47 protein-coding genes are annotated in these 48742 nt (G+C 51.3%); 28 read left to right on the top strand and 19 right to left on the bottom strand.

The genetic code is table 11. From position 1 onward, the window contains the following. The 12 genes from G9Q73_RS05335 to G9Q73_RS20360 all read right to left on the bottom strand — a co-directional run. Positions 1–316 (bottom strand): ATP-grasp domain-containing protein (locus G9Q73_RS05335; RefSeq protein ID WP_177418875.1); only part of this gene is annotated, 316 nt, incomplete at its 3' end. A gap of 344 nt (positions 317–660) precedes the next feature. Continuing rightward, positions 661–906 carry a type II toxin-antitoxin system Phd/YefM family antitoxin gene (locus G9Q73_RS05340; RefSeq protein ID WP_177418876.1) on the bottom strand — a complete coding sequence of 82 codons (246 nt, stop codon included), beginning with the start codon at positions 904–906 and terminating at the stop codon, positions 661–663. A gap of 126 nt (positions 907–1032) precedes the next feature. Continuing rightward, positions 1033–2454, bottom strand: coding sequence for a phosphomannomutase (locus G9Q73_RS05345; protein WP_177418877.1), 1422 nt, complete (start codon positions 2452–2454; stop codon positions 1033–1035). 5 nt (positions 2455–2459) lie between these two features. Further along, entirely contained in the window at positions 2460–3551 is a 1092-nt protein-coding gene (locus G9Q73_RS05350) for a hypothetical protein (RefSeq protein ID WP_177418878.1), read from the bottom strand. After that, entirely contained in the window at positions 3545–4054 is a 510-nt protein-coding gene (locus G9Q73_RS05355; RefSeq protein ID WP_177418879.1) for a GDP-mannose mannosyl hydrolase, read from the bottom strand. The genes G9Q73_RS05350 and G9Q73_RS05355 overlap by 7 nt, the downstream gene beginning before the upstream one ends. Positions 4055–4056: 2 nt before the next feature. Further along, the gene (gene fcl, locus G9Q73_RS05360) at positions 4057–5031 is read right to left on the bottom strand and encodes a GDP-L-fucose synthase (RefSeq protein WP_177418880.1); all 975 of its coding nucleotides are present in this window, start codon (positions 5029–5031) and stop codon (positions 4057–4059) included. A 2-nt stretch (positions 5032–5033) separates the two neighbouring features. After that, entirely contained in the window at positions 5034–6152 is a 1119-nt protein-coding gene (gmd, locus tag G9Q73_RS05365) for a GDP-mannose 4,6-dehydratase (RefSeq protein WP_177418881.1), read from the bottom strand. Between the two features lie 18 nt (positions 6153–6170). Further along, positions 6171–6872: a transposase gene (locus G9Q73_RS05370; RefSeq protein ID WP_177418882.1), complete on the bottom strand. Its 702-nt coding sequence runs from the start codon at positions 6870–6872 to the stop codon at positions 6171–6173. 14 nt (positions 6873–6886) lie between these two features. Beyond that, positions 6887–7315 carry a type II toxin-antitoxin system VapC family toxin gene (locus G9Q73_RS05375; protein WP_177418883.1) on the bottom strand — a complete coding sequence of 143 codons (429 nt, stop codon included), beginning with the start codon at positions 7313–7315 and terminating at the stop codon, positions 6887–6889. After that, positions 7312–7548 (bottom strand): DUF6364 family protein, encoded by a 237-nt coding sequence (locus G9Q73_RS05380; protein WP_177418884.1) that lies wholly within the window; start codon positions 7546–7548, stop codon positions 7312–7314. The genes G9Q73_RS05375 and G9Q73_RS05380 overlap by 4 nt, the downstream gene beginning before the upstream one ends. 94 nt (positions 7549–7642) lie before the next feature. After that, positions 7643–8044 carry a PIN domain-containing protein gene (locus G9Q73_RS05385; protein WP_177418885.1) on the bottom strand — a complete coding sequence of 134 codons (402 nt, stop codon included), beginning with the start codon at positions 8042–8044 and terminating at the stop codon, positions 7643–7645. Next, complete coding sequence (locus G9Q73_RS20360) at positions 8041–8265, bottom strand: AbrB/MazE/SpoVT family DNA-binding domain-containing protein (RefSeq protein ID WP_177418886.1); 225 nt, start codon at positions 8263–8265, stop codon at positions 8041–8043. Before G9Q73_RS20360 ends, G9Q73_RS05385 begins: the two co-directional genes overlap by 4 nt. A gap of 275 nt (positions 8266–8540) precedes the next feature. Between G9Q73_RS20360 and G9Q73_RS05395 the strand changes: the two genes are divergently transcribed. Continuing rightward, positions 8541–9146 (top strand): alpha/beta fold hydrolase, encoded by a 606-nt coding sequence (locus G9Q73_RS05395; RefSeq protein WP_177418887.1) that lies wholly within the window; start codon positions 8541–8543, stop codon positions 9144–9146. Between the two features lie 299 nt (positions 9147–9445). Beyond that, positions 9446–9757: a hypothetical protein gene (locus G9Q73_RS05400; RefSeq protein ID WP_177418888.1), complete on the top strand. Its 312-nt coding sequence runs from the start codon at positions 9446–9448 to the stop codon at positions 9755–9757. Between the two features lie 388 nt (positions 9758–10145). On the opposite strand, the gene G9Q73_RS05405 is transcribed toward G9Q73_RS05400, so the two are convergent. Further along, complete coding sequence (locus tag G9Q73_RS05405; protein ID WP_177418889.1) at positions 10146–11210, bottom strand: radical SAM/SPASM domain-containing protein; 1065 nt, start codon at positions 11208–11210, stop codon at positions 10146–10148. Between the two features lie 161 nt (positions 11211–11371). On the opposite strand from G9Q73_RS05405, the gene G9Q73_RS05410 reads away from it, so the two are divergent. The 4 genes from G9Q73_RS05410 (at position 11372) to G9Q73_RS05425 (ending at position 12765) form a co-directional block, all read left to right on the top strand. Further along, positions 11372–11617 carry a type II toxin-antitoxin system Phd/YefM family antitoxin gene (locus tag G9Q73_RS05410; RefSeq protein WP_177418890.1) on the top strand — a complete coding sequence of 82 codons (246 nt, stop codon included), beginning with the start codon at positions 11372–11374 and terminating at the stop codon, positions 11615–11617. Then, positions 11614–12000: a type II toxin-antitoxin system VapC family toxin gene (locus tag G9Q73_RS05415; protein ID WP_177418891.1), complete on the top strand. Its 387-nt coding sequence runs from the start codon at positions 11614–11616 to the stop codon at positions 11998–12000. The genes G9Q73_RS05410 and G9Q73_RS05415 overlap by 4 nt, the downstream gene beginning before the upstream one ends. 154 nt (positions 12001–12154) lie before the next feature. After that, positions 12155–12379, top strand: a complete 225-nt coding sequence (locus G9Q73_RS05420; RefSeq protein ID WP_177418892.1) for a type II toxin-antitoxin system Phd/YefM family antitoxin — start codon at positions 12155–12157, stop codon at positions 12377–12379. Positions 12380–12390: 11 nt separating this feature from the next. Continuing rightward, positions 12391–12765 (top strand): type II toxin-antitoxin system VapC family toxin, encoded by a 375-nt coding sequence (locus G9Q73_RS05425; protein ID WP_177418893.1) that lies wholly within the window; start codon positions 12391–12393, stop codon positions 12763–12765. A 50-nt stretch (positions 12766–12815) separates the two neighbouring features. Here the strand turns inward: G9Q73_RS05425 and G9Q73_RS05430 are convergent, their stop codons facing one another. From G9Q73_RS05430 to G9Q73_RS05455, 6 genes are all read right to left on the bottom strand, one after another. After that, positions 12816–13109, bottom strand: coding sequence for a type II toxin-antitoxin system RelE/ParE family toxin (locus G9Q73_RS05430; RefSeq protein WP_177418894.1), 294 nt, complete (start codon positions 13107–13109; stop codon positions 12816–12818). Then, entirely contained in the window at positions 13106–13330 is a 225-nt protein-coding gene (locus G9Q73_RS05435) for a ParD-like family protein (RefSeq protein ID WP_177421275.1), read from the bottom strand. Before G9Q73_RS05435 ends, G9Q73_RS05430 begins: the two co-directional genes overlap by 4 nt. Before the next feature lie 105 nt (positions 13331–13435). Continuing rightward, on the bottom strand, positions 13436–14761 hold the full coding sequence (locus tag G9Q73_RS05440) for a capsule polysaccharide biogenesis protein (protein ID WP_177418895.1): 1326 nt from the start codon (positions 14759–14761) through the stop codon (positions 13436–13438). Further along, positions 14751–16877 carry a capsule polysaccharide biogenesis protein gene (locus tag G9Q73_RS05445; RefSeq protein WP_177418896.1) on the bottom strand — a complete coding sequence of 709 codons (2127 nt, stop codon included), beginning with the start codon at positions 16875–16877 and terminating at the stop codon, positions 14751–14753. Before G9Q73_RS05445 ends, G9Q73_RS05440 begins: the two co-directional genes overlap by 11 nt. Positions 16878–16894: 17 nt before the next feature. After that, on the bottom strand, positions 16895–17533 hold the full coding sequence (cysC, locus tag G9Q73_RS05450) for an adenylyl-sulfate kinase (protein WP_177418897.1): 639 nt from the start codon (positions 17531–17533) through the stop codon (positions 16895–16897). A gap of 138 nt (positions 17534–17671) precedes the next feature. Then, on the bottom strand, positions 17672–18328 hold the full coding sequence (locus G9Q73_RS05455) for a response regulator (RefSeq protein ID WP_177418898.1): 657 nt from the start codon (positions 18326–18328) through the stop codon (positions 17672–17674). Positions 18329–18843: 515 nt separating this feature from the next. On the opposite strand from G9Q73_RS05455, the gene G9Q73_RS05460 reads away from it, so the two are divergent. The 22 genes from G9Q73_RS05460 to G9Q73_RS05565 all read left to right on the top strand — a co-directional run bounded on the left by G9Q73_RS05460 (position 18844) and on the right by G9Q73_RS05565 (position 48723). After that, a complete protein-coding gene (locus tag G9Q73_RS05460; RefSeq protein WP_177418899.1) occupies positions 18844–20208 on the top strand; it encodes a sensor histidine kinase in 1365 nt (454 codons plus the stop codon). 869 nt (positions 20209–21077) lie between these two features. Then, positions 21078–23213 (top strand): type II secretion system secretin GspD, encoded by a 2136-nt coding sequence (gene gspD / locus G9Q73_RS05465; RefSeq protein ID WP_246345042.1) that lies wholly within the window; start codon positions 21078–21080, stop codon positions 23211–23213. A 62-nt stretch (positions 23214–23275) separates the two neighbouring features. Further along, entirely contained in the window at positions 23276–25036 is a 1761-nt protein-coding gene (locus G9Q73_RS05470; protein WP_177418901.1) for a GspE/PulE family protein, read from the top strand. 1 nt (position 25037) lies between these two features. After that, positions 25038–26258, top strand: coding sequence for a type II secretion system F family protein (locus G9Q73_RS05475; protein WP_177418902.1), 1221 nt, complete (start codon positions 25038–25040; stop codon positions 26256–26258). Positions 26259–26270: 12 nt separating this feature from the next. Then, positions 26271–26708, top strand: a complete 438-nt coding sequence (gene gspG / locus G9Q73_RS05480) for a type II secretion system major pseudopilin GspG (RefSeq protein ID WP_246345044.1) — start codon at positions 26271–26273, stop codon at positions 26706–26708. Between the two features lie 7 nt (positions 26709–26715). Continuing rightward, positions 26716–27177: a prepilin-type N-terminal cleavage/methylation domain-containing protein gene (locus tag G9Q73_RS05485; protein WP_177418903.1), complete on the top strand. Its 462-nt coding sequence runs from the start codon at positions 26716–26718 to the stop codon at positions 27175–27177. Then, positions 27161–27574 carry a type IV pilus modification PilV family protein gene (locus tag G9Q73_RS05490; RefSeq protein ID WP_177418904.1) on the top strand — a complete coding sequence of 138 codons (414 nt, stop codon included), beginning with the start codon at positions 27161–27163 and terminating at the stop codon, positions 27572–27574. Before G9Q73_RS05485 ends, G9Q73_RS05490 begins: the two co-directional genes overlap by 17 nt. Positions 27575–27623: 49 nt before the next feature. Continuing rightward, positions 27624–28274: a PulJ/GspJ family protein gene (locus G9Q73_RS05495; protein WP_281397556.1), complete on the top strand. Its 651-nt coding sequence runs from the start codon at positions 27624–27626 to the stop codon at positions 28272–28274. 48 nt (positions 28275–28322) lie between these two features. Continuing rightward, positions 28323–29207, top strand: a complete 885-nt coding sequence (locus G9Q73_RS05500) for a type II secretion system minor pseudopilin (RefSeq protein WP_177418906.1) — start codon at positions 28323–28325, stop codon at positions 29205–29207. Then, positions 29200–30291 (top strand): PilN domain-containing protein, encoded by a 1092-nt coding sequence (locus G9Q73_RS05505; RefSeq protein ID WP_246345046.1) that lies wholly within the window; start codon positions 29200–29202, stop codon positions 30289–30291. The genes G9Q73_RS05500 and G9Q73_RS05505 overlap by 8 nt, the downstream gene beginning before the upstream one ends. Next, on the top strand, positions 30288–30884 hold the full coding sequence (gene gspM / locus G9Q73_RS05510; RefSeq protein WP_177418907.1) for a type II secretion system protein GspM: 597 nt from the start codon (positions 30288–30290) through the stop codon (positions 30882–30884). The genes G9Q73_RS05505 and gspM overlap by 4 nt, the downstream gene beginning before the upstream one ends. Next, complete coding sequence (locus G9Q73_RS05515) at positions 30881–31456, top strand: hypothetical protein (protein WP_177418908.1); 576 nt, start codon at positions 30881–30883, stop codon at positions 31454–31456. Before gspM ends, G9Q73_RS05515 begins: the two co-directional genes overlap by 4 nt. Positions 31457–31509: 53 nt before the next feature. Beyond that, positions 31510–33273, top strand: coding sequence for an ExeA family protein (locus G9Q73_RS05520; RefSeq protein ID WP_177418909.1), 1764 nt, complete (start codon positions 31510–31512; stop codon positions 33271–33273). 31 nt (positions 33274–33304) lie between these two features. Further along, positions 33305–34222 (top strand): general secretion pathway protein GspB, encoded by a 918-nt coding sequence (locus tag G9Q73_RS05525; RefSeq protein ID WP_177418910.1) that lies wholly within the window; start codon positions 33305–33307, stop codon positions 34220–34222. 468 nt (positions 34223–34690) lie between these two features. Further along, the gene (locus tag G9Q73_RS05530; protein WP_177418911.1) at positions 34691–35350 is read left to right on the top strand and encodes a response regulator transcription factor; all 660 of its coding nucleotides are present in this window, start codon (positions 34691–34693) and stop codon (positions 35348–35350) included. Next, positions 35347–36693: an ATP-binding protein gene (locus tag G9Q73_RS05535; protein ID WP_177418912.1), complete on the top strand. Its 1347-nt coding sequence runs from the start codon at positions 35347–35349 to the stop codon at positions 36691–36693. Before G9Q73_RS05530 ends, G9Q73_RS05535 begins: the two co-directional genes overlap by 4 nt. 186 nt (positions 36694–36879) lie before the next feature. Beyond that, entirely contained in the window at positions 36880–39420 is a 2541-nt protein-coding gene (locus tag G9Q73_RS05540; RefSeq protein ID WP_246345047.1) for a cytochrome C, read from the top strand. A 455-nt stretch (positions 39421–39875) separates the two neighbouring features. Beyond that, on the top strand, positions 39876–43004 hold the full coding sequence (locus G9Q73_RS05545; RefSeq protein ID WP_177418913.1) for a hypothetical protein: 3129 nt from the start codon (positions 39876–39878) through the stop codon (positions 43002–43004). Between the two features lie 15 nt (positions 43005–43019). After that, positions 43020–43286: a hypothetical protein gene (locus G9Q73_RS05550; RefSeq protein WP_177418914.1), complete on the top strand. Its 267-nt coding sequence runs from the start codon at positions 43020–43022 to the stop codon at positions 43284–43286. A gap of 253 nt (positions 43287–43539) precedes the next feature. Further along, positions 43540–46836, top strand: a complete 3297-nt coding sequence (locus G9Q73_RS05555; RefSeq protein ID WP_177418915.1) for a hypothetical protein — start codon at positions 43540–43542, stop codon at positions 46834–46836. A 96-nt stretch (positions 46837–46932) separates the two neighbouring features. Further along, entirely contained in the window at positions 46933–48246 is a 1314-nt protein-coding gene (locus G9Q73_RS05560) for a multicopper oxidase domain-containing protein (RefSeq protein ID WP_177418916.1), read from the top strand. 36 nt (positions 48247–48282) lie between these two features. After that, complete coding sequence (locus tag G9Q73_RS05565; RefSeq protein ID WP_177418917.1) at positions 48283–48723, top strand: multicopper oxidase domain-containing protein; 441 nt, start codon at positions 48283–48285, stop codon at positions 48721–48723. The last annotated feature ends 19 nt before the right edge of the window (positions 48724–48742 follow it).

The raw sequence follows: 48742 nt of genomic DNA on the forward strand, positions 1-48742 counted from the left end.
TTGTTGTACTTTGTTCGGTTACGTATTGCTCTTCGTCAAAGACCAGATCATCGAAATCGGCAATCACCACAACACCACGGAGACGTAACTGCCGGAGCAGGTACCACAACCGAACGGAGGCAATAGGTCGATGGAAAATAGCCGTTTGATGTCCTTCCTTCCATTTGAGTTTCGTCAAATGGGTAAAATGGACATCGTGGCCTTGTTTCGAGAGGGCTAATCCGAGGTTTTCGCAACGGTAGACGAACGCGGGATCGTTGCGATAGAGATCCGCATTACGGTTACTGGCGACGAATACAATGTTCTGAATTACCATGTAGCCAGCACACACCCTGATATGCAAAATGCAATGTATCTATTCAGCTCACCCTTGATTGGCCCCATAACGGTCAAAATGCAGAACGTAGGATGCTGGTGAGCTTGCGAACCGCATCATTCGCGATCGATGCGGTTCGTTCCTCACCAGCATCCTACACATTATCGGCGTATCCACCATGCGCTGATTAGTTACAATGCAATTTAAGATTAAAATTGCATCACTGCTATCCCGTTAACCCCTTAAGAAGCGCACACGCCCTCCGACAAGCGCAGCAGCATCAGCAAGCACTTTATCAGCAGTATAGCGGCAACAACGCACTGGTATCAAAATAGAGACGAGGATCAGCCACGCTCTTCTCTGAGCTCTCGAATCAGCTCTGTTGATGTAGTCTCGGAGGGGGGCAAGGTATCACGTAATTTCGCCCGAACAGATGCACGCGTCACCCTTGAACTATCTGTACTTGGCTCTGGTGGAGTAAGCCGCGCCACTACCCGACCCCGCCGTGTTATCTCCACCTGCTCTCCATGCTCGACGGCTTTCAACAATCGGCTGAGTTGTTCTCTCGTTTCGCGGACACTGACTTGCATAGCCTATCTCTCTATTTTAGTCACATCTAAGCGTACACAGAACCACGAGATTATCCAAGTCACATAACGACTCCTCTTATCCATGTATTTAAACAAGTCTGTCATGAATGAAAATGTAACCTGAAGTCACTGATGTCTCACAAATTCCAGCACCTCAGCAACCAGCTCCGCAGCCCGCACAGCATTATCGGCCTCGGCGTAACAACGTAGCTCCGGCGCATTGCCCGATGGACGCAGGTGGACGATGTCACCACTCGCAAAGGTAAGCCGCAGCCCATCAGTCACATCCAGTGCCACAACCGGGCCATAGAGTTGGGTAAGTGGCGCTGAATCACCTTCCAGACTTTCCAGCAATCCCCGACTATGTTCTTTAGTAATGTTCTGAAGCCGGTCACTCGCAGTAAAACGCTTAGGTAGTTCCCTTGTCAGTGCTGACAGGGGTGCCCTCTTTTCATGAGCAAGCGCCAACAGTGCCAGGATTGGCAACACGGCATCACGAGTGGGCAATGGCAACAGGGTTTTCCCATTGCGCTCAATTTTACTCCCAAGGAGAAATCCACCGTTCGCCTCAAAACCGACCACAGGCGCCCTTCCTGCTGCCAGAAGCGCCTCCATGCCCTCGATGACATACGGCGAGCCGATACGGGTCCGGGTGATATGTCTAAACCATCCACTTTTTTCAATTGAAGTCGTGCAACTGACTGGTGTGGCAAGCGCTTCAGCTTTCAGGAATCGTGCGCACAACAATCCGACGACATCTCCCCGAAACCAAATGCCCTGTTCGTCACCAAGCAGAGGCCGATCAGCATCTCCGTCGGTCGAGACCAGTGCATCCAGCTGGTGCTCCAAGACCCACGCTTTTGCACGTTCAGCATCCTCTTCTGAAACCGCTTCTGTATCGATCGGGACAAATTTATCGGTACGCCCCAGCGCTATTACCTCCGCACCCAACCGGGCAAGCAGGGTCGTCAACAGATCGCGCGCGACACTGGAGTGTTGATAAAAACCCACTCGCAACCCTGCCAGCATATCCACGGGAAAGAACTGAAGATACCGTTCCATATAACGCTGTTGCGCCCCCTCATCCACCGCAGGCAAGTCCGGTAACGCCAAAGGCTCAGGCAATATAACTTCAGCACCCATAATGGCAGCCTCATCTGCTTTGGTAATCTCACCCTCTGGCCGGTAGAACTTTATTCCGTTTCGATCGAACGGGATATGACTGCCGGTTACCATGATAGCCGGAATCCTTTTCTGCATTGCATGCAATGCCAGTGCAGGCGTAGGTACTACCCCGCAGAACTCAGCAACAAGACCTGCCGATTCAATCGCAAAAATACAGGCACGCGCAATCTCCGGACTACTGGGTCGCAGGTCGATGCCAACGACAACTTGTTGATCCGGTACACTCCCAAACAAATTGAGGAAAGCTGCTGTATAGCCGATACAAACCTCTGGCGTCATCTGTTCGACCAGACCGCGGGCACCACTGGTTCCAAAAACCACACCGCTATCGGTTGCCAATTGTTGAATAGTGACTTTTTTCATGTTTTCTAAATCTTCATCTTCCATATACGCAAGGCGAGTTCGACCGCATCCTCGTAACGTGGCTCAAGCTGCTCGACTGACTCCGGATAGTCAGAAAAATCTTCATCAAACAGCGGCTCTGAACGACCCTGAAATGCCTTCTCCTTTATTCGTGCATTGCACTCCAGGTAGCGATGATAAAACTTCATCGCCGCTTCACGGCTGGCAGGATAATTTTTGCCGTGGCACAGTTTTGAGATGAGCTGGGTCACCGCATCGCGCTCTTTGTTCCTCTGACCTCCTACCATACACGGCATTTTCCGGTTGACCTCGAGCAGAAAATCCGCCCCCATTTGATTGAGCGACTCATTTTCCACAACAGGCATGCGCTTGCCTTCCGGACGCAGCCCGCAAACAGCGCAGAAATCATGCACTAGGTCACCCTGTTCCCACTCATGCGGTAAAAAGAGACGAACTTTTAGCGCCTCTTCACCAAACACACCACACCAGTTATCGTAGATTTTGTCGTAATTGAAATAGTAAGGCACAGGCCCTTTGGGTGCGCCAGGAAAAAGTATCGGTGTTGGATTGCCAGACTTGATTTTGGTCGAATAGAGACTCACTGCCACGCGATCCTGCCGGCGCAGGTAGAGAACAATCTCGAACTGTTCCACCCAGGGTTCTAAAAAAGCCTTCAGACGGGAAATTGCATCTTGACTGACCAACCGGCTGTGCAGATGTTCTGATGAAATAACCAGTACGTTAGCCTTGGGCGCAGCCAAAAACTCCCGGGACAATTTTTTTCGTAGCGTATCCCTGTATGACTCCTGATCTTCAGCAGAGTGGATACCTAACGCTACACCAACATCCATTTCCCAGGGCTTGTTTTGCGCGCAGGCTGCAAAGCCCCACTGAGTCCCACCGTTATTACCCGTGGCCGATGGATAGATCACACCATCACCAACCAGTTCCTTGCGATTTACCGTTAAAAAACGTTGTATGGTAGATGTACCGGTTTTCTCGGTTCCAATATGCAGCACACAACGCTTAAAACGCTTTTTTGAACCATTTGATTTAGCAACCTGCCCGAGGACCGAGCGCAACTTTTTGATTACCATTTCGCTCCCTTCTGCTGCTCCCTGGCATTGGCATGACGCGTAATCTCTTTCAGCGCCGAAAGGTAGGCACGACTGTTAGAATGTACCCGATCGCTGGCAGCCATTTCTGCCTGTGGCCACCATCGATAGTCGCGGTGTTGTGATGACGGCAGACGGCTCAGATCAAGATCCTGCCGAAGATGGTAGGCCAGCACCACATAATGGGTATCCGGTGTCTCGCCAAAGACACTATCATTGTAGAAATGCTCATACACGTCCAGGAAACAGGCGGATGTGCGACTCGCCTCGACGTCCAGTTCATCCCTTACCAACCGCATGAAGGCGGCATCAAGGCTTTCGCACTTTAGAATCCGTCCACCTGGCACAAACCAACACCCCTGCGCCGGACGGTTATTGCGCAAGCCTAGGAGAATCTCCCCGCAGTCATTCTCCACTACCAGATCGATCGATACCAGTGGCGTAGACGCCACCACGGTCTGAAAAACATCAGACGGAAGATGCACCTTCAGCCCCTGAACCGTTCCTGATTCTCCAGAAACCAACGATAGGCATCCCGCAGCCCCTCTTCAAGGGTAATCGACGCCTCCCAGCCCAACGCCTTCAAACGGGAAACATCCATCAACTTGCGCGGCGTACCATCTGGCTTACTGCTGTCGAAGCTCAACCTGCCCGAAAACCCTGCAACACGGGCAATCGTCTCTGCCAACTCTCGAATCGTACAATCCAAGCCTGTACCCACGTTGATATGAGACAGCATCGGCTCTGTATTTACCTGATAAGTATCACTATCCAATTCCATCACATGCACACTCGCCGCCGCCATGTCGTCCACATGCAGGAACTCGCGCATCGGTTTGCCACTACCCCAGATCACTACCTCTTCTGCATTGGATTGAACCGCTTCATGAAAGCGGCGCAGCAACGCAGGAATCACGTGGCTGTTCTCAGGATGAAAGTTGTCATTCGGCCCATAGAGGTTGGTCGGCATCACACTACGGTAATCACGACTGTGCTGACGATTATAACTCTCACACAGCTTGATACCGGCAATCTTGGCAATTGCGTATGGCTCGTTCGTAGACTCCAGTGTCCCGGTGAGCAGCGCCGTCTCCTTCATTGGCTGAACGGCCGACTTGGGATAGATGCAGGAAGAGCCGAGGAAAAGCAACTTCTGCACACCCGCCAAATGCGAGGCATGTACAATATTGGCCTCGATCATCAGATTTTCATAAATAAAATCAGCCGGGTAAGTATTGTTGGCATGGATACCACCCACCTTCGCCGCCGCAAGGTAAACTTGATCCAAACCTTCGCTATTGAAAAAAGCGTGTACAGCCTTCTGATCCAACAGATTCAGCTCATCGCGTCCACGGGTAATGACGTTGGTATAGCCCAACGCCTGGAGGCGGCGGATGATGGCCGAACCAACCATTCCCCGATGGCCGGCCACAAAGATTTTCTGTGACAGATTACGGGGCATAATCAATGTTCCACCTGCATCGGCAACTCATACCCATGCTCCTTCAATAGCGCATGCCGCCGTGCCTCGTGCAAGTCGGTAGCCACCATCTCTGCGCACATCTCCTGGAGTGTAATTTCCGGCACCCAACCCAGCCGCTCTTTCGCTTTTGTAGGATCACCCAGCAGGGTTTCCACTTCAGCAGGGCGGAAATATCGAGGGTCAACCGCAACAATTACGTCACCCACTTTCAACCCAGGCGCCTTATCACCCTCTATGCGCTCAACGATACCTTTCTCATCCAGCCCCTCCCCCTCGAAACGCAGGGTCAGGCCTAACTCTGCGGCTGACATACTGACAAAATCACGCACAGAGTGCTGAACGCCGGTAGCGATGGCAAAATCTTCAGGCTGGTCCTGCTGCAGCATCATCCACTGCATACGAACAAAATCCTTCGCGTGACCCCAGTCACGAAGCGCGTCCATATTGCCCAGATAGAGGCACTTTTCCAACCCTTGTGCAATGTTGGCCAAACCGCGAGTAATCTTCCGCGTGACAAATGTCTCACCACGTCGAGGTGATTCGTGATTGAACAGAATCCCATTACAGGCGTACATACCGTAAGCCTCACGGTAGTTCACCGTGATCCAATAGGCATACAGCTTGGCTGCAGCATAGGGACTGCGCGGATAAAACGGCGTGGTCTCTTTCTGAGGCGTCTCCTGTACCAGCCCAAACAGTTCGGAGGTGGACGCCTGGTAGAAGCGCGTCTTCTTCTCCAACCCCAGTAAGCGAATCGCCTCAAGCAGGCGAAGCGTACCCATACCAACAACATCGGCAGTGTATTCAGGCGCTTCGAAACTGACGGCCACATGGGATTGTGCCGCCAGATTATAGACCTCATCCGGCTGCACCTCCTGAAGAATGCGGGTTAGATTGGAACTATCAGTAAGATCACCGTAGTGGAGAATAAATCGCTGATTGTCAACGTGCGGATCCTGATAGATATGATCCACGCGTTGTGTATTGAATGATGAGGCACGGCGCTTGATACCGTGTACCTCGTAGCCCTTCTCCAATAATAACTCTGCCAGATAGGAGCCATCCTGGCCAGTTATGCCCGTAATAAGTGCCTTCTTCATTATCAATCCTCGTTGTAACTATTTAATTCCCTGAGAGACTTTTGACGGCCTGCCACGCCTGGAAAAGCCAATCTTGCGGCCCGACATTGCTTCAATTTGTGATATAAATTTCGCACTGCCCAGCGGTGTACCCGATTGCAAGGCATATCCCAACAACTCTAATTCATCGACGTCCAGCGGACTATCGAACAGATCCCGATAAGCAGACTGGCGATCCGCCGGGGAGCGGCCCATGGACAAATACTCTGCATGCTCCGTCACAACTGGATTGCTCACCCCAAGCGCATTGGCCGCATAACTGGACCAACGATATTTGGCTGGATATTTTACCATCTCTGCCCTGATCGGATTCATTTCAATATAACGCTGACAAGCCAAGAGATAGGTCTGAGATTGAATGATGTTGGATTTGTAGCGCCCCTCCCACAGGCTACCATGCCGCCTGTAGGTTGCATTGATATAGCGCACGTAGTGCCGACCCAAACTCTGGAACAAGCGGGCAGCTGACGTCGGCTGATCAGGCGTCAACAGTAAATGCACATGATTGGTCATCAGCACATAGGCGTGAACTGCGCAACCGCAGGCATCAGCCGCCTGCTTCAGGCAGCGCAGATACTCCAGATAGTCGAAATCATCAAAAAAGATCGCTGCTTTGTTATGCCCTCGTTGAACCGCATGCACCGGAGCACCAGGCAAGTAAAAACGGGGTTTTCTCGGCATAGCATACGTCACATCTATTTCAGTGGATGCCTAAGACGCAACCCCTTAAAACGGCGAAACCCCTTGTCCGTAGTCACCCAGTCGCAATCCCATTCCAGCGCCAATGCAGCGTGATAGGCATCTGGAACAGCGTTACCTTTTGCAGATATATGCTCCATACACTGCAGAAATATCTTCCAATGATTATTTCCTGGCACGACGCCTGTCGCCTGCGGCGCAGTTCTAACCTGCTGTGCAAACGCAACAGCAGAATCCAGGGAAGACGGCTGCTCAAAAACCTTCGGATGAGTGACAACCCGGATAAAGCCACTCATGACCAAATCAGAAAAACCATATGCCGTGCCTGAATTGAGAACAGACTCAAGCCAGTTCCGATACGCCAAGTGATCTCTCACATCTTCTCTGTGCGCATAAACCAGCACATTCACATCCATCAAAATCATATCGAATCATCCATGATATCAAGTAGCGACTTGCCATTATCCAGATCAACACCCGGTTTAACTCCAGGCCCTGATGAAGTAATTAACCGCACAACTTTATGCTTCACATTCGGTTTTGAAAATGATTGGCGTAATGCATTCTCAATGACTTGAGACAACGAAACACCCTGTTCGACCGCCTTATGCTTGGCTGAAATCAAGAGCCGATCATCAAGATTCAATGTTGTTCGCATGACCATTCCCAAAAGCTGCACGTCATGTAAGAATAGTAGCCATCCGAGAATGATGTCAATATTTATATGGGTCTGACCCCTTTTTGTGGTAAATTCACTTATACGGCAAGATATGCTGTTCTACATCTACAACCTCAAACTCAGGATCTTTATGCATTAATATCCCATTCTCCAAAATTGCAGTTGCGGCAATCCAAGCATCTGCGAGTGACAGTGGATGAGTTGCCTTGATTTTAGCCGCCTGCTCCAAGAGATCGGAGTTTTCATGAATCCACCGGATTGGGAGCGATTTACACTGCTCAAAAGCAACTCTTCCTTCTGTCTCACCCTCATCCTTCCAGACCCGATAGAAAACCTCCATCAATGTCATGAATGAGCCATAAACTTTTGCTTGATGCTCTTCCGCTTGCAACAAAACCTCTGCAACTTGGTCAGCACCGTGCTCATCATCACGGAGTGTTAAAAGTGCAGAGGTATCTAACAGATAGCGCCTCACTCCCCCTCTCTCTCTTTTTTTCGTTCAGCCAACAGGCGCTCTGTCGCGCCTCCACGCCCTCTTCCACGAAAGGCGTCAATACCGTTTTGGGGTAGAGGGACAACCCTTATTGTTTTCCCCTCAACAATCCATTCAAGACAATCAGAAGCACCTAAATGGAACCTATGGCGGATATCTGCAGGAACAACCGTCTGACCGCGTGATGTGATGGTACTTTTCATCCTCTGCACCTCTTGATGAATTACATTTCAGTGTTTATTGTAATTCATTTGGCACGGTATGCAATACCGAACCATTTCCAATGTGGTATTACTTATAAGCGGTATCGATGGTCAAGACCACTACAACTATCCTGACAGAGGGGGCGGGGAATCAAACCCCAAGAGATTGAATAACTGATCTGTCAGTTTTGCTCCATTTTTTGATCAAAGTCGGCATAAACAAGTAAACTAAAGTCAGATCATTCCTTTTCCTGGCAGAAGACCCCGTTGGTTCCATGACAGCAGAATCTCATAGAAATATAAATGACCCCAACCTATCATCCATCATCGAACTACCGTACAAAGACAGCCCTCTATTAATTGCCTTGGGCGGAGTTGCCGGTAGGCGAGGACCACCTCCATTTGAGTTGTTCAATATAACAAAAAACCTAAAAGCCAACAAAATCTACTTACGCGACCTTGAGCAAGTATGGTATCAATCCGGTGTTTTCGGAATATCAACCAATATTGATGAAACCGCTTCATTTCTCAGGAAGATTATTGATGAGAAAGGCATTAATAAAGTGGCTGTGTTTGGTAATTCAATGGGTGGCTATGCAGCCATAATTATTGGTGTATTGATTGAGGCAGGTTGTGTCCATGCTTTTTCTCCACAAACCTTTATCCATAATCCAAGATATATAAGAAATAAAGACAAAATAAGATACTTGCATAATAAATTTTCTGATAAATATTTTGACTTAAAACCTGTAATCAAATCACACCGTAGTATTTGTGACATTAACATCTACTATGATAAGAATGAAAAAATTGACGAAACTCACGCAAGACATTTAATGAACATGAAAAATATTACGTTGCATCCGTACGATGAAGGCTGACATGGTCTAATTAGATTATTGAGAGACTCAGGTGAACTCAATAGCATTATCGCTTCATCATTAAATACTCTACCTGGCAAACCCACGAACGTAGACATCAGTCATCGCCCCTCGTTTCTCGCTAAGTTATTGGGTCGCTAGTGAAGCGACCGGGGCAGCGTGACCACTTGATAGTGAGTCGTCGCACTCCGGCTATGGTGAAAAAGAGATCTGGATCTATCTGTTGGCCTAAACTACTTCAAGGATTTTAAAGGCAGGAATAGGCGCTTACTTCCATCTGCGATGTGGAAAAACCCATAATGCCTATAAAAGGACACCGCCGTTTCATTGATGGCATCCACCACCATGGCGTAGATGGCTATTTCGTCGCTTACGCCAAACCGGCCCTCAGACTGCAAAGAACAAAACAGAAAAAGGTGTCCAAACGCCGCTCAAAAGCCACGAAAGCCCGCCGCAAGGGCAGTGAAGAGAAACGTTGCTGGGCAAAGCGGAAGAAGCTGGAAAAGGTCGAAAAGCGCCTGCGTACCGGTTATAAGGCGAGTCAAAGCGACAAGTTGCATCGTCAGCAGGCTGATTACGAAGATTATCTGAAGCAGTTTTGTCGCACGTAAAACCCAGGGTGTGGCCCTTACAGGCACCGGTGTCTAAGTAGTGTCCGTCCGGAAACAAGTGAATAATTGTAGCCTGGATGAAGCGTAGCGGAATCCAGGAAGATAAGTGGCTGATTCATACTCTGTTCCCGGATTACGCAAGCTCCATCCGGGCTACGGGAACTGATTTCCGGATGGACACTAAATAGTGCCTGTCCGGAAACGCCGTTTTTTACCACGAAGCGCACGAAGTACACGCGACTGCATGGATGCAGGAGGTAGAGCAACGCAGGGAGCAGTTGCCGAAAGGTAATTTATTGGTAATCAATCTTTTACCTTGGCGCTCTTCGCGTTCTTTGCGGTTAGATATGGGGTTTCCGGACGAACACTAACTAAGCATTGTGGTGAGTCAACGCGTTTTAGACATCGCCACCAGCTTGTCCTGCACCGATGTGGTTACTGACGTTTTGGTAAAGGGGACAAAGTTGCAGTGTTTGCAAAGGCCATCCTTTCTATCAAAGCCGACAAGTGAACGCCGCCATGCTACCGCATTGGCACTTGCGTAAATCAGAAAAATACTGCTTTGCGTATTCAAGTTGCCAATAATGCAATCTTGATGTTCAGGAATGTCAGAGCGCAGATTGCAGCATGGCATGACAGAACCGTTATAGTCGATATAGACGTGATAAAACGGTGACAAACATGGAGATGTGCGAACAGGTTGATTGGTGACCTCTACTGTTTCACCCCGGTTGCAGCCGGTGTTATCAAAGTTGCGTCCATAGATACGCAATGACATATCTTTGTAGTCTATATCTGCTTCCAAACGGTGGCCAAAAAGATCAACGGTAATTTTTGCTTTAAGACCAAGTTCGGCGAGCTTTTTTTGCATTCGCTGCCTAGTCTCCTCATGATCATATTTTTGGTTGCTGCGCAGATAAATCTGGATGTTCAGGCTGTTCAGCCCAGCGTCGTAAAGTTCATCAAGATACTCTTTTGTCAGGTAATCACCATTGGTATTCATGTGCAAAACTGCCTTCGGCACTAGACTGCGAGCCTGGGCGATTTTGTCGATAATGATCCTGTCTGCCAGCGGTTCATTATAGCGGCTATAACTGATTTTCCTGTTGTAGTCGCACTGCCCCAGTTGCCTGAGGATGGATAAATATACATTATTATCCATATGATGCTGTGCTGACCGTCGGTCATATTCTGCATTAGGACAAAACCAACAAATCCGGTTGCAGTAGGAGAATACTTCTATTTCAATCATGTCAACGGATCGTTTGAATAGGCTCATCGCTTTGTCATGATCGCCAAGAGGCGTAAAGTGATCCTGTTCAACAAAATCAAACGGAGTGCGTCCATGCTTGACAATAGAGGCAAAGGCATCGCGGACCTGCACCCCACCGACACGCCTGACCAAGTGCGCCAGTTGGCTTTTGACTCTGATGTGCCAAGGCCGTTTATTCATGGTCGATGTGATCCCCTTTTCGCATAATGAGTCTGTAGAAAAATAATTCTTGAACTGACAACTTCTGGTTACCCATTGTTTAGCTATTCTCAAAGACTTTCCATTGCTTTTCTACTCAGCTATAGACTAAACTAATAAAACTTAGTCTATATGAGGTCGTTATGCACACTGTTAACATCCACGAAGCCAAGACGCATCTGTCACGGCTGATTGAGCAGGCCACCAAGGGCGAGTCATTTATCATCGCCAAGGCAGGTAAGCCGCTGGTCAAGGTTATGCCTTTGAGCGCGCCGGAGGCGGGGCAGGTAAAGCGGTTGGGCTTTATGGCGGGGCAGATTACTGTGCCCGATGATTTCGATCAGATGGGTAGCACTGAAATTGCGCTGCTTTTTGGTGATGAATCTTGAAACTTCTGCTGGATACTCATTTATTGCTATGGGCGGCAGGTGACCCTGACCGCCTGTCTGCTGATGCTCGTGGCATGATTAGTGAGGTAGAAAACGAGCTGTTTTTCAGTGCGGTCAGTCTGTGGGAGATTGCCATCAAGAGTGGGCTGGTGCGTGATGATTTTCAGGCAGATGCGCGACTCCTGCGACGGGGACTGCTGGATAACGGTTATAGCGAACTGCCTATTGGCAGCGAACACGTTGTCGCTATCGATATCTTGCCGCCGATTCACAAAGACCCTTTTGACCGCATACTTGTTGCTCAGGCAATGGTTGAGGGTATCACCCTGCTGACATCCGACTCTTTGGTGGCACAGTATCCTGGCCCTGTGAAGAGGGTGTAAAGTACACCGGTGCCCGAGTCAAACCGCATCAACCCCGTCGTTGTTACCACTATTGTTTGCGCGGTTCGATTCTGCGCCTTCATCTGTGACCGTTGAATGGCCCTGCATGATTAGCTAAGCTATTAGCTAATAAGTGATTTCCCGAGGCGACCACATGCAAGTCAATGTACACCAGGCTAAGTCCCAACTGTCGAAACTGATTGAGAGGGCTTTGGCTGGGGAAGAGGTGATTATTGCCCGCAACAATAAACCTACGGTGCGGCTCGAGGTACTCCCCGAAGCTCGGGACAAACGCAGGTTGGGTGCTTTGAAGGGGCTGGTAAAGTACATGGCAAATGATTTTGATGAAACGCCGGATGACTTCAAGGGTTACATGTAGTGGACCTATTGGTGGACACTCGTGCCTTCATATGGATGAGCAGTCAACCCCAGCGTCTTTCACAAACTGCCTGGGCGCTTCTGGAAGATGAAAACAACGCCGTCTCCGTTAGTATTATGTCCTTTTGGGAGATGGCCATAAAAATCAGTCTTGGCAAACTGGATCTGGGTGCGGACTGGATGAGCCAGTTGCAGGGTTTTATGAGAGACAATGCTGTATCCAGCCTGCCGCTGCGCCCTGAGCATTGCACAACGCTTGGCTCTTTGCCCTTTATTCATCGCGATCCGTTCGATCGCATGCTCGTAGCGCAGGCACTGTCGGAGAAGTTGATCCTGATAAGTAAGGATGGAAGCTTGAGGGGGTACGAGGTCGAGGTTGTTTGGTGATGGAAAAGGGTCGGTGCTCTGAAGGCATCGAGCGAATTCGGATCTACCCACTATCTTTTTGACTGGCGTTTGAGATCGCGATAAAAGTTCTCATGCGGTCCGACTGTCTCGAGATAGATCAGTCGAACGCTGTCGTCGCAGGTGTAACCCAATAGATAGAGCTGATTCTGGCTGCGGAATTTGTAGACGAAGAGTTGCGACAGGTCGCCCTTTTTCTGCTCGCCGATAATATTGGGATTGGCCATGACGGCCTGCACAGCCTCGTCGACATCGGCAGCCACGTTGTCATGGAGTTTTTTGTAGATGCGGGAGAAGCGCCGGGTTTGCCGTACCTCCCAACTCATTTACGGGAACGCGGAACGAAAACTGTCGCTTCTTCTCGCGGTTCGGCTATCGCCATTAGACTTTCAGCGATGAAGCTGGCCGGCAAGTCCGGGTTGTCCAGCGCAGCACGCCCGACCTTGGCCCAAAACTCAATTTGCCCTTGCACCGTGCGGAATTCGGCTTTGGCTGTCGTCCTGGCTTGCGCTACGAGGGTGTCATCAATGCGAACGGATGTGCTCATTTCAGCTACTGTCATACTTGTGACCGTGATTAACCACAATTGTAGTCACGCTCGGGATCATCTGCAACCTACGAAGATAAAAAGGGTGCAGGCCTTTATCGATATTCACGCCACATCCGAATGTTCAATACCCTTCTGTGCTGAATTGATATAGGCATCGAGGAGAACATGAGGAGGGACGACTGGCATGTCTGTTGTTATTGAATGAGAAGCCTCTTCCGACGATGCCTGTGTGAGCTCTAATAGATGTTGGTAATCAATACCCGAATGACTTTTTAGCCCTGGAGTTTTTCGATAGAAATTTCCGTTTATCTGGTTTTTTTCCATGAGGTGATTTCTGAATCGCTGATATAATTTTCTGTCAACTTTACCCTGGGTTTTCCAGAACTCTTTCATATTCCCCTGAAACGTAAGTCCTGCCATATTGTAGATGGCATGGCCCGATGTCTTAACGGGTGTGCCATGTAATATTGAGGATAGGCCTACCGTGCTATTTAACAGGACCGTGCCTTTGGCATGACCCAGCAGGGTGGGTAGATGCATATCATGGACATAGATAACCCGTGTTTTGCAGCCGTACCTGTCGGCAAGCTTGTGGATAATTCGGGTGTAGTCTGAGTAACCCCTGTCCAGTGGATGATGTTTGATCACCAGAAGGGTGTCTGTCGGTGCGTGTTTTGAAAAGGAGGAGATCACCCTCCTGATAAAGGCAGCTGCAGAGGGAACCGACGACCAGATTTTTATCTGTGCATCGTTATGAACCTGAAGCGGTACGAGGAAAAACCTCTTTGAATAGTGTGTGGTCAGTTGTTGTTGAACGCCACGTTCACAAAAACGGTAGTAGTATTTTCTGAATCCCCCTCTTACCCATACTACCGCCTCGTTGTACCATTTGAATGGGCGATGGTGGATGTAGTCCGGAAAGTGACTCTGCCCAAGCCATCCCATAAAAAAATAGACGGCCGCATACCAACCTGCATGGGCAAATGAGTAGGGGACTGATGCTGGCTGTCGTAATGCCTCTTCCTGGACATCTTGATATGCCTCTGGAGTGCGCGGAATGGATGAGCGTCCATTTACGCCATCTTTTTCAAGAGTGATGAAGTGAGGCCGGAGATAGCCCTCCTCAAAGACAAATACGTCAATGGAGAGCAAGCTTGCAACTATATGGGCTTTCCTGTGATATGAGCGTTCATCCCCGAACAGGTAGATGGTGGTGATTTTACAATCTTCCAGAAACTGCTTCAGAAACACCGGCCACTGCTCAACAGTGCCGGTGTAGTCCACACTATTCTCACCATTGAAGAAGAAGCGGTCACCCGCATTGAGGTTTATCTTGTAAACAGTATGCCCGGATTCTTCCAGGTCCATGGCAAGGCGCTTGAAAAAAGGCCCCACTGGCCCTTGAAGCAGGAGAGTGTTACTTGCCATACATCAATCCCTGGATAAGGTTGTTTAGCTTCCTGGCCATACGACTGGTCCCATATGAGCTGATTCGAGTCTCGTTGATTGCTGACGACCGTTGACTCTCAAGCCCGCTGATGGCTATTTCCGGGCTGGAAAAAGCCCTAGAAAAACCATTGATATAACGCGGGTATACTACCATACAACCGGCTGTCAGTTCATCTATTGTCACACTCCTGTTTCTGCGATTTCTGCGATCCAGTTTGTGTTTGTCAGTGGTAAGCCCCCATCCCGCATAGAAAGGAAGACCGTAGGTGGTAACCTGCTTGTCTCTCAGCAACCCTTCAAAACCGACCAGGGAGGTCATGGTGTGCACCTCATCAACGGCATCGAGACATTGAGAGATGCTGATATCGGTGACCAGTTGATCAAAATAGGGGGGGTGCCGGGTTTTTCTCTGGCCCTTCCGGTTTCCACTCAGCACGTCCGGGTGTGGTTTGTAGATGATATAGGCATCAGGGGCACTTTTTCTCACAGCTTCAAGCAGTGCTCTATTTGTGCCGATATCCCTGCATCCCAGACGGATCGAGGCATCATCTTCGACCTGACCGGGAACCAGGATAATACGCTGTCCGGATTTCGCTGAGTGGGTAAGCGGTTTTCTTTCACCGACGTTATATTTACTGATTCCGGAGTCGATAAGTGCTTTTCTTATCGACTGGGCACGGAGAATCTTTTCCTCAGAAAAAACAGTGTTTTCAAGGATTGTCTCCAGGTCACTGGTTTGGCCTGGGTCAAAATAGATCCCCTGTTTGTCCAGAACCAGGGATGCCGGGGCTGTCAGGTCAGAACCCAGACCCACGGAACGCAGGAAACCGTCCTCCATGCGCCAGATGGGAATATCATGCTTTCTGGCAAGATCGCGTATTTTTTTATTCTCGCGAACCCCCCACACTACAATGCGGGCATCTTTCTGTGGCAGGCGGCGCTCTATCTGCCAGGCACTGCTGGCGAAGCGAATTTTATTCCAGGGACTGTAGAGGTAGTCGCGAACATAACCACGCTTCCATGGAGTGAAGCCATAACAGAAAAGGCTGCCACTATTTTCAACAAAGTAGTGTCGCTGGAGGGCCAAGTGATCGATAACCCGTTCGATTTCGCATGATTTGCCGGTATCCGGGTCGCGGTACCGGCTGTAAAGAATATAGGCCGCGCTGAAGAGCTGTTCTATGGTGCGATTCCCGGTGCGTCTGGGAATCTGAATCCGGTCATCGGTAAGCCCCCAACCGGCATAGAAGGGAACGCCGAAGCAGGTCACGGGTTTGCCTGCCATCAGTGCTTCGAAACCCATTTGTGAAGTAACGGCATAGACGTGATTAACCTGTTGTAACAGGCTGATTGGATTGCAATTTTCTGAAATAAGATGAACGCGCGGGTGTTTCCCGGCCCGCAGGAGGTGGCTCTGCTTCCTGCCGGCAATAACATCCGGGTGGATCTTGACCAGGATCTCTGCTGTTGGGTGTTCCTCCAGGGCGGCATCAAGCATACGGGTAAAACTTTCAGGTCCCGCCAGGCCCCGCTCGATGGAGAGATCGCCTGCTGTCTGATCCACAACCAGAATGCGTTTTTTTGCTGTTGGCTGGAGGGTGATATCCGGACTGGAATTGTACTTGGAGAGCCGGTTGTCGATGATCAGCTTGATGCACTGTTGTGTCCTTGAAATCAGCGCCCTGTTTTCCAGGGGATTCTGAGCGCCATCGAGATACTGCTGTAGACGCCTGAATGGAGGCGAGTCCGGTATATCGTCGAATTCGCCGGAAAGGATTTTCTCCAGGCGAGAGGGGCGGGTTGCGTCATAGTAGATCCCCAGGTCGTCTATCACCATGGAGAGGGGAGGTGAGTGGTCTACACCCAGACCCACTGAGCGCAGAAAACCATCTTCCAGGGTGAGGTAGCGGAGATTATTGGATTCAGCGTATCGCCGGGCTGCGACCGTGTTGGTTTTTAGTCCCCATCCAATGACCGTCTCATTGTGATGTTTTGACGCGAAACCGGGAAAGAACTTCCATCTCCTTGAGATGGCGTCGACATCCAGGAAGGTTCGAAGATGGGGGATCCTGAAGATCCCCCTGGAAAACGTCACTGCTGATGTCGATGGCATCAGTGTGCGACAGAGAGAGGCTCCTCAGAATTTCCGGTTTGCTGCAGAAGGATTCCGCGCTCGACCAGGGTTTCAAGCAGCTGCTTTACACACACCTCCAGGGTGTTGTTCTCAGTATCGATGCTGATTTCAGGGTTTTCCGGTACCTCGTAGGGAGAGGAAATGCCTGTGAAATCGGAGATCTCTCCAGCGCGGGCGCGTTTGTAGAGTCCTTTTACATCGCGTCTCTCGCACTCCTCGATGGAGCAATGACAGTAGATCTCGATGAAATCATCATGATCAAACAGCTTTCTGACATTTTTTCGATCACCCGTGAAGGGTGAGATAAAGGCCGTAAGGGCAATGACACCGGCTTCAACGAACAGTTTGGCCATCTCGCCGATTCTGCGAATATTCTCCTTTCTGTCTTCGACGCTGAACCCAAGGTCACCACAGAGGCCATGACGGACATTGTCCCCGTCGAAGACGTAGGTGCGCCCCCCCCGCTGATGGAGTTGCTCCTCAAGCGCATGGGCAAGAGTCGATTTTCCCGAGCCTGAGAGACCGGTAAACCAGAGGACGACGGATTTGTGCTGATTGAGCTTCTCCCTGCGTTCACGGGTGACTGTGGCGCAGTGCCAAACGATATTATTATCCATTTCAGTATTTGCTTAAATTGTGGGGTGAATGTCAGATAAACAGCGTCAGAATATCATGATGACGAAAAAACGCTATAGGGTTTTGCGCAGAGGAATTTCGGCCGTCTTTGCGCTATTCAAGTATGTCTCCTGAAGGCGCTAGTGGGCGACGATGCCCTTCTCAATAGCATATGTGGTCAGGGCGGAAGCATTGTGCAGATCGAGCTTCTTCATCAGATTCGCGCGGTGTTTTTCAACGGTTTTAATGCTGATGCAGAGGAACTCCGCCATGCTTCTGTTGGTATGCCCCTCCGCAACGAGCTTCAGTATCTGTTTTTCCCGCCGGGTGATGGAAGCCCACTCGGTCAATGGCTCGGAATTTTTTTGTCCCACCAGATATCCTTGCACTACCTTCTCGGTAATGTCGGGGCTTAGGTAGGTTTTGCCTTGCATTACCCTCTCCACTGCGACCAGCAGTTCGTTGTGGGTGGCGTCCTTGAGGATGTAGCCGTTGGCTCCGGCATTGAGACTGGCGAGCACATACTCCTCTTCGTTGTGCGCCGTAAGCACGAGGATATTTATTTCCGGAATCCGGTTTCTGATCTCCTGTATTGCATCCATGCCGTTCATGCCTGGCATGTTCAGGTCCATGATCGTCAGGTCGGGTTTTTTTTCCACGGTGCAACGAATCGCCTCCCGCCCGTTACCCGCCTCTCCGATGACGGTGTAGTCAGGGTTGCTCTCTAACAGCGATTTCAAACCAGCCCTTAGGATTGTGTAGTCTTCAGCAAGAACTATTCGTATCTTTTTTCCCATCTTTTATGCCTGATTCACTGTGAAGGCAGCTTCTCGTGGTGATGCCTGCGTCATTTCGACCCTGCAACCAAATTTCTGGCATTTGTTGAACATGTCCACTAGCACTAGAGCAGGGTGGCATTTAATTTCCGGTTCAATCATTTTCGACCTATAACTTCAAAGGTTAGTCGCTGTCCACGCTAATGAGTATAGTTAAATGATATTTTTTTCAAATCAAACGGTTCGCCAGTCCCCTTCAACGTGATAATTACGGATACAGCGTTCCCGTGGTGTTTCGCTGCAAAGCGCATCTAATCCGACCAACTATGCCTTAACACGGCGTTCAAGCACCACCTTAGTATCGCTCATTCCGCAGAATCAGTCTTGACCTTGGGTAGCTGTTCTGTCAAATAGGGACTACATTGCAAGGGTGGTCTAAGCTGGCGGGTAGAGGCGTGAGCCGTTTACGGGGGGCTGCATCTCCTGATTCTTGTGAACGACGGTATTTGTGAATCTATATGCATGGGAGTGATGCGTTGGCGGCGAAGAGACAGGCTAAAATCCACCTCACCCGGTTTTTCGGGCTGACCAGCTTTATTTCGATTTCAGTCACGGCGCTGCTAATTATCGTTTTCATCCGTGGGCTGATAGTGAGTTCTGTCGAGGCGATTTCTGAACAGGGCAACTCGACATTGACTCGTGCGGCGGTCTCTTTTTTCGCAGATGAATTGAATGCTTTCATTGAGCAGACGGAGCAGAATGGCGAGGCAGATGCTGCGGCGAATATGGTGTCCACTCACTTGCGGCGGCATATTCATGACCTGCTAAGAGAGACATCGGTGGTTAGGGTAAAGATCTATGACTGGAGTGGAAGAGTGATCTACTCCACCAAGTCCGAGCAGATCGGTCGAATGCAGGAAAGAAACCTGGGCTTTGCTGCTGCGATCAGCGGGAACGAAACGACCAGAATTATCTATCGCGATACCTTCAATCTGTTTGACGAGGAGACGGCAGACGAAAATCTTGTTCAGACCTATGTGCCTATTCACACACAGGACAAGGACAACATTATTGGTGTGTTCGAGATCTATTCCGATATCAACGAACAGATCAAGGAGGCGGGTGCCAGGGTTGCCGGACTGATTGTCGGCGTTGTGGTGGTTATGGTGATTCTGTTCGCTATTCTGCTCTTCCATATCAAAAGGGCTGAACGGATCGTTGAGGAGCAACAGCGTGAAAACAGGGAACGACAGCATACGCTCGAGGTGCTCTCATCAAAGATGCTGACTGCGCAGGAAGATGAGAAGAAACGTATTGCCAATGAATTGCACGAAGACGTGGTGCAGACTCTGGTTGCAGTCAAGTTTCACCTTGAAAACCAGCTTCAGCAGCTGAGCAAAAAAGCCGATTCGTCGACAAACGAACCTGAGATGATTGTGAAAGTGTTGCAGGATGCTGCGCGAAAGATTCGTGCGGTGGCAGTCGACCTGCGAAACCCGAGTCTTGATGATTTCGGTCTTAGGACCACTGTCGATTCAATGGTCAAGGAGTACAGTTCCGTTTCGGATGATCTCAACTTCGTTGCGACAGTGCAGATTCCGGAAGATGAGATCCCCCTGGAGCGCAAAACCATCATCTATCGCATTCTCAGTGAGACGTTGACCGAGATCTGCAAGCTTGGATATTCGGCAGGTACGATCAAGATCGACCTGAAGCAATCTCCGGAGGGGATGAAACTTGGCATCGAGACGAACTGGAGAAATGAGATCGGAAACGATGATTTGGGTGCTGTTGATGGGTTTGGTTCGATGCGGGAAAAGACGATTCTCTCAGGGGGGGATTTTTCCTCTGTGCGTAACGATTCCGGTTCTATCACTCGGTTGTCGGTCTGGCCCAACTGAATTGGCGAACTTCAGCGGGGTCACTGACTGCAAGTGCAGATCATGGTTCATGCCGGCTAAATTTCAAATCTGCTTAGGGATTGCTCCAGTGCCCCCTATCTTTTTGATAAAACAAGAAAAAAAATAAACTATCCAAACGGAAAGAAATAAAAAAATACAGGGTTCTATTAATAATACCGCTAAATGCGTTGGTGTGTAGATGCGTGGGTAGGGTAGGCACTTGAAAAAGGTAGGTCTTCTATTTATTCGATTTTACAGGCAAGACAGCAAGATTGGCTTCCGTTGGTCGAATCAATAATCTATAACTTCATGTTTTACCAGAATATGTTCTATTTCCGGTTGCCTGAAGGTCAGCCGGCAATAAAAATGGACACCCGTTCCCCAATGCTTCTGCATACGTTCTGCTCAGACAGGGCGTGGTTTGGCCCATCTTTTTAAAACCATCGTAAAATCATATACCTATGAGTGGGTGGTAGTGAGAGAGCTGTCTTGATCCATTGCAGTCCCCAAAAAGCAGAAATTCATTCTGCAAATGGACAGTAGGGTATTTTGCCTATATTGCAGGGGGTCGATTCACGGCGGATTCTTTTTTTCACTATGATTGGCAACAACCAGACTGACCATATTGAGGTTGATAAAGCCCTGCCCATTGGCGGGACGCGGTAAATACTTCCCTTATGGTTTGTCGATGGGGAGGGTAATGGTGTGCACAGAGTGGGACGGTGACTCAAGCCGAAAGAATCATAATGATATCCAGAAAAATTAGAAAATTGGGATGGATCGTGACGCTGACTTTTATGGTGGCGTGCGCCCCTGTGACCGAGAAACCGGCCAGACAGTTTGAGCCACGGTTAGTGGAATCAGCGCCGATGCCTGTGATGCCGGAAGACCTGACCGCTAACCTGCAATACCCGGGAGGTGAACAGGAACCGGTCTATGCAACGATCACGGGCGATGATCGGGAGTCTCTTGAGAACAAGGCGCCGTTCATGAAACTCGGCAGTGGGAGATTTATCAACGCACCTGCCAGGAAGGAACAGGCTGTGAAGCCGTCTGGCGAAATAACCCTGAATTTTGAGAGCGTAGATATCCGCGAAGTTATCAAAATCATTTTTGAGGAGATACTTCATGAAAACTATCTGATCAACAAGAATGTCCAGGGGGTGGTAACTATGCATACAGAGACCCCTGTGGCGGTCGATAGTGTGCTCGCTATTCTGGAGTCGGTCCTGCATAGCAACGGTGCCGGTCTTGTCCTGAGCCATGGGATTTACAAGATTGTTACGCTCTCTGATATCAAAAAACAGTCGGTGGTTCCGTCGGTTGGCAAGCGGGGAAAAAGCATCTCAGCGGGTTTCGGCACACAGATCGTTCCTCTCCAGTATGTCGCGGCAAAAGAGATCCGTAAGATACTGGAACCAATGATCCCGGAGGGGCTGTCGTTGAGTATCGACGAAGCCAGAAACCTGCTGTTTATTTCGGGAATCCGGTCGCAGATCAATCAGGCACTCGAGACGATCAAGCTGTTCGATGTTGATTGGCTGAAAGGAATGTCCTTCGGCCTGTTTCCTCTGGAGTATGCGGACTCTGCCACGATCGTGGATGAGTTAAACAAAATCATCGGTTCTGCTGCTGACAGCCCCCTATCGGGTATTGTGCGTTTGGTGCCGATCGAGAGACTTAACTCCATCATGGTGATTACACACCAGCCGAAATATCTTGAAGAGGCAAGACGTCTGGTGGAGCAGTTTGACCGGGGAACAGTGACTTCTCCCGGACAACGTCTCTATGTCTATCACCTGAGGCACGCCAAAGCAGAAGAGATCGCCGGTCTGTTGCAGGAGATCTTTGGTGGTGCTGGAGGCTCTGGGTCGGACTCTGGTGCAGGCAAGGATATTCCACCGCCGCAGGAGCGATCCAACGTGCGTTCCCCGTCTCAGTCTGCGGTCCCTCCCAAAGGTGGCGCCAAAGAGAGCCTCTCCACTGGGTCTGCGAGTATGACAGCCGGCAAAGAGGGGGGGACGAGGGGCAGCGGAGGTCAGGGCTCGGTAAATATCATTCCTGATCAGAACCGCAATGCGATTCTTATACTCGCCTCGGCTCGGGATTACAGGGCAGTGGAGGCTACTATTCGCAAGCTTGACGTGCAGCCTATGCAGGTGCTGATCGAGGCAACGATTGCTGAAGTGGCTTTGACCGATAATCTGAGTTATGGCGTGCGCTGGTTTCTCCAGGGAAATATTGGAGAGCACATGATTCAGACAGGTCTGAACCTACCGCTTCCCGGTTCAGTATCGGGGCCCGGGTTGGCGCTGGGTATCCTCAACAGTGCAGATGAATTAAGACTGTTTTTCGATCTGCTCAATTCCCAGTCTTCAGTCGAGTTTCTTTCTGCGCCACAGATCATGGTGGTTGACAATAAAACAGCCAATTTCCGCGTGGGTGATCAGATTCCCATAACGACCCGCTCTTCACAGAGCACCACCAATCCTGATGCGCCGATCGTTACCGAGGTGCAGTTTCGTGATACAGGAACGCTGCTGTCGGTTACGCCCAGGGTTAATGTTGGTGGCATGGTGACACTTGAAATCAACCAGGAGGTCAGTGTGCCTGGAACTTCGCCTGCGGTGGGTGGCGGTGGGAATGTTCCCATCTCCCAGCGCACCATCGATAGTACTGTGGTGGTGCATAGCGGCCAGACCGTGGTGCTTGGCGGCATGATCACTCAGTCCACCAGCCATTCGCAAGATGGAATCCCCATTCTCATGGACTTGCCGGGTGTCGGCAAATTCTTTAGTAGTACGACGGAAGACGTCACTCGAACCGAGCTCATTATTACCATCACGCCGCGTGTCATCACCAATCCGATGCAGGCAAAGGCAGTGACCGATAGGCTTCGAAAACGGCTCAAGGATGCGAGTGCGCTGGAGATGTCTCTACAACAAGAGCTTTCAGCGAGGCCTGCCTTACCCAGCGAAACCCCGGCCGTGAAATCGGTGCAGTGAGAATTGGAGCGAAGTGACGTGGATGTTGAACAGAATCGATGTCGCAGAGGCAGGAACCATTAATGATTGTTTCGGTACCAGACAAGCGTCTTGAGACAGCAGTCAGTGAAGTTGCTGTGGATGAGGCTGTCCCGATCAATGGCGGCCTCGGCACCTATCTGGTCCGAACAGGACGCCTAAGGCAGGATGAGGCGGACAATGCCTTCAAAATCTTTCTGGATCAGGATGGCGAAGCCTCGTTCGGCTTGTTGTTGGTGCGTATGGGTATGCTCTCTGACAAGGATCTTGCTGAGGCGCAAGCGGCATGTCTTGATATTCCCCTCATAGATGGAAGAGCCTTCCCGGACACCATGCCCTGCGAAGGAAAGGTGTCCAGGGAATTTCTGAAAAAGAACCTCAGTGTGATCGTCGAGGAGAACGACGATAACCTCATCGTGGCAATGGCAGACCCCGACAATCACTATTTGCTCGATGCATTGAAAATGATTACGGGCAAGAAGGTGGAACCCAGGGTGGGTATTGCCTCAGAGATCGAGGCGGCCTTTCGTCAAAGATATAGCGGAACAGGGGAAGCCGAATCGGCCGGTTCTGACTTCAATGTGACGGGTGCCGGGATCTCCGGTGATGACGTGGAACACCTGAAGGAACTGGCGAGCGAAGCGCCGGTCATCAAGTTGGTCAACCAGTTGATTCAGCAAGCGGTCAGTCAGAATGCTTCGGATATTCATATCGAGCCGTTTGAAAGGATGCTGATGATCAGATACCGCGTGGATGGTGTTCTGCGGGAAGTGGAGCGTGCCCCTGTTGAGATCGCTGCCGCCGTGGTATCCAGAATCAAGATTTTGTCTAATCTGAACATCGCAGAGCGTCGTTTGCCACAGGATGGAAGATTCCAGCTTACCGTGCGGGGTTCACGGCTCGATCTGCGTGTATCCACTGCACCTACGATAAACGGTGAGAGTGTGGTGCTCCGCCTGCTGCCAAGCAACAGTACGGCGGATGACTTCGACGGCCTTGGGTTTACACAAAAACAGAAGGATGACCTTCTATCCGTACTCTCCTATCCGCACGGAATCGTATTGGTAACAGGGCCTACCGGCAGCGGTAAAACGACCACTCTCTATGCGGCATTAAACTATCTCAATACCCCAGAGAGGAAGATTCTCACAGTAGAGGATCCAGTAGAATATAACATTGAAGGTATAAACCAAATTCAGGTTAAACCACAGATCGGCCTGACATTTGCCAACGCCCTGCGTACCATCGTGCGGCAGGATCCGGATGTGATAATGATCGGTGAGATGCGGGATCAGGAGACCGCATCCATAGCCGTGCAGTCTGCGCTCACGGGTCACCTGGTGCTGTCTACGCTGCATACGAATGACGCAGCGGGAAGTATCACCCGGCTTCTCGATATGGGGGTGGATGATTTCCTGCTTAAATCAACGGTAAATGCGGTCGTCGCACAGCGATTGGTTCGCACACTCTGTAATGACTGCAAGAGACCTTATGTGGCCTCCGACAAAGTGGAAGAGCGGTTACATCTTCGGCAAATCGTTGGGGATTCTGCAATAACGCTCTATTCTGCAGAGGGTTGTGACGAGTGTGATGGAACGGGTTTTACAGGCCGCTCGGCAATCGTCGAACTCATCATACTTGATGATGGACTAAGGGATTTAATCATTAGCCATGCCGATTCGGTTGCAATTGCGCGTTACGCCAGGGAGAACGGATCGGGCACGATGTATGAAGATGGACTCAGAAAAGCTGCTGCCGGGGTGACCACTATTGAGGAGGTGTTGCGTGTAACGCGACTCGACTGATATGGCAGCCTACTTCTTCAGAGCCGCATCCCTGGAGGGAGATATTACGGAGGGGATTGTCGATGGCAGCAATCGCGAGAGCGTCGTTGAACTCATCCAATCCCAAGGCAGGATTCCGATCAGGGTAGAACTGAAAACGGAAACCCCAGAGAAAAAACTCAGTAAGTCATCGAATTCCTTCTTCAGGCGCAGAAAAAAAGATCAGATACTGACTTTTACACGTGAACTCGCGACACTTCTAAAGGCAGGACTTTCTTTGGATAAGTCTCTTTCTCTGCTGATAGAGGTAAACAGTGCCGACCCGTATTCACAAGTGCTCGCGAATCTCCAGGACAAGATTAAAGGCGGGTCCTCTTTTGCTGATGCCCTGGAATCAGAGGGGAGTGAGTTTCCGAGTATCTATGTCAGCTTGGTGAGGGCGGGTGAACTCGGCGGTGCACTTGAGACTGTACTGGAGCGCCTTGCCGACCACCTCGAACGTAGCAGTGAACTGCGTGAATCGCTGAAATCCGCCATGATCTATCCAATGATTTTGGTGGTGGTGGCGATCTCATCGATTATTTTACTCCTGACCTATGTAATTCCCCAGTTCAAAGAACTTTTCGAAGGTATGGGAAGTTCTCTTCCAATGTCGACGGCTATCATTTTACAGACAGGAGACTTTATCAAACACCAGGGATGGATCGTTCTGCTGGTCATTTTTTTGGTTGTGATGCTTATCCGGTACCAATTACGCACACCGGAGGGAAAATTGCGTTGGCACAGGCGGGTGTTGTCGATGCCACTGGTTGGTGGTCTTATCACACGGATGGAAGTGGCTGTGTTCAGCCGCACGCTGGGAACACTGCTGCAGAACGGAGTTCCGATGATAAAGGCAATCTCCATCGTGCGTGAGACGGTACAAAACCGAGTCATAACAAAAAGTATGGATGAGGTTATCAAGGGGTTGAAAGAGGGAGGCGATCTCTCCTCGCCATTGGCTGAATCAGGATACTTCCCCGAGTTTGCCGTACAGATGATCAGAGTCGGTGAAGAGTCTGGAGAGATGGAGCAGATGTTGCTTCATGTTGCGGATATCTACGATAAAGAGGTCAACCGTGAGTTGAAGCGGACGTTGGCGCTTCTGGAACCGGTACTGATCCTCGTTCTTGGCGTAATTATCGCGGGGGTAATCATGTCCATACTGGTGGCGATTATGGGCATCAATCAAATGGTTGTATGAGAGGCGGAATGTATGATCAAAAAAATGGCATATAGCCGATCGCATGTGTGTTACGGATTCACATTGATCGAACTGTTGGTGGTATTGGTGATATTGGGGCTGCTTGCAGGCTTGGTGGGTCCGCAGATGGTGCGTTATCTCGGCGGAGCGAAAACTGATACCACGATGCTGCAAATTGAGGAGTTTGGCGCTGGGCTGGATCTGTTTCATCTGGAGGTCGGTCGCTACCCGACCACAGATGAAGGTCTGATCGCGCTTGTCGAAAAACCAAATAGCGTAGAGGGTTGGAACGGACCGTATCTGAAGAAAAAGCAGATTCCGGAAGATCCCTGGGGAAATGAGTATCTCTATAGGTTTCCTGGGGATAATGGAATTTATGACCTCTACTCGTTTGGGCAGGACAATACAGAAGGAGGAACCGGTGAGGCACAGGACGTCGTGAGCTGGTGAGGTCGCGATGAGAATGCGCTTTGCACATGGTTTTACGCTGCTGGAACTTTTGCTTGTGTTGACTGTGTCGGGTCTGATAATCGCAATGGTTCCGCCGCTACTCAGCAGAGCGATGCCGACAGTTAATGCAAGGAGTGCGGTAAGTGATCTCTCTGCAATTATTCGAAATGTACGAAGCCGGGCAATTGTTTTGAATGAAACAAGAGTGATCTATTTTGACCGGGAAAGCCGCACCATATTTGAGGAAGGGGGCAATCAAAAACTTCAGATCGAGGAACCTCTACGAATTAAAGTGGGGAATCTCAACAGAAGCGAAGAGATTCAAAAGATCCTGGTGGCCCATCCTGATGGCAGTGTAAATGGCAGCGTGATTACGATAAGTGGAGGTAAAAAGAGTTACATACTCCGTCCCAACTGGGTTACCGGCGCTTTGAGCATAGAAGATCGTGTCGATGAAAGCACCATGTGACAGGAAGGTATCGCAAAAAGGCTTCACTTTGATAGAGGTGCTTGTTGCTTTCGTCATCCTTGCCATGGCGTTGTCCGTACTGTTTCGGATCTTCTCCGGCGGATTGGGAAACATATCCATCGGCGAGCGATATGCGGGTGCAGTCACACTGGCGGAGACACTACTCGATGAGGCGAATTTGTCGCAATCCGAGATGTCCGGTTCACGCAGTGGATCCCGCGAAGACGGATACCGTTGGGTCAAGACGGTTCAGGCGTATGAGGTCCTTGACCAGGATGGGAACTCCATACCGGTTGAGAATCTGCAGAAGGTAGAGGTCCAGATCACCTGGGAGGCAATGGGCAGGGAGCGCCATATGGTACTTTCAACCCTTCGAGGGGATAGGAGAAAATATTAATCATGCTTGTCAGAATTATAAAGAATGCTTTGACGGGGACATAAGTTCAATGGTGTCTGAGAGTCGTAAGCAATCAGGATTTACCTTGCTGGAGTTGCTGGTCGCAGTGACGATTCTGACGTTGCTGATGACGGCAGCTTTCGGCTCTGTTTATTACGCAAGCAAGAGTTGGAAGACAGGTATTGCGACGATTGAGAACCAGGATCTGCGTCGCTCTGCAGACCGATTTGTCTCGGGAATCCTGCGTCAGATCTCAACCTATTCATATAGCGAAGATGGCAGGAGAAAGATCGAATTCAATGGTTCAGGCAGGAGTGTGGGTTTTGTGGGGCCAACGCCTGCCAATGACGAGCTTTACGCTCAATACGAGTACCTGTTCGAATATAAGAGAAGTGGTACGAGTGGAGAATTGTTGATGTTTTATCGCCCCCGATTGCCAGGCGAAACAGGTCTTTCCCTGGACGATAGAGATGACAAATTAATGCTGCTTTCCGATCTAAAGAATTTGCGTCTGAGCTATTACGGACGCAAAGATGAGCGTTCCATGTCCAGTTGGCACAGTCGCTGGAGCGAAGAAATTCAGGAATATCCTGAATTGATCAGGTTCGAATATCAATTTGAAGGGGAGAGGATGCCAAGGCGGGCTGTTATCGGTATCCGATCGAGTGCGAAGAGTGTCGATGGGAACCGTTCAGGGTAGTTATCGGATATTGAAGATAGTGATTGCAAAGCGCAGAAGGTACGGATCATGGTGATCGCAGCAAAAAGACAGACGCATAAGGAACAGGGCATTGCTCTGGTACTGGTGTTGTGGCTGATTGTGCTGCTCAGTGTGATCGGGGGAAGCCATGCAAGAAATGGAAGAATGGAGTTAACGATTGCCGGCAATCAGTTTAAGTCGCTGAAGGCCAGGTTACACGCAGAGGCTGGGGTTTATCTGGCTATTGAGGATCTTATTTCCCCGCAAGGCAACAGCCGATATTTACTCCGCGGAATGGAAAACAGGGAGGATTTTCTCGGTACATCATTGTCAATATCCATTGTGAGTGCGGTGGGGCTGGTGGATATCAATAATGCAGAGACAGCAGTTCTTTCAGCACTTTTGAACTCGGCGGGCATGAAGGAAGAGGAGCAGGATGCACTGGTGGATTCCATACTCGACTGGCGGGATGTGGACGATCTTGTACGGCTGAATGGCGCGGAGAAGAAACAGTACGATTTTGCGCGACTACCCTATGTCCCTGCAAACGGGGCGTTCAGAAGTGTAAACGAACTGAAGCTGGTTCTGGGAATGAACATGATGGTCTACCGTGAAATCGCCCCTTTTATCACAGTTGATGCTCGAACCGGTGAAATCGACACTACCCAAGCGCCACCTGAACTACTGCAACGGCTCGGACAGGTGAGCGGAGATCAGGAGTTGTTCGAAACTGAGGGAGGCGAGAGCGATGGTGAGACTTTTCACGCCAAACCCTCGCACCCTGTGTTTCACCTGGAGGTCTATGCGTTGACAAAGGAAGGAGGCAGCGCACACATTAGAGTGACTGTCGATATCAGCAGGAGAGAAAAGGAAAGGTACCGTATTCTCTCATGGAGAGAACTTCCAGGAAAAGGGAGGTACAGCAATGGCTGATTTGAGTCGCTCCATGTTGGCGTCGCTTTCAACCGATGTCAGGGGATTCGGCAGCTGGTGGGTTTCTGAGCTTACTGGAATGATGCCTGAATTTCTGAAAAGGATGGTACTCAGTGGAAAGATCTATCGGATAGAGATCGACGGTGAAGATTTTGTCGCGAGACGACTGGAAAAGGCCGGGTCGAGCTCGGTGGTCGTGGCGGTTGGCCGGGTGGACGGCAGACAGGAAGAGAATCACGAAACCCACTTGAGAGATGCGAGAAAAGTCGAACTGATACTTCCATCAGACTATATTCTCAATAAAACCCTGACGCTGCCGAAAGCGGCTGAGGAGAACCTTAGGGAGGTGATCTCTTTCCAGATGAAGAGAGAGACGCCATTCGAACCGTCTCAAGTCTATTACGATTACCTTGTCACAGGGCGGGACAAGAAGAGTAAGACCATCCAAGTTGCACTCTATGTTGCAATGAAGCAACAAGTCGATTCCCTGCTTGAGCAGTTGCGAGACTATAACGTCAGGATAGATCAAGTGACCGCTGAGGTGCAAAAAGGTGTGGATGGAAAAGCGTTGAATCTTATTCCCGGCCTTAAGATGAAGCGAGGAGATACATTTTCACGATACTTGAATATCACCCTCGCGAGCGTTTCTCTGCTGTTGTTGCTTTTGAATGTTGCATTTCCGGTATGGGAAAAAGCTGTTCAGCTGAAAGAACTCATTCCCATTGAGCAGCAGCTCAAGTCGAATATGAACGAAGCGCGTGAGTTGCGGGAAAAGGTCGCTATGGCCAGGCGCAAAGTGGAATTCATCAGGGAACGCAAAACAGGTGCAACACCGATACTGGAGATAATTGATGAGTTGACCCGTCTGATTCCCGATGATACCTGGATCGATAACCTGCAGTTTGATGATGAAGAGGTGAATATTCATGGATTCTCGGTCTCGGCTGCATCATTGATATCACTGGTTGAATCATCCGATCTCTTCAAGCGTGCACGGTTCAGATCGTCAGTAACGCAAAACAGACTCAACGGTTTGGAGCGTTTCCATCTCTCGGCAGAAGTGGTGAGAGGAGAGGAGAGATGACGGATAATTTGTCGACTACTTCCAGAAAATTCTTGGCGGCTACGCTGCTTCTGTTGGTCGTGGTTGCGCTTGGCAGCGCCATCATACTGCCCTACCTGAATCTGAAGCATGCATATAGTGAAGAGTTGGCCAGCGTGGAGAAGCGTATTGAGATCTACAGGCGATCAGTGGGTGTGGCCGACAAACTCAGGCGGCAGCATCGGAGACTGGAGGGAGTTAACACCAAGGACAAACGATATCTGAAGAGCCAGATCGAATCACTGGCTGGGGCGGAGCTTCAGGGAATATTGAAACGGGTGGTCAAGTCTCATGGAGCAGAGGTATTCAGTACACAGGTGCTGCCTTCTGAACAGCAGGAACAGTTTTCGAATGTCTCTATCCGGGTTCGCATGAAGGGGACGATGGAGTCGGTGGCCGGGGTAATTTATGCGTTGGAAAGCAGAAAGCCCTATCTCTTCGTTTCCGCGTTGCAGATACGTGGCAAGAGAGGGTCTCATCGGCGATCCAGAACCTTTGATCGGAAACAGAAGATCCAGAAACGACAACTTGATCTTGACTTTGTGCTGTCCGGATATATGAGGAGTCAATCTTGAGTTTAATGGCTGGCCGGATCACCACATTGACGATCATGCTGACGCTTACGACGGTAGGATTTGCTGCGTTGTTGCACTATCAATGGAATGGCGGTCAGGCAGGCAGGGCGGGGTTCTCTGAGCACTTGCAATCGAACGGAGGCGAAGATAGCGATAACAACCGCAAAAACCGTACTCCTTATGCCGCTCTACCAAAGAGTGCCTATCGGGAGGTGCTGGAACGCCCTCTGTTCACCGAAGGACGTATTCCGCCAGTGATAGAGAAGGCACAGATTATTCCGGTTCAGGATAACCTGGCGCTTAAGCTTGAAGGCGTCGTTTTTGTAAACGAGCGGCATATCGCCATTGTGCGTGATCACAAGAGCAGAGAGTTGTTGAGACTTCCTGCTGGTGGAGATTACAAGGGATGGCAGGTTGCCGAGGTAGGCAAGGGGGAAGTCGTTTTGCGCAAAGGAAAAAGAAGTATCACCCTGCTATTGGAGACAAGTGTCAGTACGCCGCTGGGAGCAAGCCGTATTTCTCCCAAGCAACTCATGAAAAAACAGAAGATGCCGATCCTTGTTCCCAGATAATCAAGTGAAGGATTGGATTTTAACAGTGGCGGAAACCGTCTGGAGTAAACACCATGGCCTCAATCTATAGGGACTATTTCAGGATTGACGAAGATCCGTTCTCGATCACGCCGGATCCGAAATTCCTCTTCCTAAGCAGGAATCATCGTGAAGCTTTGGCCCATCTGCGGTTCGGCATGGAGGAGGGGGGTGGTTTCGTGCTGCTGACCGGCGGCGTAGGGACAGGCAAGACGTTGCTCTGTAGAAATCTGTTGGAGAGCCTGCCGGATGAAGTCGATGTCGCATTAATCCTCAATCCCAGGCTGGAGCCGTTTGAACTGGTGGCCTCAATCTGTGATGAGCTGCATATCGAATATCCGAATGCTGCCGAAAGCATCAAGGTGCTGATCGACCATCTCAACAGCTATCTGCTAAGTTCCCACGCGACTGGTCGGAGGACGGTAGTCATCATCGACGAGGCGCAGAATCTTAGCTACGAAGCCCTTGAACAGGTCAGGCTATTAACCAATCTTGAAACCAAAACTGAAAAGCTGATGCAGATATTCCTCATCGGCCAATCCGAACTGAAAGAGATTCTGGATCAACCTAATCTGCGGCAGCTGACCCAGAGGATCACTGCCCGGTATCATCTGCAATCGATGGGTCGGCCTGAGACCAAGGAGTACATCAGGCATCGCCTCGAAGTGGTCGGAATTTCGCAAAATCTCTTCACAAATAGCGCGTTGGAGGCGGTGCATCAACTCACCAAAGGCATTCCCCGCCGGATTAATATCTATTGTGAACGTGCAATGGTGGCCGCTTATGCGGAACGCAAAAATGAGGTCGACTACTTCATGCTGAAGCGTGTGGCAGAAGAAGTGGAGGGCAAGCGACAGACAGGTAGATGGCGGGGTCTGCTCAAGGTTTCCGCCGTGGCAGCGGTACTGGTTGTTTTGAGTGCAACCCTGTCGCTCAACGACATCATAAGCTTTGGAAACAATGTTGAGCAGCAGATGCGGTTGCTCTTGGCGGATCCGGCAGTACATAAAAAAGGCACTCCTGTCGTTTCAAAAGAGATCGCTACTGCCACCGCCATCCCGAATAACAAGGTGAATTTCTCTCCAATAAAGATTGCGCAGGCCGGCTATTCCGATTCAGAGGTGGCTGTGCCTGCAAAAGCGGAGTATCCGCTGGTCGATGGAAAAGAGTTCGAGGCAATGACTGCGGTGGAGATGTTTCCAGAGAATCGGGCCTTCAGCACGCTGCTCCGCTATTGGAATGTTGATACTCCTGCCGTAGTAGATGGCTCTACATTCTGTAAGACTGCGGATGTCCATAAATTAAAATGTGTCTACGGGAAAGGCACTTGGACAAGTCTGGAGTATTTCAACAGACCGGTGATCATTGAACTGGAAACATCCGATGGCCGTTTGGTCAATATGATGGTGACTGAATTGCACGGCAATAGAGTCGTGATTGATCACAACGGAGTACGCATGCAACTTGAACGGGCCACTATTGATCATTTGTGGTCCGGGAGCTATGTATTGCTGTGGAAGCCACCGCAACTCAACGACACCACGCTGGCTGTAGGTGCGCGCGGTCAGGATGTTTTATGGCTCAATGACATACTTGACCGGGACGAAGGGATTTACGGGATCCAGACGCAGGGAGAACGAAACGACAGGTTCGATCAGAGTCTGGTTAAAAGGGTGGTCAGATTTCAACAAAAACACGGTTTGACACCAGACGGAATCGTGGGTGAGCAGACGCTTATTCAATTACAGTCCGCATCCGGAGATCCTGACGTGCCACTTCTGATGCAGTCGAAGGGATAGGGTGGGCGATATGTCATATATATTAAACGCTTTGGATCAGGCAGATCGGGAGAGAAACAAAGGTGGTGATGTAGAAAGAACGCCTATGTCCGACAGCCAAAATGCAAACGGCAAGCTGACATGGCTTCTTGCCGCGATGGGGATGCTGTTACTGAGCGGGATTGCCGCGCTGTTTGCTATTGATGGTACCAATGTACCTGTCCCTGCTGAACAAAGCGGTGAAACTCAGACGGTTAGGCGTCTGCCGCCTAAAATGGAATCGCCGAAGATACAACTTTCCACACAACAGCGGGGTACCTCTTTGCTGGCATCGATAAAAAGGGGGAGGCAGCAACAAGAGGTGCCAAGTAAGCCTAATATAATGAGCAGCCAGAAAATAGGTGTGATGGATTTCAACGAGGATAAGGTTGCAAAAAAAAGTGACGTTCTGACTACGAGTGTTCCGTCGCCGGTAGCACTTGATCGACAAGACAACCCGCCTGATATCTCCACTGATCGGAAAACAGTGGAAGTCAGCGATAGTGTTGGAGGCGGTGATTCAGACTTCGGGTCAGCGAATCGCTTGAGTCATGGGGTTGGTGAGCCGACCGAGTTGCAGATCCCTGTATCCCCATCTTCCGCACTGCCGCCACCGGCGATGGTCGAGAATACTGAGCCTCCCGCAGCTGAGATCATGGCCAATAAGTCAGTCAGTGAAATTCCTTTTATCTTTGAATTGCCCTATACAAAAAGACTGCGGATACCCGATATCACAATCAACGTGCATGTCTACAATTCCAATGCGGACAAACGTTTTGCCATTATCAATATGCGTAAGTATCGGGAGGGGGATCAGTTGCAGGGCAGCAGCGTAAAGCTGTCCCAGGTGACGCCGCATGGCATCGTTATCGACTATGGGAGTGGTTTGGTGCGGATTGATAAGGGTGTGGTCTATCGGAAGTCCACTTAGTGTCTGTTCGGAAACGTCGTTTTTTTACCACGAAGCGCACGAAGGTAATTTATTGTTAATCAATCTTTTACCTTAGCGCTCTTCGCGTTCTTTGCGGTTAGATATGGGTTTCCGGACGAACACTATTTAGTAACTGGTCACGACCCCATGATAGTACAGAAAATACGGAATCGTAGGATGTGCTGAGCGTAGCGATGCGCATCTGTAGCGATTGATGCGGTTCGCTATACTCACCGCATCCTACACGTATTCTCAGCATTCACCATGCCAGAATAGATACGGCAAGAGATTGATTTACCATAACAATTTCTTTCTGTACTTCACCAGATGAAGACGCCACTAATATTGAATATTTCAGGCTCCTGACCACTTGATCCTGGAGGTCTGACGGACTGCCATTTCTTGCCTAATTCAGGATTTGGGTCCATGTTAAATCCTCTGTCTATTGAAAATCGGATAACTTATGCCATGACGCAAATCCTTTTAGTGGAAGATGATGAACTCCTTGGTGACGGTATTAGTAAGGTTCTCTCTCGGCGGGGTGATCAGCTGGAATGGGTTCGTGATGGACGCTCTGCGCTCACTGCGATATCGGAGAGGGAGCCGGATCTGGTGCTGCTCGATATCAATCTTCCCGATATCTCAGGCTTCGACGTTCTGAAAGCCATTCGGTCAGCGGAAAATGATGTGCCGATACTGGTTCTTACCGCTCGTAGTAGCGTCTCCAACCGGGTGTTTGCACTCGACAACGGTGCTGACGACTACCTGGTAAAACCTTTTGATATCGAGGAGTTGTGTGCCCGTGTCCGTGCGCTGCGACGCCGCTCTGCCAGTCAGAACGAAGGTCGGTTGCGTTGCGGAGAACTGGTGATGGATACATTGGCGCTGACTTTGTCTTTGGCGGGTGAACCCGTCAATCTATCGATACGGGAGTTTACCTTGCTGCGGACGCTTATGGAGAACCGTGGGAGAGTAATGTCGCGTCATCAGTTGGAAGAGGAACTCTATGGATGGGATGTAGAGGTGGCGAGTAACACCATCGAAGTCCATGTTCACAACCTTCGCAAGAAGTTGACCAGCTGCATTATTCGTACGGTGCGTGGCGTCGGCTACATTATCGAAAAATGAAACAATCTTTACGATTTCGTCTGCTCTTCTTTGTCCTGACCAGTTTTATCATTGGTTGGTTGACGATTTCCGGGTTTACCTGGTGGCGCGCTACGGCTGAGGCTGATGCCCTGTTTGATGAACAGCTTTTTCAACTTGCCACCTTGCTGGCTGTTGTGACTTCACATGAGGCGGAAGAGCAGGATCTCGACGAGTTTGCGGAGGATCTGCAGGTAAATGGTTATAGCGATCCGCCAGTGTTCCAGGTGTGGTCCTCCGATGGCCTACTGCTGGTACACGGCCCAAATGCCCCCAGACAACCCTTATCACTCAATCTCGAAACTGGGTACAGCAATGTGGTGATGAGAGGGCATCAATGGCGTGTTTATACTCGTTATACAAGTGATAAAAAACATCGAATCCAGGTGGCGCAGGAGAGCGCCAGTCGGGAAGTCAGAATGCTCGGTTTTGTTGTGAATATCTTATCCCCCTTGCTGCTGGCGCTACCGATGATTGGGATACTTTGGTGGGTTGTCGTACGGGCATTGAATCCCTTGGATAGGCTGGTTCATCAAATTGGCGCGCGTAGTGCCACCAATCTTGAAGCAATCGACACTACGATAGCGCCGGCTGAAGCGAAGGTGTTGGTGGATGCTATCAACGATCTGTTCCAGAAGCTGCAATCTTCCATCAACCGCTACAACCAGTTTACCGCCGATGCCGCCCATGAACTACGAACCCCACTCGCGGGTTCGGTCGTTCAAATCCATGCGGCACTTGAAAGCAGCGATGAAAGTGAACGGAAACATTCGTTGAATCAGGCATTGAAAGGTCTGTCAAAACTCCATCGTCTGGTGGAGCAGTTGCTGGTGTTCTCTCGCATGGAGCCGGAAGTGGCGATGTTGGAGTTTGCCCCCCTGGATTTGAAGGAGCTGTCGGTTGAGGTAGTATCGGAATGTGCTCCTGGCTACCTTGAAAGGGACGTTACCCTGGAACTGGAGGCTCCACATCCGGTAAAACTCAAGGGTAATTGGGAGTTGCTTGCCGTTGCCTTGCGAAATCTATTGGATAATGCGGTCCGGGTTACCCCTGCTGGCGGAGTGATCAAGGTTAGTCTTCTGGCCGATGATGATTTTGTCTCCCTTGTGGTAATCGATGCCGGGCCGGGTATTACGGACCAGAACAAGGCATTGGTTTTCGGGCGGTTTCACCGCCTCCTTGGGACCATTGGTCAGGGGAGTGGCCTTGGCTTGTCGATCGTTCACAGTGCGGTGCGACTGCATGGTGGCACAGTCATGTTGGAAGATGGTGAAGATGGAAAAGGTCTCCGGGTTGTGATTAAAATTCCTATTGGAAACGCCTAGCCGTCCTGGCTGTAAAAAATGTGAAATAATTCCCAAATCCTTAAGCAATCCTTAAGATTTACTGGCTATCTTGGTATGCAGAGCCTGCGGTCGATCTCAGCGACCGAAGGCGCCGACACATACCAGTGGGGAATAGCCAATATGTTTACTGACTACGTGCGAGTTCTAATTAGCGCCGGAGTTGTCTTGTGTATTTCACTACCGGGGATCTCCTCGGCAGGTAGTGACAGATTCAAAATCGAGGAAGCCAAATGGGATAGTGAAAAATCCCGCCTGAAGGTAAAAGGCAAAGGCATGGAGGACAAAACAGTCACCCTGATGTATGCATTCGACCAGACCGTGATCAACAGCAAGACTATCGATGACGACGAATGGAAATTCAAAGAGTACGATCTGGCGGTGGTTCCCTGCAGTGTGCGGGCTGTTCAATCAGATGGGAAGGTTGCCGAGAAACGCGTCAAACACGCCCCCGCTGATTGCGATACGGGTGATACTGGTGGCGGAACGCCTCCTCCTGTTGTGATACCTCCACCGGTTGGGACGGAGGTCTCGATCAACTCCACCAGCCAGAATGGAACTCCCGGCATTCCGGTAGCCGAACAGCCCTTGGTCAATCAGGCTGGCTACAAGATCTTCGCCATCAATGATCTGGGAATGCACTGTGGCGACCTGGATACCCGTGTATCCAGTATTCTGCCTCCCTTCAACGTACTGCATGCAACAGTTATCCAACAAGGCAATGACCCAAAGGTCATGCTGCCTGCTGATGGCGTTAGTGTGGTCTATTCGGCAGCTTCAAACCCGTTTGATCCTATCCTTAGCGGTATTAACTCAGCCGGTTCAGGTCCTGTATCTTCCAGCATGCTGCCTGATGGCAGTGTATTTAAAACCAACTTCTGGGACGGCGCGCGAGCGGCTTACGATGCCTTCTACCCATCGGGGATCCTGCCGGCCTTCTATCCGCCAGGCGCCAACATCCTGGATTTGGGTCTGCCCATGCCGAACGTGGAGCAGCTCTATCTGGGTGACGGAAACCTGACTGCGGATCAACAGTCCATGTCCGGTCGCCATGCACCTTATACGGACAACCTCACCGAGCTGTTCGAAGCCTTTGTGATAGATCAACCCTTCTTTACCAACCCAGCGTTTAAATTTGGTTATGTAAAGGAGGGGGTGAACTGGTATGAAGCGCCAGGCATACCTATGACCGCCTATGATGATTTTGGCCGTGAGAATCCCTGGCCACTGCTTCGGGTTCAGGCGATCGATGCAGGCGGAACCGTTCTGGCATCCAACGACACGGTTGTTCCAATCTCCGGTGAGGCCAATTGCGGCATCTGCCACAACGCGCAGGTCGATGGCGGCAACGGTGAAGCCACAAAAAATCTCGTTGGTGAACCGGTCACAGTGCTCGACGATCCACTACTGGATGAAGTCCCCCTGGATGTCAGCCTGGAGTATGCCGCAGATCTCAACCTTGTACGTCTGCATGACCAGAAACATGGCACCGACCTGGAGAACTCCCAGCCGGTGGTCTGCCAAACTTGCCACTACACTCCGGCACTTGATCTGGCACAGTTGGGTCCGCTGGGACCTGAGAATGACGGACCACTCGTACTCAACGGCGTACACATATCGGATTCCCTGGCCAACGGACGTGATCAGATCAAACACAAATCCATGTCTAATGTGATGCACAGCCACCATGGTAGCGTTACCGATGCCAACGGCGACAAACTGTTCCCCGATATGCCGCCAGCCATCAAGAACGATCTTGGCATAGTCGAGAACTTCCAACAGCGCCGGGATGCCCTGGAAGCTACCTGTTACCAGTGTCACCCTGGCCGACGCACCGACTGCCTGCGCGGTGCCATGTCCAATGGCGGCATGCTCTGTCAGGACTGCCACGGCAACATGGAACAGGTGGGTAATGACTTCACCCGAGGTGTCTCTCCCGCTACACCGGGTGAGTTCGAGTTGGGTGGTGGTTTCTATAAGACACCGGAGCTGACTGCAGATGTTGTAGGCAAAAACCAGCCACGTGTTCCCTGGGCCAACGAACCCGGTTGCGGCTCCTGCCATACCGGCGATGCCATGGATAGTCTGTCAGGTGCTGCCGGCACGGTGGTCAACAATGTTGATGCCGATGCGAATGTGGACGGTATCCGTCTGTTCCAGGCCTTCCGCAGCGACGACACCAAAGCCACCCCGATTGTTCCCAGCAACAAGCGATTTGCTGAGAATGTGATCGAGGCGAACAATCCCGCAGTGTCTGGGCCTGATGATCCCCGTATCGGTAACCCGATGCTTTACCGGGTCAGCACCGGCCACGAAGGTATCTTCTGCGAAGCCTGCCACGGCGCCACTCATGGTATCTGGCCGAACAAGAATCCAGATGCCAACGACAATGTCGCCGCCGTTCAGTTGCAGGGACACACCGGCACCATCTCTGAATGCAGCACCTGCCACACGGGTGATTTGGGCAACACTCTGGAAGGTCCTCATGGCATGCACCCGGTTGGAGATACTTCGTTCTCTGATGGCGGACATGAGGACATGGCCGAGAACAATCCCGATGCCTGCCGTGCCTGTCATGGTGTGAACGGCGAGGGAACGGTACTCGCCCGCGCAGCGACAGACCGCACCCTGTCCAACGAGGGCAAGTCGATCACACTCACCAAAGGAGAGCCGGTGACCTGTACGCACTGCCATGAAAATGAACTGTAATAAATAAACAGTTTCTCCAAACCTATCCCCTTTACCCGCGCTGCTTTGCACGCGGGTTTTTCTTTGGGCGCTGTTTTTTTTGTTAAAGTTCTCAGCCCTCCTGCCGTTATAGAAATAGTGGACTTTTGCCAATACCCGCACTTCTATCGATTCGACCCTACCACTCAAAGCTCCTGTTTTTATTGGGGTTTGGAGTGGAGGACTGTATTCCCTTCCGCCTATACCCCAGTAACAGGGTAGGGGTTCACCTGCCTACCACCTGCATTTTTTCCTGCTTTTAACTGGGGCATTACGCCGCCTGTCATTTCTTAGTTCTGCCGGTAGCCACCGGGACTCGATCAGCCTAAATTTTCCATCGTAGTCAAACAAATTTCTTTTTTTACGGGAAATGCGTCGTTACGGCGTGGGGAATGATCCTGCTTTCAGGGTCTTTCATAGCTCGGAGAGTGAAAGTTATGAACAAAAAAATGAGAAAAGGCAAAACAGGGGTTTTTAACTTCGCCATTGCCTTGTCTATGTTGGCCGTTTCGGCGGCCCATTCAGGGCAAGTCACACTAAATGTGCAGGATCAAAACGGAGCCCCTGTGAATGGCTTCCGTTGGTTGATTCAGGAAGATACAACCTACACGGTAACGCCTGATGTCAGTACTGGCGATATGCTCTCGCTGGGCTTTCATCGCAGTAACCATCCACCAGCGATCAATTCGGTGACTGGTGCGGGGTTGAGCGGTTACACTGACACCGCCCAGGCCGTGGTTGCGGATGTTGAGGACAATAAGAGCTATTATATCTCTGTCCTTCCGTTCTCCGGACACAGCCTCTCAGGTGGTTCAGTCGCTATTGATGCCACAGGCACGGATCAGCAGACCGTCACTGTTACGGTTCAGCAGCAGCCGATTCCCACCGCGCAGATTTCGTTCTATCTTTTCCACGACCACTACCCGGTCAACGGCAACCCCGATCTGCCCCAGGAGATTAATCCTCCGCTAGGGAATGCGGGCCATGTGGACTGGAGCGGCTTCTCGCTCTTCCTGGAAGAGCCAGCCGGTAAGTATGGTCAAAATGGCGGTCAGCTCATCCAGGATGCATTCGCTAACCCGTTGGGTACGACCTATGATCGGACCTGCGATATCAACGGGAACCCGGATCTCAATCCGCTGACCAACTTTGTCTGCATGACGGGTGGCGCACCTGTGGTGGCTACGCTGGGTGACGGTACCATGCACCCCGATCAGGACGGCTTCCTCACGGTGAAGAATCTGGCGCCGGGCAAGTACGGCACCATCCTGATTCCGCCAACTGGATCCAATTGGCAGCAGACCACCACCATTGAGGGCACCAAGGTTATCGACGCCTGGGTCAAGGCCAACGAGCCGCCGCTGTTCGTTGAATTTGGTCTGCCTGGTCCGCATGTCTTCGTGGGTTTTACCAAGGCGAGCAGTGAGTACGTGATAGGGCAAGCGGGTGGGTTCCCACCCCTGCAGCCGCCGCTACCTGGTGAACAGACCGCAAATATCATAGGTAAGGTGACTGATCAGCACATGTCACGTCCGCCTAATTTCACCTTTTTTAGTGGGCGCGATTTTCCGGCCTGCTGGGTGGCTTTGAACAGCATGGTTAACGGCGCTTTGGGCAAAGGTCTTTATGCTGCCCCCTGTGCTGCGGATTCAACCTTTGCGATTCCTAATCTCGCGCCGGGCAGCTACCAGCTTGCGATATGGGACGCCAATATGACGGTGGTATTCGCCCAGACGGCGTTTTCTGTCGATACGACCGGTGGTACCTGTAACGGTGGTCTATCCTGTAATTTTGGTGATGTCTCCGTCTTCAACTGGTTTGGCCGTCTGAACACCGCTGTCTTCAGCGATTCCGATCAGGATGGTTTCTGGGATGCGAATGAGGCGGGCATCGGCCCTGAGAGTCAGAGTGTCACCATCCGCTGGCGCGACGGCACCGTCTATCAGAGCTTCCCCACAGACAACGGTGGCGAGGCGCCTTTCGATACGGTCTTCCCCTTCTTCCACTGGTTGGTGGCTGAAGCGAGTTTCACCAACAAGAAGGCGACCGGTGCCACCTTCGTGGTCGACGCCGGTGGTGCGGTCCTGCCCGATAATGGCTGGACCTACCCCTCCTTCGATCAACTCACTCCACAGACACAGTGTGCGGCCGGCGTCAGCTATGATCCTGTCAGCGGTACCTGTCCTGCAGGGAGCGAAGAAAATAATCCGAATACCGGTAACAACCTTTCCCGTACCGAGACGGGTGTAGTGCTGACCCAGGCCTTCCAGCAATTTCTGGGTCAGACCAGCGTGATGCAGTTCGGCAAGGCCGACTACAAAACTTTTGAGTTCCCGAGCATTGCGAACGGCTTCACCACGACTTTCGTGGGTGAAAACGGCGGCATCTCCGGTATGGTGCACTACGCGGTCACCCGCGCTGAGAATGATCCCCGGTTTACCGCTGTAGAGACCTGGGAGCCCGGTATTCCCCGGGTTCAGTTGAACCTCTACGCTGATGGCGACATCGACTGTTTTCCGTTGAATAATTTTCCTGCTGATTCTTGCGATATCGACTGGAATGGCGACGGTGTATTCGATGCAGACGACAACGTAATCGATGACGTTAATATGAACGGCCTGGTCGATCTGGCGGATGCAGACAACTATCCCCAGGGTAACTTCCCCGGTCCCGAGGACATCGACCGGAATGGCAATTCCACATTCGACCTGGGCGATGCGCTCAATGTGGGCTACTCCGACAGTTGGGATGACAGCCTGCCTACAGGTTGCCAGGGTGAGTCGTTCACTTTCTTTACGGACCCGGCAGACCCGGCCACCGCTACGACCCCCGACTGCTACGATGGTCTGCGCAATTTTAACCAGATCCGTCCCGGTGTGTTTGACGGTGGTTGGGCCTTCGAAGGATATGACAATGGCTCTTTGCCGGTTGCAATCCAGACCAAGCTCAACGCCTTCTATGCCACTCCGGCTGTTGCCTCGGTTGGCTTCACAGGCATGCTGCCCGGTGACTATATCGTGGAGGCGAATACCCCTGCAGGTTATAAGCTCGTAAAGGAGGAGGATCGCAACATCGACTTTGGCGAAGTGTTCGTGCCTTCTGAACAGGCATTGGCAGTCACCTGTGTGGGCGACGATCATCTGGTACCGCAACACTTCTCCATGCTGACCAAGGATGGCAGTGGTGATACGGCAATGTTGATCGATCCTGCAGTGAACGATCCGGCACCGTTTGCGGGTACGACGCGTCCGCTCTGCGATCGCAAGAAGATAGCACTCTCTTCCGGTCAGAATGCGGCTACCGAGTTTCATCTGTTCACCGATGTGCCGATCGCGGCCAACATCTCCGGTATGATTCTCAACGATCTGGCCAACGAGTTCGATCGAAAGATACCGAACTTCGGCGAAGTTTACGCCGCCGTGGACGCCTGTCGCTTTCTACGGCTGGAACGGTGCTCCAGGTTAATCGGGTCTATGCCGATCAGTTTGAGGTCGCTATATGACCTGGTGGTTTCCCTCCACCTTCAGCGCCAATCTGCCGCAGCCCAGCAGTATGTCACCCAATAACATGTGACCGCATGCATGAACGATGCGGGACCTGTGCCGAATCCGCTCATCGGTACGGTGAATCTGTCGGCAGTGATATCACTGGTACTCGGGCAGACCATCACTGCGGGCGACGTACCTGCAAGGGTGATCGATCCCTACTTCGATCCCCAGTACAGCCAGTTCTGTTACACCTTCCAGTACATACCCAGGTTCAACGACCTACCACCAGATACGCCGGTATTGCCTGTAGCCCGCATTCGCCAGCCCCGGCAAGTTCCACTTTGGATTACAGAGTCCTGATCTCACGCCGACGGTTGCGTCGGTCGGGCGGCATCTGGGTGATGGTGGTGGTGGTCCCCTTGTCGGATCGGACGATCATCATCAAATCGATGGGCGGATGTTGGTGCCAAATCCCGGTGGGACAGTACTGGCAACATTCGAAAAACATCGAGCGTGACTACGGGTTTGGTGCAGGACAGGGCGGGGTCTTCCTACTGGAAGATGACGGTATCTCTATGCCACTCCGGCTGTTGCCTCGGTTGGCTTCACAGGCATGCTGCCCGGTGACTATATCGTGGAGGCGAATACCCCTGCAGGTTATAAGCTCGTAAAGGAGGAGGACCGCAACGTCGACTTTGGCGATGTGTTCGTGCCTTCTGAACAGGCATTGGCAGTTACCTGCGTGGGTGACGATCATCTGGTACCGCCTCACTTCTCCATGCTGACCAAGGATGGCAGTGGTGATACGGCAATGCTGATCGATCCTGCAGTGAACGATCCGGCACCGTTTGCGGGTACGACGCGTCCGCTCTGCGATCGCAAGAAGATAGCGCTCTCATCCGGTCAGAATGCGGCTACCGAGTTTCATCTGTTCACCGATGTGCCGATCGTGGCCAACATCTCCGGTATGATTCTCAACGACCTGGCCAACGAGTTCGATCCGAATGCACCGAACTTCGGCGAGAAGTTTGCACCGCCGTGGACGCCTGTCGCTTTCTACGACTGGAACGGCACTCAGGTTAATCGGGTCTATGCCGATCAGTTTGGTCGCTATGACCTGGTGGTTCCCTCCACCTTCAGCGCCAATCTGCCGCAGCCCAGCGGTATGTCACCCAATATGCTGACCGCATGCATGAACGATGCGGGACCTGTGCCGAATCCGCTCATCGGTACGGTAGATGTCAGCGGTGATATCACTGGTGTTCCAGGGCAGACCATCACTGCGGGCGACGTGCCTGCAGAGGTGATTGATCCCTACTTCGATCCCCAGTACAGCCAGTTCTGTTACACCTTCCAGTACATGCCAGGTTCAACGACCTACCTGGATACGCCGGTATTGCCTGTAGCCGCATTCGCCGGCCCCGGCAAGTTCCCGCTGGATTGTAAGAGTCCTGATCTCACGCCGACAGTTGCGTCGGTCAGGCGGCATCTGGGTGATGGTGGTGGTGGTCCCTTTGCACTGGCGGATCAGACGATCATCATCAAATCGATGGGCAGGATGTTGGTGCCAAATCCCGATTGGGACGGTACTGGCAACATTCCGAAAAACATCGAGCGTGACTACCGGTTTGGTGCAGGCCAGGGCAGAGTCTTCCTGGAAGATGACGCTGGTATCCGTACCGAACTGACGGTTGGCCTCTGGAGACAAAACCGGATCGAAGCCGATGTCACAGCGACAGATCCACTGGTCGCAATCCCATTCGGTGCCTACCAGGTTGTTGTGGTCGGTATGGACGGTACTGAGTCGCCTATCGGGGTAACCCTTACGGTTGGTATCGAAGAGGGCTGGGGTGCACGCAACAACTGGACCCTGGGTAAATGGACCGATGCTGGCACCAACTACACCAAGCGGCTCAAATACGCCTATGAGGTGCGCTCAGTTGATCCCTTGGCTGTAGCCGGTCCGCTGGTTCATAACACCATTCAGGATGCAATCGATGCAGCAAACCGCGGGGATCTGATCCTGGTCACTCCTGGTGTCTACGACGAGATGGTGATGATGTGGAAGCCCGTCAAACTCCAGGGTTGGGGTGCTGGAGACGTGGTTATCAACGCCCGCCAGGTGCCGACCGAGAAGATCATCGATTGGCGCACCCGGGCCAAGGCTTTGGTCGACAATGGTTTTATCGATTCATTGCCTGGGCAGATCGTTGCCAACCTTCCATTCGCAGCACTGGCGGAGAATGTCTTCCCAACCAGTGAGGGTGCAGGCATATTCGTTGCCGGCCTGGCGTCTTCGGCTACTTGCCTGGAGGATACTGACAGGCTGGCCTTCTGCCATAACCGCAATAAAGGCTCTCGCGTCGATGGCTTCACCATCGTTGGCGCCAGTAGCGGTGGTTCCATTGTGGTCAACGGGCATGCCGGTTTCATGGATGTGAGCAACAATCGGATCACCGCCAACTCTGGTTTCTTCGGTGGAGGAATCCGCATCGGCCATCCTCAACTGAGTCACGAGATCGTCAGTGTGAACGACCCAGCCTATACAGGTTTGGCCAATGCTGATATTGGTGACTTCGTCTACGATGATGCCCACAACGATGATATCCGTGTTCACCACAACCAGATCTCTACCAATGGTGGGTTTGGCGGCGCGGGTGGCGGTGTCTCCCTGAATACAGGTGCCGATAACTATCGAGTCCAGAAGAACTGGATCTGCGGCAACTTCACGCAGGGTGACGGCGGCGGTATCGGCCACCTGGGTTTTTCTGAAAATGGTTTGATCGAGGATAACGATATTCTCTTCAATGAGTCGTTTGCCCAGTCCGGTCCCAGGACTGGTGGCGGCATCGCCATCCTCGGCCAGGCGGCACTTGTGCCTGAGACCTTCACCGGTGAGCTTCTCACCCCCGGTACCGGCAATGTTACTGTGGATTCCAACCGGATTCGCGGCAACCTGGCTGGTGCAGGTGACGGCGGTGGTATCGGTGTGGCCCTGGTCAACGGTCATGATGTGGCGCGCTTCCCAGACCGTAAAGGCAAGTGGAGTCAGGTGCGGATCTACAACAACATGATCGCCAACAACGTGGCCGGTGCTGCAGGTGGTGGTATCTCACTGCAGGACGTGTTGAAGGCCGACATTCGTGCCAATACTGTTGCTAATAACGACAGCACCGCGACTGCGGCGATCCTGAGCTTCATGCCTGGAAACGTCAATGAGTCCGTTCCGATGCCGGCAGGTATCGTTTCGCGGATCCACAGCACGGAGTTGGCCAATGTGATGAGCGGCCATGTGGACCCGCTGGTACTTCCCGGTGGTGCAACCAGTGATTGGCTCACCTTTTCAGACGCCAAGTTGAAAAACAACATCGTCCATCACAACCGCTCGTTCTACTGGCTGAACCAGGATCCTGTAGCAACCCCGCTGACGAACTTCGGAATCTTCCCCGCATCCTGCGCTGATCCTGCAGCAGGGGGAGCTGGTTGCGACGTGGCCAACGTGGATCTCTACAGCGTTGATCTGGGAGTGCTCGATGGTCTGGTTACCCGTCTCGATCTGCAGTTGGAGCCTAAGAACTCACTGCTGACCGATACCGCGGGTTATGCCACCACCAATGTCATGGGTGATCCTGCCTTCGTGATGGGGTATGTCAACATTGCCCGAGACCAAACCCTGGTGTTTCAGGAGACGACGGTTCTCCAGGTAGCAGGTGCCTTCGATGAGGGTGGCAACTGGCTGCAGGTGAGCTACGGGCCACTGACGATATCTGCGGGTGACTACCATATCACCCCGGCGTCGGTGGGTGTCGACAACGGTGCCAATGTACCGCTCCAACTGGAGCTCGACTTCGACAATGAGCCTCGACCAGATGGAGGAAACAACGATATAGGTGCGGACGAACTGCAGTAGTTAACGCTTCCGTGGCCCTCGCATGAGGGTCACGGATACGTGAAAAAGCAATTCGAAATAACAATGGCAGTTACATATTCATAAGGAGTAACGCCGATGAAAATCTTCAAAATAAAATTGCTGCCCGCGGCCCTATTGTTGGCTTTGTCAGGTGGCGTGGGAACAGTTAACGCAGCGGTATTCGTACAGTGTCCTGGGGACGATAACGGAAACGCTGTATGGGACGAGGGGGAGGTCCAACCCTCCGAGAACATCAAGTGTATGCATCTGATCGCTGGTGACAGCTTTGCCGTAATGTCGGATGACAATCCTCTTTATATCTTTGGTTATGGTGATCAGACTGGTACCCCGCCATCGGAAGTGATCAAGGAGGGTATCCTCGATGCGGAGTGGCCTGGTCCCACCGTAGAACTTGAGCAGAATGACGAGTTCTATCTCTCGTTGACCAATGTTGGTACGGTGATTCGCCCCGACCTGTTTGATAGCCATACCATCCACTTTCATGGCTTTCCCAATGCTGCGACGGTGTTTGATGGGGTACCGGAGGTATCGGTCTCCGTCAATATGGGCGCCACGTTGACCTACTACTATAACGTGGTGGAGCCTGGCACCTATATCTATCACTGTCATGTGGAGGCAACCGAGCACATGAAGATGGGCATGTTGGCCAATCTCTATGTACATCCTGTTCAGGATGTGACGGGATGTCCCGATGGTTCCTGCGCGGTGGCTACACGTAAGGGCGGTACCGATCCGGGTGCGCCCACGGGTTATACCTACAATGACGGCGATGGTACCACCGCCTGGGACGTTGAACAGCCGCTCCAGGTGTCTGCTTTCGACAGCGAGTTCCACGATGCCAGTCTCTTTGTACAGCCGCTGCCCTTTGCAGCGATCGAGGGCGACTATCCGCAGATCAACGGCCGCGGTTACCCCGATACGATAAATCCTGGGATTATGCCGCCACCAACGGATAACTGGAACTCGATAGTCGGCCCGGATGGTGAGATTCATCCTGCGGGTAAGGTTACCGGTAATCCAGGTGAGACACTCAACAATGATACACCGGTTCAGTTAGTGTCCTCCAACGCGACCGTAACCGCAGGTCAGACCCTGCTGCTACGGCTCTCCAATGTGGGTCTCGACCGCTTCTATACCCTGACCGCACCCGGATTGACGATGAAGATTGTCGGTACCGGTGCGCGGCATATGCGTAACGCAGCGGGAGATAAGAACCTCTACCGCGAGGTTGCCTCGGTCAACTTCGGTGGTGGTGAGACCCACGATGTGTTGGTTGATACCACTGGCGTGGCGCCGGGCACCTACTTTCTTCATGCCGCAGAACTGCATCAGTTGAGCAACGTGACCCAGTTGGACGGCGGAATGATGACTGAGATTGTCGTGCAATAGCGTCAAGCCGGAAGACGATCAAAGGAGATAAGCAAAATGATAAAGACAAGACAAAAAACCGTCCGCCTGCTCAGCATGCTACTGCTGGGTATGGTGATGACGACGATCGTGTCCCAGGCCATGGCTGCGGGTCACGACATTCGGGGAATCAAACCTCAGGGGGGTACTACCTTTAATCTCTATGCCTTTCCCTTCAACATGAATCTGCCAGATGGCTCCAGCATGTATATGTGGGGCTTCGGAGACATGAATGGAGGGGCCAATGCCAGCCATCCGGGTGGTAACGGTTACAGCCTGCCACAATATCCGGCGCCGACCCTGATCGTGAATGAGGGCGACACCATCACTATCAATGTGACCAACTTCGGTGTTGCTGAGCCGGTCTCGATGGTGATTGCCGGACACAAAGCCAATGCGGTGGGTGGTACCCCTGGACTGGTGATCCGTCAGGCCGGGCTCACGAGAGCAATTACGTAACTGAACGAAGTACAACAAA

The sequence above is a fragment of the endosymbiont of Lamellibrachia barhami genome, assembly GCF_011947365.2.
Lineage (GTDB): Bacteria > Pseudomonadota > Gammaproteobacteria > Chromatiales > Chromatiaceae > QGON01.

Excerpts from the sequence above, each read along its gene's own strand:
- G9Q73_RS05340 (WP_177418876.1), bottom strand. The coding sequence starts at position 906 with ATGCAAGTCAGTGTCCGCGAAACGAGAGAACAACTCAGCCGATTGTTG.
- G9Q73_RS05345 (WP_177418877.1), bottom strand. The coding sequence starts at position 2,454 with ATGAAAAAAGTCACTATTCAACAATTGGCAACCGATAGCGGTGTGGTT.
- G9Q73_RS05350 (WP_177418878.1), bottom strand. The coding sequence starts at position 3,551 with ATGGTAATCAAAAAGTTGCGCTCGGTCCTCGGGCAGGTTGCTAAATCA.
- fcl (WP_177418880.1), bottom strand. The coding sequence starts at position 5,031 with ATGCCCCGTAATCTGTCACAGAAAATCTTTGTGGCCGGCCATCGGGGA.
- gmd (WP_177418881.1), bottom strand. The coding sequence starts at position 6,152 with ATGAAGAAGGCACTTATTACGGGCATAACTGGCCAGGATGGCTCCTAT.
- G9Q73_RS05370 (WP_177418882.1), bottom strand. The coding sequence starts at position 6,872 with ATGCCGAGAAAACCCCGTTTTTACTTGCCTGGTGCTCCGGTGCATGCG.
- G9Q73_RS05375 (WP_177418883.1), bottom strand. The coding sequence starts at position 7,315 with ATGATTTTGATGGATGTGAATGTGCTGGTTTATGCGCACAGAGAAGAT.
- G9Q73_RS05380 (WP_177418884.1), bottom strand. The coding sequence starts at position 7,548 with ATGCGAACAACATTGAATCTTGATGATCGGCTCTTGATTTCAGCCAAG.
- G9Q73_RS20360 (WP_177418886.1), bottom strand. The coding sequence starts at position 8,265 with ATGAAAAGTACCATCACATCACGCGGTCAGACGGTTGTTCCTGCAGAT.
- G9Q73_RS05395 (WP_177418887.1), top strand. The coding sequence starts at position 8,541 with ATGACAGCAGAATCTCATAGAAATATAAATGACCCCAACCTATCATCC.
- G9Q73_RS05400 (WP_177418888.1), top strand. The coding sequence starts at position 9,446 with ATGCCTATAAAAGGACACCGCCGTTTCATTGATGGCATCCACCACCAT.
- G9Q73_RS05405 (WP_177418889.1), bottom strand. The coding sequence starts at position 11,210 with ATGAATAAACGGCCTTGGCACATCAGAGTCAAAAGCCAACTGGCGCAC.
- G9Q73_RS05410 (WP_177418890.1), top strand. The coding sequence starts at position 11,372 with ATGCACACTGTTAACATCCACGAAGCCAAGACGCATCTGTCACGGCTG.
- G9Q73_RS05420 (WP_177418892.1), top strand. The coding sequence starts at position 12,155 with ATGCAAGTCAATGTACACCAGGCTAAGTCCCAACTGTCGAAACTGATT.
- G9Q73_RS05430 (WP_177418894.1), bottom strand. The coding sequence starts at position 13,109 with ATGAGTTGGGAGGTACGGCAAACCCGGCGCTTCTCCCGCATCTACAAA.
- G9Q73_RS05435 (WP_177421275.1), bottom strand. The coding sequence starts at position 13,330 with ATGAGCACATCCGTTCGCATTGATGACACCCTCGTAGCGCAAGCCAGG.
- G9Q73_RS05440 (WP_177418895.1), bottom strand. The coding sequence starts at position 14,761 with ATGGCAAGTAACACTCTCCTGCTTCAAGGGCCAGTGGGGCCTTTTTTC.
- cysC (WP_177418897.1), bottom strand. The coding sequence starts at position 17,533 with ATGGATAATAATATCGTTTGGCACTGCGCCACAGTCACCCGTGAACGC.
- G9Q73_RS05455 (WP_177418898.1), bottom strand. The coding sequence starts at position 18,328 with ATGGGAAAAAAGATACGAATAGTTCTTGCTGAAGACTACACAATCCTA.
- gspD (WP_246345042.1), top strand. The coding sequence starts at position 21,078 with ATGCCTGTGATGCCGGAAGACCTGACCGCTAACCTGCAATACCCGGGA.
- G9Q73_RS05470 (WP_177418901.1), top strand. The coding sequence starts at position 23,276 with ATGATTGTTTCGGTACCAGACAAGCGTCTTGAGACAGCAGTCAGTGAA.
- G9Q73_RS05475 (WP_177418902.1), top strand. The coding sequence starts at position 25,038 with ATGGCAGCCTACTTCTTCAGAGCCGCATCCCTGGAGGGAGATATTACG.
- gspG (WP_246345044.1), top strand. The coding sequence starts at position 26,271 with ATGATCAAAAAAATGGCATATAGCCGATCGCATGTGTGTTACGGATTC.
- G9Q73_RS05485 (WP_177418903.1), top strand. The coding sequence starts at position 26,716 with ATGAGAATGCGCTTTGCACATGGTTTTACGCTGCTGGAACTTTTGCTT.
- G9Q73_RS05490 (WP_177418904.1), top strand. The coding sequence starts at position 27,161 with ATGAAAGCACCATGTGACAGGAAGGTATCGCAAAAAGGCTTCACTTTG.
- G9Q73_RS05495 (WP_281397556.1), top strand. The coding sequence starts at position 27,624 with ATGGTGTCTGAGAGTCGTAAGCAATCAGGATTTACCTTGCTGGAGTTG.
- G9Q73_RS05500 (WP_177418906.1), top strand. The coding sequence starts at position 28,323 with ATGGTGATCGCAGCAAAAAGACAGACGCATAAGGAACAGGGCATTGCT.
- G9Q73_RS05505 (WP_246345046.1), top strand. The coding sequence starts at position 29,200 with ATGGCTGATTTGAGTCGCTCCATGTTGGCGTCGCTTTCAACCGATGTC.
- gspM (WP_177418907.1), top strand. The coding sequence starts at position 30,288 with ATGACGGATAATTTGTCGACTACTTCCAGAAAATTCTTGGCGGCTACG.
- G9Q73_RS05520 (WP_177418909.1), top strand. The coding sequence starts at position 31,510 with ATGGCCTCAATCTATAGGGACTATTTCAGGATTGACGAAGATCCGTTC.
- G9Q73_RS05530 (WP_177418911.1), top strand. The coding sequence starts at position 34,691 with ATGACGCAAATCCTTTTAGTGGAAGATGATGAACTCCTTGGTGACGGT.
- G9Q73_RS05535 (WP_177418912.1), top strand. The coding sequence starts at position 35,347 with ATGAAACAATCTTTACGATTTCGTCTGCTCTTCTTTGTCCTGACCAGT.
- G9Q73_RS05545 (WP_177418913.1), top strand. The coding sequence starts at position 39,876 with ATGAACAAAAAAATGAGAAAAGGCAAAACAGGGGTTTTTAACTTCGCC.
- G9Q73_RS05550 (WP_177418914.1), top strand. The coding sequence starts at position 43,020 with ATGAACGATGCGGGACCTGTGCCGAATCCGCTCATCGGTACGGTGAAT.
- G9Q73_RS05555 (WP_177418915.1), top strand. The coding sequence starts at position 43,540 with ATGCTGCCCGGTGACTATATCGTGGAGGCGAATACCCCTGCAGGTTAT.
- G9Q73_RS05560 (WP_177418916.1), top strand. The coding sequence starts at position 46,933 with ATGAAAATCTTCAAAATAAAATTGCTGCCCGCGGCCCTATTGTTGGCT.
- G9Q73_RS05565 (WP_177418917.1), top strand. The coding sequence starts at position 48,283 with ATGATAAAGACAAGACAAAAAACCGTCCGCCTGCTCAGCATGCTACTG.